The sequence below is a fragment of the Bradyrhizobium sp. Pa8 genome (assembly GCF_052588265.1).
Window position 1 is genome coordinate 5,167,449 of the sequence record NZ_CP176767.1, and the last position, 55,941, is coordinate 5,223,389.

The following is a 55,941-nucleotide window of genomic DNA, read 5'->3' on the forward strand; positions in this document are numbered from 1 at the left end:
GTGGTAGATCTCGGCGGAGCGCAACAGCGCCTTGGTCGGGATGCAGCCCCAGTTCAGGCAGATGCCGCCGAGATAGGACTTCTCTACGATCGCGACCTTGAAGCCGAGCTGCGCGGCGCGGATCGCGGTGACATAGCCGCCGGGACCGGAGCCGATGATGATGACGTCGAAGGATGTATCGGCCATGGCGGCTCCCGTTCAACTCAAGCGGTCGTTGCGCCGCGGGCGCGGCGATTGTGGATGTAGGTTCTGATCAGCCATTCCGAGAGAATGGCGGCCGCCATGACGGCGAAGATGGTGAGCGCGATCGGCGCCCAGATGTTGCGCGACAGCGCCTCGCCGGCGAAGAAGGCGGAGTCAACGATGTCGCGGCCGAGCGGGCTGAGCGTGAGGATCAGCGAGACCAGCATCGAGATCCAGGGCCAGCGCGTCGTCATGCGCCATCTCAGACCATCATCATGACGGGATTTTCGATCAGCTGCTTGAACGCGCCGATCAGCTCGGCGCCAAGCGCGCCGTCGATGGCGCGGTGATCGCAGGACAAGGTCACGCTCATCATGTTCGCGATCTCGATCTTGCCGCCACGCACCACCGGCCGCTCCTCGCTGGTGCCGACCGCGAGGATCGTCGCATGCGGCGGGTTGATCACGGCGGTAAAGTGGCTGATGCCGAACATGCCGAGGTTGGAGACCGCGGTAGTGCCGCCCTGGTACTCCTCGGGCTTCAGCTTGCGCGAGCGCGCGCGCGCGGCAAAATCCTTCATCTCGTTGGAGATGGTGGAGAGCGTCTTGGTCTCTGCCTTGCGGATGATCGGCGTGATCAGGCCACCGGGCATCGCCACGGCGACACCGACGTCGGAATGGTGGTGCTTGACCATGCCGCTTTCGGTCCAGCTGACGTTGCAGTTCGGGATTCTCTGGAGCGCAACGGCCATCGCCTTGATGACGAAGTCGTTGACCGAGATCTTGTAGAGCGGCTTCTTCTCCTTGTCCTTGGGAGCAGCCGCATTGATCTCCTCGCGCGCGGCGAGCAGCTTGCCGATGTCGCAGTCGATGGTGAGGTAGAAGTGCGGAACGTTCTGGATCGACGCGGTCAGGCGCTGCGCGATGGTGCGGCGCATGCCGTCATGCGGGACGATCTCGTAGGAGCCGGGCTCGAACAGCGACAGGATCTGCTTGTCCGACATGGTCGGCGCGATCGAGGGCGCCCCAGACGGCGCAGCGGCAGGTGCCTTCAGGCCCTTGCCGGATTTGGCCTGCTCGACGTCGCGCGCGACCACGCGGCCGTGCGGGCCCGTACCGGTCACCATCGACACGTCGATGCCGGCGTCCTTGGCAAGACGGCGCGCGAGCGGCGACGAGAACACGCGGCCGCCATGGCCGTTGCTCTGCGCGGCCGGAACTGCGGCCTGCGGCGCCGGTGCAGCGGCGGGCGGCGGCGCAGCCTTGGGCGCGGCAGGCGCAGCTGCGGGAGCCGGCGCGGCGGCGGGCGCTTCAGCAGCTTTCGGAGGTGCGGCCGAGGCGCTGGGCTTGGCGGCACCGGCCGCCTTCACGTCCTCGCCCTCGCCGGCCAGCACCGCGATCACGTCGTTGACCGGGACGTCCTGCGTGCCCTCGGGCACGAGGATCTTGGCGATCGTGCCTTCATCGATCGCCTCGACCTCCATGGTCGCCTTGTCGGTCTCGATCTCGGCGATGACGTCGCCGGATTTGACCTTGTCGCCTTCCTTCTTCAGCCATTTGGCGAGGTTGCCCTTCTCCATTGTCGGCGAGAGAGCGGGCATCAGGATGTTGATGGGCATGCTGACCTCAAGAAGAACTTTTCAATACGTCGTCTCCGACAGCGAAGACGACCAGGTTTAGTTGCCGATGTCGCCCTGCCACAGGCGCTCGTTGGCAGGGATGGAACGCCAATTCTTCATCATGGTGATGGAGCGGTCGTCTGCAAGGTCGATCCAGGGGATGCCGAACTTGTCGAGGATGTCCTTGGAGCCCGGGAAGGTGACGGATTCCCCGATCACCACCAGCTTCACCTTGAACAGAGCGAGCGCGCCGGCACACATCGAGCATGGCGACAGCGTGGTGTACATGACGGTGTCATGGAACGAGATCACGCCGGCTTCGCGCAGGCAGCTCATCTCGCCGTGGAGGATGACGTTCTTTTCCTGCACACGGTTGTTGTGGCCGCGGGCGATGATCTCGTTGCCGCGCGTCAGCACGGCGCCGATCGGCAGGCCGCCCTGCGCGATCGAGGCCTCCGCCTCGCGGATCGCCTCCAGCATGAAATCGAAATGACGGGCTTCGATCGCCACGGTCAGTGCCCCTTCCCGCGCGGCGTCGTCGTGCCCGTATCGGTCGGCCGTTCAATCTCCGCCTGGAACATCTCGAGGATCCGGCTCAGCGCGTCCTCCTCGGTGTAATCGCTCTCGCGCGCGTAGGCGCGCGCCGCGTGACGGGCGAGATCGACGAGCAGGAGGCCCCACATGTCGGGCTCCTCGAAGGCGCGCTGGAACGCCATCGACAGCCCGCCGTCCAGCACGAATACGCGCAGGATCTCGACCGCGTCGTCGCGGGCGAGGACGTCGGGTGGCAATGGCTGCTCCTTCGGGCCCGCCATGGTCTACCTGTAGCAGACGGCTTTGGCGGCCTCGACCACTTCGGCTGCCGACGGCAGCGCGAGCTTCTCCAGGTTCGCCGCATAGGGCATCGGCACGTCCTTGCCGGAGACGCGCGCGACCGGCGCATCGAGATAGTCGAAGGCGTTCTCCATGATGCGCGCGGCGATCTCGGCGCCGACGCCGCTCTGCGCCCAGCCCTCTTCCACCGTGACCGCACGACCGGTCTTCTTGACGGAGTTGACGATGGTCTCGGTGTCCATCGGCCGCAGCGTGCGCAGGTCGATCACCTCGGCCTCGATACCGTCCTTGGCGAGTTCGTCGGCGGCTTTCAGCGCATAGGTCATGCCGTTCGACCAGGAGATGATGGTGACGTGGCTGCCCGAACGCACGATGCGCGCCTTGCCGATCGGGATCACGAAGTCATCGAGCTTCGGCACTTCGCCGGTATGGCCGTAGAGCACCTCGTTCTCGAGGAAGATCACCGGATTGGGATCGCGGATCGCGGCCTTGAGCAGGCCCTTGTAGTCCGCTGCGGAGAACGGCGCGACCACCTTGAGACCCGGGACGTTGGAATACCAGGACGAGTAGTCCTGGCTGTGCTGGGCGGCGACGCGCGCGGCGGCGCCGTTGGGCCCGCGGAACACGATCGAGCAGCCCATCTGGCCGCCGGACATGTAGAGCGTCTTGGCCGCTGAGTTGATGATCTGGTCGATCGCCTGCATGGCGAAGTTGAAGGTCATGAACTCGACGATCGGCTTCAGCCCGGTCATGGCGGCGCCGACGCCGATGCCGGCAAAGCCGTGCTCGGTGATCGGCGTGTCTATGACGCGCCTGGCGCCGAATTCCTGCAACAGACCCTGGGTCACTTTGTAGGCGCCCTGATATTCAGCGACCTCTTCGCCCATCACGAAGACGTCGGCGTCGCGGCGCATCTCTTCGGCCATCGCGTCGCGCAGCGCTTCGCGGATGGTCTGCGTTACCATCTCGGTGCCGGCGGGCACTTCGGGATCGGGTTCGGCGACGGCCTGCGGCGCGGGCGCAGCCTTAGGCGCGGGTGCCTCGGCCTTCGCGGCAGCGGGCGGGGCAGCCTCAGCTGCCGGTTTCGCCGGCGCCTTGGCGAGATCGGCGGCGCTCTCGCCATCGGCGAGAATGGTCGCGATCGGCGTGTTCACCGCCACGTCGGCGGTGCCCTCGGGGATCAGGATCTTGCCGAGCGTCCCCTCGTCGGTCGCCTCGACCTCCATGGTCGCCTTGTCGGTCTCGATCTCGGCGATGACGTCGCCGGACTTGATAGTCTCGCCCTCTTTCTTCAGCCACTTGGCAAGGTTGCCCTTCTCCATCGTGGGCGACAACGCGGGCATCAGCACTTGAATTGGCATATCGACTCCAAAAGAAAGCTTGCGCGCGTTCAGCGATAAATGTCGGTCCAGAGCTCGGCGGCATCCGGCTCGGGATCATGCTGGGCGAAGTCGGCGGACGCATTGACGATGTCGCGGACCTCGGCATCGATCGCCTTGAGATCGGCCTCGCTCACCTTGGCCGCGAGCAGGCGGTTGCGCACTTGCTCGATCGGGTCCTGGTCGTGGCGAACTTTTTCGACCTCTTCGCGCGTTCTGTACTTGGCGGGGTCGGACATCGAGTGGCCGCGATAGCGGTAGGTCTGCATCTCCAGGATGAAGGGACCCTTGCCGGCGCGGCACCAGGCCGCCGCCTCCTCGCCCGCGGCCTTCACGGCGCGGACGTCCATGCCGTCGACCTGCATGCCGGGGATATTAAAGGACGCGCCGCGCTTGGAGAAATCCTGCTGCGCCGAAGCGCGCGACACCGAGGTGCCCATGGCGTAGCGGTTGTTCTCGATGACGTAGATCACCGGCAGCTTCCAGAGCTCCGCCATGTTGAAGCTCTCATAGACCTGGCCCTGGTTGGCCGCGCCGTCGCCGAAATAGGTGACGCTGACATTGTCGTTACCACGATAATGGTTGGCGAAGGCCAGACCCGTGCCGAGCGAGACCTGGGCGCCGACGATGCCGTGGCCGCCGTAGAAGTGCTTCTCCTTGCTGAACATGTGCATGGAGCCGCCCTTGCCCTTGGAATAGCCGCCGCGCCGGCCGGTGAGCTCGGCCATGACGCCGTTGGCCTCCATGCCGGTGGCGAGCATATGACCGTGATCGCGATAGCCGGTGATGACCTGATCGCCCTGCTTCAGGGCCATCTGCATGCCGACCACCACGGCCTCCTGGCCGATATAAAGGTGGCAGAAGCCGCCGATCGCGCCCATGCCGTAGAGCTGGCCGGCCTTTTCCTCGAACCGCCGGATCAGGAGCATGTCGCGGAGCGCTTTGAGCTCCTGCTCTCTGGTGAATTCCGGGGGCGAACCGCCGTCGGTCTTGTCCTGTGGAGTGCTTGCGGCGGCTTTCTTGGGTGCGGCCATGGGAATTCCGGGTCAGAGAAAACTTCAGCCCTCTCTAACCCAAGTCAAACGCCCTTGGAAAGGACCGCGGCGGCATGGCACGACTTTCATTATGCCGCACTGCAACGTGGCCGAAACTTTGCAAAACCTTTGGCGCCGATCGGGCAACTTTAGCTCACCGGTCAGCGAAGGGAACGTGAGCAGCCAACGCAGAGAAATCGGACGCGCTGTTTTGTATCCGAAATCCCACGCGCGTCCGATTCGCCGTGCCTGCCTTACCAGCCCAACTCGCGCAAATACGCCGCGCGGGCGGCAACGCCGGTATGCGTGAAGTCGCTGAAGACCCCATCGACGCCGAGCCGGTAGAATTTGAGATATTCAAGGCTCGGGTCGCTGCGATAGTCGGCGGCAAGATATTTCTTCTCGTTCCGAAACGTGAAGACATGCACGAAAAGACCGAGCTTGTGCGCGTCCGCGACAAGGCTGGTCGCGTCCTGCGTCGAAGCCTCCGGCGTCGATCCCTTGTAGGGCGTGCCATCGGCGTTGCTGTCCTTCCACGGCGCGATCTTGAGCGGAATGATATAGGCCTTCCACGGACCGATGCCGTCGGCGTAGGTCTTGATCTCGGCAAGCCCCTCGGGCGTCAGCATCGCATCGTACAGGCGCGCATCGCCCGCAACCGTCCAGTCGAACGGGCGCGAATTCGTGATGTTGTTGAGGAGAACCTTGCCGGTTTTGAAGTCGATTCCGTTGCCGTCGACGAGTTGAACCTGCCGCGTCTGGAGGCCGTGGCCTCGCATATATTTCAGGCTGCCGGGTTCGAAGCTCTGGACCAGGATGGGAGCGTCCTTGGTATTGAGGCCGTTATCGCCAATGATCTTGATCAGGGCATCTTCGAGCGGACGGCTGCCGGCCGCGCCGCAGCCATTGGCGATCGCCTGGGCATTGTTCCAGGTCGGGTTCTTGGTTTCGGGATAGACGAGGATGATCCGCCCGGTCTCCTTGCTCTTGACCTTGGTGATGTCGATGACGTCCTGGAAGCTGATGATCGGGAGCTTGCCATTGAAGACTTTCGGCCGCTCGTTGGCCGCGTCGTAGGTGGTGCCGCCGATCCATTGCTTCAGTTCGGTCATGGTGAAATCGCTGATCGACCAATCGTTGGTATGATCCTCGCCGTCCACGATCAGCGACTTCAGCACCGATTTGGGATCAGCCGGGTCGCTGAGATCCGTCAGGTAGTCGGCAGGGACGCCGGTAGCCGACGGGGCCTTGACGCGCACACCGGGCACGGTCCGCTTGCGGGCAGCGACGGCCGCATTGGTCTTCGCCACCTCGGCAATGTTGGTGTTGTCGCTCAGCCAGGGGTTATGACGCACGACCAGAACGCAATCCTTGGTCAAGTGCAAATCCTCTTCGAGCGCATCGGTCCCGAGCGCCGCGGCGAGGTCGTACGACGCCTCGGTCTCTTCAGGTACCAGGCCCGGCAGGCCGCGATGGCCAAGGACCAGTGGCGCCTTTCCATCGACGGTCAGGAAGGGCTTGGCGCCGGCTGGCGCCGGGCCGGACTGTGCAAAGGCCATCGACAGCGGCAGCACCGCCGCGCCGAACAGCATCGCTGCGACACCTATTGTTTGTCCTGAACGACTGTTCCGCATCACCAAGCCTCCGTCTTTGCCCGGCATCGCTTCGAGTGCCGCGGGCGCCGAACCGAATATGGTCGGCGCTGTCGTCTTGTCTCAAGACTCTGACAGACGGATGACGACGGAGAGGGCAGCGCAAGGTTGCGCCGCCCTCTCCTGCCCGATCAGATCTTGCCCAATCAGATCTTGCCGATCAGAAGAAGCCGAGCTTCTTCGGGCTGTAGCTGACCAGGAGATTTTTGGTCTGCTGGTAGTGGTCGAGCATCATCTTGTGGGTCTCGCGACCGACGCCCGACTGCTTGTAGCCGCCGAACGCGGCATGCGCAGGATACGCATGGTAGCAGTTGGTCCAGACCCGGCCGGCCTGGATGGCCCGGCCGAAGCGGTAGCAGCGGTTGGCATCGCGGCTCCAGACGCCGGCCCCTAAGCCGTAGAGCGTGTCGTTGGCGATCGCGAGCGCTTCGTCATCGGTCTTGAAGGTCGTGACCGAGACGACGGGACCAAAGATCTCCTCCTGGAAGATTCGCATCTTGTTGTGGCCCTCGAACACCGTCGGCTGGACGTAGAAGCCGCCGGAGAGGTCGCCGTCGAGCTCGGCACGACCGCCGCCGGCCAGCACCTTGGCGCCCTCCTGCTTGCCGATGTCGATATAAGAGAGGATCTTGGCGAGCTGCTCGCTGGATGCCTGCGCGCCGATCATGGTGTCGGCCGCGCGCGGGTCGCCCTGCTTGATCGCGGCGACGCGCTTCAGCGCCCGCTCCATGAAGCGGTCATAGATATCGGCGTGGACCAGCGCCCGGCTCGGACAGGTGCAGACCTCGCCCTGGTTCAGCGCGAACATCACAAAACCCTCGATCGCCTTGTCGAAGAAGTCGTCGTCCTCGGCGGTGACATCCTTGAAGAAGATGTTCGGCGACTTGCCGCCGAGCTCGAGCGTGACCGGGATCAGGTTCTGGCTGGCATATTGCATGATCAGCCGGCCCGTCGTGGTCTCGCCGGTGAAGGCGATTTTCGCGATCCGCGGGCTGGACGCGAGCGGCTTGCCGGCTTCGAGGCCAAAGCCATTGACGATGTTGAGGACGCCGGGCGGCAGGAGATCGCCGATGATCTCGGCCCAGACCATGATCGAGGCCGGCGTCTGCTCGGCGGGCTTGAGCACGACGCAATTTCCGGCGGCGAGCGCCGGCGCGAGCTTCCAGCACGCCATCAGCAGCGGGAAGTTCCAGGGGATGATCTGGCCGACCACGCCGAGCGGTTCGTGGAAATGATAGGCGATGGTGTCGTGGTCGATCTCGCCGATCGAGCCTTCCTGCGCGCGCACCACGCCGGCGAAATAGCGGAAATGATCGATCGCGAGTGGCAGGTCGGCGGCGCGGGTCTCGCGGATCGGCTTACCGTTGTCCCAGGTCTCGGCAACCGCAAGGCGCTCCAGATTCTCTTCCATCCGGTCGGCGATCCGGTTCAGGATCGCGGCGCGCTCGGCGACGCTGGTGCGTCCCCAGGCGGCCTTGGCGGCGTGCGCCGCATCGAGGGCGGCCTCGACGTCCTGCGCATCGGAACGCGCGATCTTGCAGACGATCTGGCCGTTCACCGGCGAGGCGTTGTCAAAGTACCTGCCGGAGATTGGCGCGACGAATTTGCCGCCGATGAAATTGTCATAGCGTTCGGCGAAGGGAACCTGGGTGACGCCGAGGAATTCCACCTTGTTCATTGATCACTCCCGATGTTTGCTGTTTGCGCAATTCGTCGCGTGTTCACGACTTGCGCCGACGATGTCGCGGGAGCGTTTTCCTGTCAGCCCGGGCGTGAGCGATGGCCGGCCCGACCTGTCGCAGTTCTGCGACAGTCGTGGGCGAGGCAAGCAGCTGGGTGGAACGCTCGCAGCCTCCACACCGTCATTGCGAGCGAAGCGAAGCAATCCAGACTGTCTCCGCAGAGGCAGTCTGGATTGCTTCGTCGCTTCGCTCCTCGCAATGACGCTGGAGCTCAGTGCTTCAGCTCGAACCGCTTGAGCTTCCTGTGCAGCGTGGCGCGACTGACGCCGAGCGCTTTGGCGGCGGCAGAAACATTGCCGCCTGCGCGTAGCAGCGCTCGCTGCAACACCGCGCGCTGGCCGCCCGCAAGATGGTCATGGGCGGTATCGCCGCCGAGGAGGTCAGCCGCGGGCACCGGCTGCAAGGGACGGCCCGGTGCGATCCCGAGCCGCGCCCGCGCGGAGCGGGTCGCGCCGATCACGAGATCGTCGGCATCGACCGCGACGAGGCCGATGGACTGACCGTCCGCGCCCTGCGTCAGCACGATACGGGCATGGGCGAAGGCGCGGCGAAACAGATCAGCTTCGATGCGCCTCGCCGCCTCACCTGCCGCGAGCGCGATCAGATTCGAAAACGCATCGGTCCGGTCGGCGCGACAGGAGGAGACATCGAGCACGCCCGCAAACGCCGCCTCGTGGTCGTAGATCGGAACGGCGGTGCAACTCAGCAGCGTGTTGCGGGTGAAGAAATGCTGGTCGCGGTCGATCGTCAGCGGGCGCTGCTCGACGACGCAGGTGCCGATGCCGTTGGTGCCTTCATGCTCCTCGCTCCAGAGCGCGCCGGTCCACAGGCCCCAGGATTGGAACGTCGCATCGTCCACCGCCGTGCCGCGGCGGTCGACCGGCACGCCCGCACCGTCGGCGAGCAGCACGCAGCAGCCGCTCGCGCCGACCGCCTGATAGAGCCGGTCCATCGCGCCTTGCGCGGCGGCGAGCAGTGGCGCGACGCGCTCGCGCGCCTGCCGCAACTCGACATCACTCAGCCGCATCGGCGCGCTGCGGCCGGCGGGATCGAGATGATGCAATCGGGACGAACGGCGCCATGAGGCCACCAGCGCGGAGCGCGCGGCCTGGCCTGACGCAATGGCGGCCTCGACGCGGGCCGCGTGATGTCGGGACATTGGCCCATTCATCACTGTTTCCTCCGGGTGGCAGTCTAGGCTGTGCCGGCTCGGCCCGGTTGATCTGCGTCAACTCAGGCCGACGGTGGCAGAAGCCATGGGGCCGTTGCTGCGTTGCCGTCAAGGCGGCAGCCCGGTTCCAAGCCTACGACTTTCGGTAGAATTGCCACACGGTTGTCGGATTTCGGCAGCGGCTTTCGATGCCGGTTTCGAATGCAGCGGAAAGCGCTACTTCGCAGGGATCATCCGAACGAGATCGTGCGGATTAACATAGTCGAGCTGATAGCGCGCCCGCTCGTCCAGCATGTCAGGATCGATCCGCGACGTCCGCAGCAGCGACACGCGCTGCTCGCTCTTCGCGCGCTCGCGCTTGAGCTGGGCCAGTTCGCTCGTCAGCGCGATGATCTCCTGGTCGAGTTCCTGGCGGGCGTTGAGACCGTATTTGCCGGTGTAGGCGTTGACGCCGAAATAGCCGACGATAGCGGCCGCCATCGCATAGAGGGCAAGGCCGGTCAGGATCGATTTCAGGCGCGCGCGGGAGACCATTTTGGGAAGATGCGGCAGGTTGGTTAAGGGAGTGCTAATCGCCTCCCCCTTCGCGTTCCAATCCCTACCGCGAGCCGTCACGCCCGGCCTTGTGCCGGGCAACCACGTTCTTCATCACCACGGGCCAAGGCGTGGATGGCCGGGACAAGCCCGGCCATGACGAAGAAAAACCTCAGCCGTGGTGCTTGGCCACGTGCGCAGCAAACGCGTCGATATAGGCCTGGAGTACGGGCTTCAGAGATTCCTTGGTCAGATTCCCCTCCGCATCGAAGGCATCGCCGACCGCGTTCAGATAGATCTCCGGCTGCTGCAGGATCGGACCGGCAATGCCCGGCAGGATGTTCTGCAGCGTCTTGGCGGCGCTGACGCCGCCGAGCGGGCCCGGCGAGTTCGAGATGATGCCGACCGGCTTGCCGTTGAACGAGCTCTTGCCGTAGGGGCGCGAGGCGACGTCGATGGCGTTCTTGAGCACACCCGGGATGGCGCGGTTGTATTCGGGGGTGACGAAAATGACGCCGTCCGACTTCTGCAGCTTTTCGCGGAAGGCCAGCCAGTCAGCCGGCGGCGCGCCCTCGAGGTCCTGGTTGAAGAACGAGATGCCTGCCAGCGTGACGACCTCGAGCTTGAGCGAGGCCGGCGCGAGCTTTGCGAGCGCATTGGCGATCTTCAGCGAAAAGCTGTCCTTGCGCAGGCTGCCGGCGATCACGACGATGTTGTAGGCCATGGATTGTCCTTGGGGGCTTGAGCGGAAGTTCCGGGGCGGCACTTAAGCGATCCCGGCCGATGGATGCAAGTGCATGAACCGGTCCCATTTGGAAACGCTGAGTTTCTCGAAAGCAGATGGTCGCTACGATCCAAAAACAATCAGGCCGCCCGAAGGCGGCCTGATGTTTCTCGCAAACCCCTGGCCCGGTTCAGATCGTCGGATTCCAGGCCGACGGGATCAGGCGGTATTTCGCGCCGTCCTTCTCGACATGACCCACCGAGGGGAAGGTGAAGTGGAAGCCGATCACGGTCGCCTTCTCGGCCGCCGCCATGTCGTAGAATTTGTGGCGCGTCGCCTGCGCCAGCGCGGCGTCGTTGTCGAACGCCACGTGCCAATCCGGATTGCGCAGGAAGAACTCCGGAATGTTGGTGACGTCAGATTGGATCAGCACCTTCTTGTCGCCAGAGGCCACCGCGAACGAGGTATGACCCGGCGTATGGCCGGGCGTCGCGATCGAGGTGATGCCCGGGGCGACCTCCTTGCCCCACTCGTACTTCGTGACCTTGGATTCGAGGCCGGCAAAGGTCTTCTTCACGTTGGCGAAGTAGTTCTTCGTCATGTCGTTCGGAGCCATGGCCGCGTTCTCGTCGCTCGCCCAGAACTCCCAATCCTTCGCCGGCACCATGATCTCCGCATTCGGGAACGCGAGCGCGCCGTCGGCCAGACGAATGCCGTTGGTGTGATCGGGGTGCAGATGCGACAGCAGCACGACGTCGATGTTCTTCGGGTCGACGCCGGCAGCGGCGAGGTTCTGCAGCGTACGGCCGACCGCGCCCTTGCTCGGCTCGAGATTGGCAACGCCGTTGCCGGTGTCGATCAGGACCAGCTTCGAGCCGGTGTTGATGAGCTGCGGATTGAACGGCACCGTGACCATGCCCTTCGGCATGTACGCCGCCTCGCCCGCGGCCAGCGCTTCCTCCTTCGGCAGGTTGACCACGAACTTGTCCGGCATCGGGAAGGTGCGCGCGCCGTCGTTGATCGAGGTGCACTCGTAGCTGCCGACCTTGTAGCGATAGAAGCCCGGCGCCTGCGCCCCGCTTGGCGGCACCGAAGCACTGGCAGTGGTCGGTCCAAGTCCGGTTGCGGCCGCCGCGCCAATAGCGGCCGCGCCCGCGAGCAGGTCGCGGCGATTCAGATCAGTCATGGAAGTGTCCCCTTCTAAGCTTGCGGTTGCCCCGCTTTCAATTGCGGCGCGAATGTTCCCGCGCTTCGCTCAGAAGGCAAGTCCTTCTTTGGATGGTGTGCCGCGGCACATCACGAAGATTTACTTGGGTTGATGAGGAATTTTTCGCCGGTGGCCCGTTTGGCGTAGACCGCGATGTTGGCGGGATCGAGCGCCTCCTGAAGCGACACCACCTTGGTGTAGTGGCTGGCAAAGGTCGTCTTCAATTCGTCGACGACGCGCTGGCGCAGCCTGGCTCCGTCCGCCTGCCCGATCTTCATCAGGAACGGAAACAGCAGCCAGCCGCCGACGCCCCAGGCCATGCCGAAGCCGCGCGGCAGCTCGATCGGGCGGATGTCGAGTGCGCCGTAGACGTAGACCTGCTTGTGCACGTTGGAGCCGTAGCGGCTGTATTCCTTGGCGGTCTTGTTGATCGCAGCTTCCATGCAGTTGAGGATGTCGCCGGCCAGCTTGCCGCCGCCGATGGCATCGAAGGCGATGGTGGCGCCGGTCTCGACCAGCGCATTGGTGAGATCGCCGAGGAAGCTCGGTGCGGTAGAATCGACGACGTATTTGGCGCCGATCTTGTGCAGGATGTCGGCCTGCTCCTTGCTGCGCACGATGTTGACCAGCGGAATGCCGTCCTTGATGCAGATCTTGTTCAGCATCTGGCCGAGATTGGAGGCGGCCGCGGTGTGCACCAGTGCCTTGTGCCCCTCGCGCCGCATGGTCTCGGTCATGCCGAGCGCCGTGAGCGGATTGACGAAGCAGGAAGCGCCTTCAGCCGGCGTGGTGCCCGCCGGCAGCGGCAGGCACTCGCGCACTTTCAGCGTGCGGTACTGCGCATACATCGCGCCGCCGATCATCGCGACGGTCTTGCCCATCAATGCTTTCGCGGCATCGGACGAGCCGGTCTTGATGACGACGCCCGCGCCTTCGTTACCGACCGGCATGGATTCGTCGAGCCGGCCGGCCATCGCCCGCATCGCACCCTCCGGCACCTTCGCGGTGATGACGGGAGCGTCCTTGGTGCCGGACGCCTTCGCCGTGCTCATGTCGGCCGCGCCGACGAGGAGGCCGAGGTCAGACGGGTTGATCGGCGCCGCCTCGACGCGGACGACGACCTCGTCCGCGGCGGGCTCGGGGGTCGGCACGTCGACGAGCGAGATTTCGAGCTCTCCGCTCGTCTTGATCAGCGAACGCAGTTGCAGTCCGGTCTTGCCGTCGCTCATGTCGATCCTCCCCTGTCCTTGCCAGAACGCTGGCTTATGCCAGCGCCTTCAATGCCGCCTTGCCGCCGTAGAGTGCCTGCTTGCCGAGCTGCTGCTCGATGCGCAGGAGCTGATTGTATTTGGCGGTGCGGTCGGAACGCGCAAGGGAGCCGGTCTTGATCTGCCCGCAATTGGTGGCGACCGCGAGGTCGGCGATGGTGGAATCCTCGGTCTCGCCGGAGCGGTGCGACATCACCGAGGTATAGCCGGCCTTGTGCGCCATCTCGACGGCAGCGAGCGTCTCGGTCAGCGTACCGATCTGGTTGACCTTGATCAGGATCGAATTGGCGCGGCCGGCCGTGATGCCTTCGGCCAGGCGCTTGACGTTGGTGACGAAGAGATCGTCGCCGACCAGCTGGCACTTCTTGCCGATGAGGTCGGTGAGCTCCTTCCAGCCGTCCATGTCGTCTTCCGACATGCCGTCCTCGATGGTCACGATCGGATAGCGCGACACCAGGTCTGCGAGGTACTTGGCCTGCTCGGAGATCGAGCGGGTCTTGCCCTCGCCTTCATAGACGTATTTGCCGTCCTTGAAGAACTCGGTCGAGGCGCAGTCGAGCCCGATCACGATGTCGGTGCCGGCCTTGTAGCCGGCCTTGCCGATCGCGTTCATGACGAACTCGAGCGCGGCGTCCGCCGACGGCAGGTTCGGGGCGAAACCGCCTTCGTCCCCGACATTGGTGTTGTGGCCGGCCTTCTTCAATTCCGACTTCAGGGTATGGAAGACCTCCGCGCCGTAGCGCAGGCCCTCGGCGAAGGACGACGCGCCCACGGGGAGGATCATGAACTCCTGGAAGTCGATCGGATTGTCGGCATGCACGCCGCCATTGATGATGTTCATCATCGGCACCGGCAAGAGACGCGCCGAGGTGCCGCCGACGTAACGATAGAGCGGCATGTCGAGCGAGTTCGCGGCTGCCTTGGCGCAGGCGAGCGAGACGCCGAGGATGGCATTGGCGCCCAGCCGGCTCTTGTTCGGCGTGCCGTCGAGGTCGATCATGATCTGGTCGATCTGGGCCTGCTGCTCGACATCGAGGCCGCTCAGGGCCTCGAAGATCTCGCCGTTGACGGCGCCGACGGCCTTGGTGACACCTTTGCCGAGATAGCGGGCCTTGTCGCCATCGCGCAGTTCCACCGCCTCATGGGCGCCGGTGGAGGCGCCGGACGGCACCGCGGCACGGCCGAGCGCACCATCTTCCAGCACAACGTCGACCTCGACGGTGGGATTGCCACGGCTGTCGAGAATTTCGCGGCCGATGATGTCGATGATGGCGGTCATGATGTGCACTTCCGTTCGTTAGGGCTGATCGGTGCCGGGGGTCTTACACGGGCCGCAAGCAAATGTGAACGCTTGGACGGCGTGCTTCGACTGACGCGTGAGCGGGCTCGGACTATCCTTGAAGTCACCTGCTCTGCGCGTCCAACCTCAATCTGAAACAGTCGGGGTAACGCCATGAACCGCCGCCAGTTTCTTGCCTCGAGCGCCGCCCTCCTCGCCGTCCGCCCAAGTTTTGCGCAGGAAGGCCTGTTCCGGACAAAATATTTCCCGATCAGCGCCGGCATCGGCCTGCACGACCTCGCCCCCACTCGCGACGGCACGGTCTGGTTCACGGCGCAGGGCAAGGGCATGCTGGGAAGGCTCGACCCCCGGGATGGCAGTTTCAAGACAGTCAACCTCGGCCAGGGCGCCGCGCCGCACGGCGTGACGATCGGCCCCGACGGTGCTCCCTGGATCACCGAGGGCGGCCAGAACGCGATCGCCCGGGTCGATCCCGGCGATCTCAAGGTCACGCTGTTCCGCCTGCCCGAAAAATTCGCCTACGCCAATCTCAACACCGGCGTGTTTGACAAGGACGGTACCTACTGGTTCACCGGCCAGTCCGGCTATTACGGCCGGCTCAAGCCGAGATCGGGCGAGATGGACGTGTTCAGGGCGCCCAAGGGCGTGGGCCCCTACGGCATCGCGGTGACGCCCAAAGGCGAGGTCTGGTACGCCTCGCTGGCCGGCAGCTATATCGCGAAGATTGATCTTGCGACCGGCAATGCCGCCATTGTCGAGCCGCCGACGCCGGGCCAGGGGTCGCGGCGGGTCTGGTCAGATTCGCAAAGCCGGATCTGGGTCAGCGAGTGGAACAGCGGTCACGTCTCGGTCCATGATCCGGCCAACGGCTCCTGGAAAACCTGGAAGCTGCCGGGCGATCGCCCCCGCACCTATGCCGTCTATGTCGACGACAAGGACAAGGTCTGGCTGACCGATTTCTCCGCCAATGCCATCGTCCGCTTCGATCCCACGACCGAGCGGTTCAACGTTTTCGCCAGCGACAAGGCCAATGCCAATGTGCGCCAGCTCGACGGCCGCCCGGGCGAACTGTGGGGCTGCGAGTCCGGCAACGACCGGATCGTCATGATCCAGACGATCGCGGCTGGTTGACGACGGCGACATTTGCGTCCATCCCGGCACCCTCTGGAGCGCGATCTCATCGCGCTCCGGTTTTTTAGTTGAGCATGATCTTTCGGAAAACGGTGCCCACTTCGCGCTAACGCGGCCCTCCGGGTCCGGATCATGCTCGAACAGGATGTGACGACGATGGCGAAGAAATCCCTCCAGCTCGGCCGCGCGGTCGAGTGGCCGCACACACCGGAAGAAGCCCAGCTCGACCGCGTGCCCAATCCGCAAAAGGGCACGGACTATCTGGTGCGCTTCACCGTGCCGGAATTCACCTCGCTCTGCCCGGTCACGGGACAACCGGATTTCGCGCATCTGATGATCGACTACGCCCCCGGCCCGTGGCTGCTGGAGTCGAAGTCGCTCAAGCTCTATATCGCGAGCTTCCGCAATCACGGCGCGTTCCACGAGGACTGCACGGTGATGATCGGCAAGCGCATCGCGAGCGAGATCAAGCCGAAGTTCTTGCGCATCGGCGGCTACTGGTATCCGCGCGGCGGCATCCCGATCGACGTGTTCTGGCAGACCGGTCGCGTGCCGAAGGGATTGTGGGTGCCGGAGCAAGGCGTCGCGCCGTATCGCGGACGGGGTTAGTTGGAGACGAATGACGATGACATCGATATCAGCAACATTCCGCAACATTGCCTTCGGCGTTCTAGCCGTCCTGTGGCTGACCGGCGCGGCCGAAGCTGCCGAGGTCCATGTGATGATCTCGGGCGGATTGACGGCTGCCTACAAGGCGCTCGTGCCGGAATTCGAGAAGGCCACCGGCAACAAGGTGCTGACGGAATATGGGCCGTCGATGGGGACGACCACCAATGCGATCCCGGTCCGGCTGGAGCGTGGCGAACCCGCCGATGTCCTGATCATGGTGGGCTATGCCCTCACCGACCTCGCCGGCAAGGGCAAGGTCGTGGCCGGCAGCCAGGTCGACCTCACCAGTTCGCCGATCGGCGTTGCCGTGAAATCGGGGGCGCCGAAGCCGGACATCGGCTCGGTGGAGGCGGTCAAGCGCGCGCTGCTGGCGGCGAAGACGATCGCCTATTCCGACAGCGCCAGCGGCGTCTACGTCTCAACCGAGATGTTCGACAAGCTCGGCATCGCCGAAATCATGAAGGACAAGGCGCGCAAGATTCCGGCCACGCCGGTCGGCGAGATCGTCGCGCACGGCGAGGCCGAGCTCGGCTTCCAGCAGATCAGCGAGCTGAAGCCCGTGAAGGGCATCGATATTGTCGGACCGCTGCCGAACGAATTGCAGAAGATCACGATCTTCTCGGCCGGGATCGCGGCCGGCTCGAAGGAGCCCGAGGCCGGCCGTGCCCTCATAAAATTCCTCGCCTCGCCCGCCGCGCGCGAAGCGATCATCGCAAGCGGGATGGAGCCGATTCCGGCTGGGGGCGCGAATTGAGGCGGGCCTATTCCACGCGCTGCTCCTGATACGCCCTCAACAGATTGGCTTCGCCACTCTTAGTCAATCGGAGGCTGTCGAGGCCTTCTTGACGGGACCGAGATCGCGCGCCGGATAGTTGGCGCCGGATTCGACGATGTGTCGTCGCACTGCTGCAACGAGCGCGGCGAGATCGCGAGACTCGATCGCATCGACGATCTCGACATGGTGTGCAGCACTTCTCTGCAGCTCGGCGTTCGAGGGCCACAAAGCAATCGGCCCTGGTCTGGCGCGATTTCTGATCTCCACGATGAGGTTGGCGAGCGATTGGTTCGCTGCGTGGCGATAGATCTCGTCGTGAAAGGCTGCGTTGGTATTTGCCTGATCCGCCTTGCTGCCGCGCGCCACAGCATCTTCGAAGATTTGCTGAGCCTGCTTGATCTTCTTGAGTTCGTCGGGGCCGATATTCGGTAGCGCCTGCCTTGCCGCTTCAACTTCGAGCAGCGTGCGGATCGCCAATATCTCGCGAACGACGTTCAAGTCGGGTTGCGCGACCCGGTATCCGCGATTTTCGACATGCGTCACCATCCCGCTTGCGGCAAGCTGGGTCAGCGCACTTCGGACGTCAAACCGTTTGGCAGCGAAGGTTTCTTCCAGGTCGATCTGGCGCAACCATTCGCCAGGCCGGTAGTCGCCTTGCAGGATGGCGGCACCGATTTCCGCCGCCAACAGCCTCTTCTGCTCCTTCCGGACTTTCATGGCTGCTTCCCTTTTTGGAGCGCTTGACTTGCCAAAACTATTGCGCACAAATTGGCGCCAATAAATGTGCATAACAAATCGCGGCGGCCGGAGGAACAGTAGATGTCAGGCATCGATCGTAGAAGCTTAATGGTGATGTCGGTCCTCGGCGCCACGATGGGGCTTCGGGGCACGGCCCAGGCGGCGCCGAACGGGTATCCCGAGAATTATCAGAAAGTCATCGACGACGCCCATAACGAGGGCAGCCTCCTCATTTACTCGATCATGTCGCCGGAAAACTGGCGTCCCGTGATCGAGGGCTTCAACAAGCTCTACCCGAAGATCAAGGTCGAGACCCTGGATCTCCCCGCCTCCCGCGAGAGCTTCGAGCGATATCTGGCCGAGCGGAGCACCAACAGCCGCACCTGCGACCTCATCGCGACAGCCGATCCGGGCGGATGGATCGATTTCCAGGAGCGCGGTGAAGTCCTCGACTACGTATCGCCTGAAGCGAAGGCCTGGCCGGATTGGTCAAAGCCGTTTCCCGGCGTCTACACCGTCTCGTCCGACCCAATGGCGCTGATCTGGAACAACACGCTGGTGGCCGACGGCAAGCGTCCAAAGACACTTGCCGAGTTCATCGAGCTTGCGGTCACAAACGAGAAGACCTGGCGCAACCGCATCACCAGCTACGGCGTGCATCAAACGACTTTCGGCTACGGCATCAGCTACGCGTTCGTGAAGAAGCACGGCGAAAAGGCCTGGGACTGGTTCGCCCAACTTGCAAAGCTTTCGCCGCGATTCGAGCGTTCCGGCGGCCCGATGACCGAGAAGGTCACCTCCGGCGAATACGCCATGGGCTTCTTCGTTTCGGCCATCACCTTCTGGCCGCGCCTGAACGATCCGGCGCGGGCAAAGATCCTCGGCTGGAGCTTCATCGGAGACGGTCAGCCGGTCGTGCTGCGTGGCATCGCGATTCCGAAGGGATCGAAGAACGTCAACGCAGCAAAACTGATGCTCGACTACGTCGTCTCGGAGGACGGTCAGCGCGCATTCGGACGGGGCGGCCTGACGCCGGCACGCCCCGGTGTGAAGCCGGGCGACGGAATCCGCCACACCTACTCGTCGATCGTGGAAGCCGTCGGCGAGCAGAACATCTGCTACATCGGCTACGATCGGGACGCGGTGCGGGACTACGACAGCTTCCTCGCGCGCTGGAAAAAGACCTTCAATGTCGCTTGACGCAAGCAGCGCGCTGGGGTCGTCGGCCGCGGACGCTTTGCCGAAGCCGCTGCCCGGCCGCGATACCGTCATCCAGTACGGCATGGCGCTGCTGACAATTGTCCTGATCGCAGCGCCGCTCCTGCCCGTTCTCTATCAATCTTTCCTGGATCGTGCGCTCTACGATTCCGGCCAGCAGCTGACGCTGGGCAATTTCGGCCGCCTGCTTCGCACCGATGGCTTCGCGCTCGTCATCTGGAACACGTTCGTGTTCGCCACCCTCACCACCGTGATTTCGCAGACGCTGGGCACGCTGGCGGCGGTGCTGTTCGGCCGCACCGACATGCCGTTTGCGCGGTTGTTTGGCGAGCTCTTCCTGTGGCCGATCTATCTCTCGGCGCTGGTGCTGTCGTTCGGCTGGTACACGATCTACGGGCCGGCCGGCTACCTCAAGCTTCTGGTTCAGTCGATCTTCGACGGCGCGCCCTGGAATCTCTACTCGTTGCCAGGCATGGCGATGATCGCGGGCGTCTCGCAAGCACCGGTCGCCTACATCTACTGCATGTCATCGGCCTCGATCACCGATCCGACTTTGGAGGAAGCCGCGCGCGTGACCGGCGCCGGCACCTTGAGGACCTTGTGGCGGATCACGCTGCCGCTCCTGATGCCGGCGATCGCCTATAGTGCCGTGCTGAACTTCACTGTGGGGCTGGAGCTCCTCGCGATTCCGCTGGTGTTCGGAGATCCCGCCGGCATCACTGTGCTGACCACATTCCTCTACAACAACGGCGTGGCGTCGGCCCGCCCCGATCACGGGCTGGTGGCAACGGCTGCCGTGCTGATGCTTGCCGTCGTCTGCGTGTTGGTGTGGCTACAAGGACGCCTGCTCGGCAATACAAGGCGCTTCGTCACGCTCGGCGGCAAGGCCACGCGACCGCGCCCTTTCCGCCTGAACAACCTGCGCTGGCCGCTTTGCATCGTTTCGGCGATCTACATCACCGCAACTGTCGTGATGCCGATCGGCGCGCTGCTGCTGCGCGCCTTCACGAGCCTGCTGTCGCCGATGGTGCCGATCAGCGAGGTGCTGACGCTCGGCAACTTCGCCAACATGCTCGAATACCCGGTCTACCCGCGTTCGATCTGGAACTCGCTGATCGTCAGTTCGGTCGGTGGCGTCGTCGCCACTGCGATGGTCGCCCTGATCGCCATCATCGTGCTGCGGTCCGACTTCCGCTGGCGTGGCGCGCTGCACTACGTCGCGCTGTTTCCCCGTGCCGTGCCCGGCGTCGTCGCCGGCATCGGTTTCTTCTACGCGTTTGCGCTCGTGCCTGGCCTGGGCGGCCTCCGAAACACGATCTGGATTCTGGTTGTCGCCTTCACGATGCACTTCATTCCTGTGGGGCTCGGTGCGGTTGCTCCGATGTTGTTGCAGATGAGCCCGGATTTCGATCGCGCCGCCCGTACGCAGGGCGCGGACTGGTGGACGACGAGCCGGCGCATCGTTTTGCCTTTATTGCGGCCGGCACTCGTTGCCTGCTTCATCATCCTCTTCATCACGTTCTTCAAGGAGTACACGACCGCGATCTTCCTGTTCGCACCCGGCAGCGAAGTGATCGGGACCACGCTGCTTCAGGCATGGACGCAGGGCGAGGTCGGTCTGGTGTCCGCGCTGGCGACCATCCAGATCCTGGTGATCGGCGTCTGTGTCACGGCGGCGCGCGCTTTTCTCGGAGTGAAGCTTTATGGCTGAGTTACTGATCGAGAACCTGCATAAGCGGTACGGACCGGTCAAAGCGATCGACGACGTCAACATCCACGTTGCCGATGGCGAGTTCGTCACGCTGCTGGGGCCGTCAGGGTGCGGCAAGTCAACAACGCTCGGCGCGATTGCCGGACTGGATCAACCGACGAGCGGACGCATCCGCGTCGGCAACAAGACCTATTTCGACGGAGAGAAGGGAATCTTCCTGCCGCCGGAAGCGCGCCATTGCGGGCTCGTGTTCCAGAGCTACGCTTTGTGGCCGCACATGACGGTCTATGACAACGTCGTGTTTCCGCTCAAGCTGCGCAAGGTATCGACCGCCGACTGCAAGCGCCGCGTCGAGGAGAGTCTCGCTCTCGTCGAGATGGAGCGCTTTCAGGACCGCTATCCGCATCAGCTCTCGGGCGGCCAGCAGCAGCGTGTCGCGCTCGCGCGAACGTTGGTCTACCAGCCCGAAATCCTCCTGCTCGACGAGCCCCTGTCGAATCTCGACGCAAAGCTGCGCGATCGCGCCCGGACCTGGCTCGCCGAACTGCGCACGCGCCTCGGCCTGACGACGATCTACGTGACGCACGACCAGGTCGAAGCGCTGGCTCTCTCCGACCGCATCGTGGTCATGAATGGCGGCCGCATCAGCCAGATCGGCTCGCCCCAAGAGATCTACACGCGGCCGGCAAACAGTTTCGTCGCCGACTTCATCGGAACCACCAATTTCCTGAACGGCGACGTGGTCGGGGTGCCCGACGGCGATGGACAGACACTGGTCAGTCTCGCCGATGGTCAGCGCGTTCTGATCAAGTCCGACAAACGTCCATCCCTGGGCGACAAGGTCACGTTTGCCTATCGCCCCGAGCAGATGCGCCTGGCGGCGGCCAAAGATCAGGCGATCGGAGGTTCGATCGTTGAAGCCGACGTGGTGAGCCATTCCTATGTTGGCGGCCGATGGCAAATCGGATTGAGCGTCGGCGGAAATCAGATCCGCATCGAAACCCAGGAGGCAACGACTGACCGCCAGTTGCGCCTGTGGCTGCCAGTCACCGGCGGCATCCTGTTTACAGAACGGAACCATGGCAAATCCCACTGACGCCACCTCTCCCGAAAGCGGACTGCATCAGGCCGACTACACCCCCGGTGTCCGCGGCCCGCTGACAGGGCTCCGCGTCATCGACCTCTCGAGGCTGGTCGCAGGCAACCTGCTCACCCAGCATCTCGCCGACTTCGGCGCCGACGTCATCAAGGTCGAGCCGCGCGAAGGCGATACGCTGCGCGGCTGGCGCACCAAGGGTGTCGAGACCAACTGGAAGATCCATTCGCGCAACAAGCGCAGCATCTGCCTGGAATTCCGTCACGACGAAGCGGTGCCGCTGATCCGCAAGATGATTCCCGGCGCCGCGATGCTGGTCGAGAGTTTCCGTCCCGGCACGCTCGAGCAGATGGGGCTCTCGCCGGAGGAACTGCTGCGGCTGGGGCCCAAGCTTGTGATCGTTCGCATCTCGGGATGGGGGCAGACAGGCCCCTATCATCGCCGGCCTGGATTCGGAACGCTGGTGGAAGGCTTCTCCGGCTTTGCCGAGATGAACGGCTTTCCCGATCGCGAGCCGGTGTTGCCCCCGATGTATCTGGCCGACGCCCTCTCCGGTCTCACCGGAGCGTTCGCAGCCATGGCGGCGCTGCGGGAAGTCGAGATCAACGGCGGAAAAGGACAGGTGATTGATCTGCCGCTGCTCGACCCGATCGTGAACTCGCTCGGTCCTCAGGCGGCAAATTACCGTTTGACCGGCGTGGTCAAACCGCGCAGCGGGAGCCGCTCGAGCGGCTCGGTACCGCGCAATGTCTACCGCACGCTCGATGGCGGCTGGGTTTGCCTGTCGGCGTCCACGCAAGGCATGGCAATGCGGGTGCTGCGTTCGATCGGCCGCCCGGAGCTTTGCGAGGATCCAAAGTTCAAGACCAACGAGCAGAGGCTCGTCCATGTCGCCGAACTCGACAAGATCATCGGCGATTTCATCGCGACACGAACGGTCGACGACAACGTCGCCTTCTTCGAGGCGGCCGAGGTCACGATCGGTCCGGTCAACGACACCGTCCGCTTGATGAACGATCGCCACGTGCAGGCCCGCGGACTGCTGGCCGACTATCCCGACGAGGACATGGGAACGTTCCCGATGCACGCTGTCCCGGTACGCCTGTCCGAGACGCCCGGAAGCATCCGGACGCCGGCGCCACGCCTCGGTCAGCACAGCCGCACCATCCTGGCCGAAGTCGGCCTTAGCCCTGACGACATCGATACCGCCCTCGCCTCGGGCGTTGTGAAGGAAACCAGCACATGACAGTTGAACGAAAATTCCCCGTCTGGCGCTCTGCGCTGTTCGTACCCGCGAACGTCGAGCGGTTCGTGGTCAAGGCCGTCGAGCGCGGCGCGGACGCGCTGATCATCGATCTCGAGGACAGCGTGCCGCTGGCTGAAAAGGCCAACGCTCGAAAGCTGATCCCGGGCATCGTGAAGCGCTTTCGCGACACCGGAAGTTCGGATGTCATGGTGCGGATCAACCAGCCGCTCGAACTGGCGGTGCCCGATCTGGAAGCGGCTGTCATCGCCGGCGTGGACGCGATCAAGATCACCAAAGTCGAAGGCGCCGAACACCTGCGCCTGCTCGACGAGATGGTGACCAGACTGGAGATCGATCGCGGATTGCCCGTCGGCAAGATCTGGTTTGTCGGCCTGATCGAGGCGCCCGGTCCTCTCTCCAGGGCTCACGAGATCGCGCGATCGATCCCGCGGCTGGCCGGCATTTCACTGGGAGCTGAAGACTATGCCACCGCCATCGGCGCCAAGCCGACGGAAGAAACCCTGTTGATGCCGAAGCAGCAGGTCGTGCAGGCGGCACGAGCCGCGGGCATCATGCCGCTCGGCACCATCGGCTCGGTCGCTGATTTCTCCGATCTGGAAGGATACACAAGGATCGTCAGGCGCTCGGCGGACTTTGGCTTCGTGGGCTCTGCCTGTATCCACCCATCGCTGGTGCCGATCCTCAACGCGGGGTTCAGCCCCTCAGCCAAGGAGGTGGCGGATGCCGAGCGCGTCGTTGCACTCAACAAGCAGGCGGCTGCCGAGGGCCGCGCCTCCTTCGCCATCGACGGCAAGATGATCGATATCCCGATCGTTCAGCGGGCAGAAGCGCTCCTCGAACGCGCACAAGCGATCGCCGCCCGGGCGCATCGCCCTCGTTGATTGTATTGGCCCCAGCGCGGCGCGCAGCGCTGCGTCTGGGGACCGAGGACTAATCGATAGAGTGCGCGCGGCAGCCATTACGCCACCGCCCTCACCTTGCTGATGAAGCCGTCGACCTCCGACGTCAGCGAGGTCGACTGGCTCGACAGGTTGGCGGCGGCCTTCAACACGCCGGACGCGGCGCGGCCGGTCTCGTTCGCCGCTGACGACACGGTTGCGATATTGCGGGTAACGGTCGATGTCGCTTCCGCCGTGTGCTGCACGGTGTTTGCGATCTCGGCGGTGGCCTTGTTCTGCTCCTCGATGGCGGCGGCGATGACGCGGTTGATGCTCGAGACCTCTTCGATGGTCTTGACGATGCCGTCGATCGCCGAGACCGCCTTTTGCGTCGCCCCCTGGATCTCCGTGATCTGGGCGCTGATCTCTTCGGTCGCCTTCGCCGTCTGGGAGGCCAGGTTCTTCACCTCGCTCGCCACCACCGCAAAACCCCTGCCGGACTCGCCGGCTCGGGCTGCCTCGATCGTCGCGTTCAGCGCCAGCAGGTTGGTCTGGCCGGCGATCGAGGTGATGAGGCCGATGACCTCGCCGATGCGATCCGCGCCGTCGGCAAGCGCGCGCATGGTGCTGTCGGTTTCCTTGACGGTGACGACCGCCTGCTCGGTGGCGCGCGCCGCCTGCTCGACTTGGCGGTTGATCTCGCGGATCGAGGCGTTGAGCTCCTCGGCTGCGGCCGCCACGGTCTGCACGCCGCCGCCGACCTGGTCGGCCAAGGTCGAGGCCGAGCCGGCCTGGGTCTGGGCCTCGGCCGCCGTGCCCGACATCGAGCGTGCGGTCGTCTCCAGCTCGCCCGAGGCGCTCGACAGCGTCTGTACCATCTGGCCGATGCGGCTCTCGAATTGCCGCACGAGGCCGGACAATTCGGATGCACGCTTCTCCTTGTCGGCGCGCTCGGCGGCCTGGTCGCCGGACAGGCGCTCGGCGTTGATCATGGCTTCCTTGAACACCTGGAGCGCCGCGGCCATACGGCCGATCTCGTCATTGCGGTCGAGGCCCGGCACCTCGCCAGCGAAATCATGCGCCGCGAAACGGGTCATGACACCGGTGATCGCGGTCAGCGGCCGGGTGACGCGGTTGCGCATCAGCATCAGCCCGCCGATCGTCAGCGCCAGCGAGGCCGGCACCAGCAGGCCGAACAGGATCAGGCTGAAGCGGGCGCGCGAGGCGCCCTCTTCGGCCCGCGAGATCATGTTGGCGAGCGCAGTTTGCGTGACGATGACGACATTGTTGGCGCCGACAAGCTGACGATCGCGGTAGTCGATGCCTGCGACGCCGGCGGGCTCGCCGGCGAGCAGCTTGGTCGCAATGGCATTGCGCTCGTCGCTGAGCGCGCCGGAGATTTCCGGCTCGGCGTTACGGATCGCCTGCAACAGCTCGGGCGAGGCCACATTCGGGCTGAGATCGCGCACGACCACCCAGGACTGCTGGATGCGGCCGCGCAGATCGGCGAAGGTTACGCCATCGGCGGCGGTCCAGGTCTTGTTGGCGAGTATCGAGGAGAACTGGATCAGAATGGTCTGGCCGGCATTGGCGCGGGCCTGCCAGGAGGCCTGCTTGGCAATCAGGAGGCGATCGACCACGGGATCGATCAGCGTCATCGCGTTGTCGACATGGGCGGTGACGTCGCCGATCGCGTCCATATAGGCGTCGCTGATCTTGGCCCAGCTCGGTTGCAGGTTCGCGTCGCGAGCCGCCTTCTCCTGCTTCAGGGCAGCGACCGCGCGCGGCCGCAACTCCTCGAGCTGAGCCCAGATGCCGCGGAGCTTGTCGAGCCTTTCGGCAAGACCGGGCGCTTCAGCGGAGCCGAGGCTCTGCAAGGCCTGCGCGTAATTCTTCTGCACCGTGGCTCGCTGCTCGGCGAGGCTGTTCATGACGCTGTCGGGCGCGGGGGCAGCCGACGCCAGATAGCTCAGCGTGTCACCGCGCTCCAGGCGGAAAATCACGAGCGTATTGGTCAGGTCGCGGCTGGCCACCGCGAGCGAGACGATGCGGTTGCTGTCCGAGTAGCGGGTGACCGCGAGCTTCAGCGCATAGGCACAGATGACGACGAGAACGAGACCGAGAGACCCAACCACCGCCCCGAGGATGCGGGCGACCGAACGCTGCTTTTGCATCGACTGATCCATATTGCCGCCAAGACGCGGTTCGCGGGCAATCTACGGAGCGAACGATGAGATTTGATTTAAGATTGAACGGCTTTGGCTACCAATCTCTTCCGGGAAAATACGGAAGCCGGTAGTTCGATACTCCCCTCAGACCCGTGCGTCCGAGGGTGCCCGCTGCTTGAGCAGCCGGGCGCAGACGAAACCCAGCACCACCATGATCGCGGCGCTCGCGAGCAGGGTCGGGACCTTGCCACCGTGCTGGAGGCCAAGGCCATAGGCGATCGGGCCAACGGTCTGCCCCATGAAGAAGAAGAACGAATGCAGCGACATCGCCGTTGCCCGCGCCCCGATCGACAGCTCGCTGGCGAACACCTGCAGGCAGCCGTGGATCATGTAGAAGCCCCAGCCCATCGCCAGCATGCTGGCGAATTGCAGCTTCCATCCGGGACCGAAGGCGAGCACGCCGAGCTGCAGTCCGACGAGGCCAGCGCCCGCAATCATCATGCCCCTGACGCCGAGCCACGGCAGGAAGCGTGAGACCGTGAAAGTGTAGAACAGTCCGCCGATCGCAAAGCCCGCGATCACGATGCCCGCGATCGACGGCGACTTCTCGCCGAGATCGAACAGCAGCGCGGCGATGAACGGAAACAGGCCGAATACGCAGCAGCCCTCGACGAAGACCGCCGAGTAGCAGTAGCGCGTGTTGGGGTTGGCGAAGATGGTCCGGTAGCCCTGCCGCAAGGCCTTCAGATCGGTCTTCGGCGGCGCCGTCAGCGCGGCGCTGCGAAAGCCCGCGGCCACCGCAACCGCCGCGATCAGGCCGAGCGCGCCGAGCATCATGAGCACCCCGCGCCAGCCGATGAGTTCACCGATGATGCCGGAGGCGGTCGCGCCGAGCAGATTGCCGGTCATCGAACCCGCAAGCGTGCGGCCGATCGCGACCTGCCGCTTGGCGGGTGCAACGAGGTCGGCGGTCAGGCCGAGAGCGACCGGAAACACGCCACCGGAGGCGATACCGGCGAGGATGCGGCTCGCGAACAGGCCCGAGAAGGTGGTCGCGACCGCGCCAAGAATGCAGGAGACGCCAAGCAGCGCCAGGCACAATGTCATCAACCGCGCCTTGCCGAACAGATCGGCAGCCGCTCCGATCACCGGCTGAACCAGCGCGTAGATCAAGGCGTAGCCGGCCGCGATGCTGGCGGCCGTCGTGATGCTGATCGAAAAATCCTCGGCGACATGCGGCAGGACGGGATCGAGCGCACGCGTGGACAACGCCGCCGAGAAGCTCGCGAGCGCGATGATATTGATCGCCGGCGGAAACTTCTGGTCGGACGACGGCCCGGTCGCAGGCTGGGACATCAGCGCGTTGTGCTTTTCGTCACCGCGTCGAATGCCATCAGCGTGCGGATCAGCCCTTCGAACTCGCGCAGCGGCACCATGTTGGGCCCGTCCGAGGGCGCGCGATCAGGGTCGGGATGGGTCTCGATGAAGACGCCGGCGACGCCGACCGCGACGGCTGCACGGGCCAGCACCGGCACGAACTCACGCTCGCCGCCCGAGGACGTCCCCTTCCCGCCCGGCTGCTGCACTGAATGGGTGGCGTCGAAGATCACGGGCGCGCCGGTGGTGCGCGCCAGGATCGGCAGCGCGCGCATGTCGGAGACCAGCGTGTTGTAGCCGAACGAGGCGCCGCGCTCGGTGACGAGCACATTGGGATTGTTCGCGGTCGTGATCTTGGTCACGACATTCGCCATGTCCCAGGGCGCGAGGAATTGCCCCTTCTTGACGTTGACGACCTTGCCCGTCGCGGCGGCGGCCAGCAGCAGATCGGTCTGCCGGCACAGGAAGGCCGGGATCTGGAGGATGTCCACGGCTTGCGCCACCTCGGCGCACTGCGCAGCGTCATGCACGTCGGTCAGGACCGGCAAGCCGAGGGAGGCGCGGATCTCGGCGAAGATCGGCAGCGACTGTGCGAGCCCGAGACCGCGCGCTGCCGACGCGCTGGTGCGGTTGGCCTTGTCGAACGAGGTCTTGTAGACGAGCCCGACCTTCAGCCGCGCGGCGATCTCCTTCAGCGCGGAGGCCACCTCCAGCGCATGCTGGCGGCTTTCGAGCTGGCACGGCCCGGCAATGATCGAGATCGGCAGATCATTGCCGAACTTGACCGTGCCAATGGTGACGACCGGCGCTGCTGAATTCGAAGAGCTCAAGGCAAATTCCCTCGTTTCGCCGCGACCATAGCGGCGATGAGGGGCGGATCAACCCCATTCGGCCCGGGCTGTCAGAATATCAGGGTTGCGCCGGGGTTTCCGGCGCGCGCCGCGCGGGAGCCGCTACTTGACCGACGAGAAGGCGGTCGGCGTCAGGATCTGGCTGACGATGTTGCCGACGATCTGGCCGTCCGCTTCGCTCTCGGCGCGCGCCTTCATCCAGTCCGGATCGGTCATGAACTTGCCCCACTTCGCCTCGCGGTCAGCAAGCGACTCCCAAGCGAGGAAATAGGTCAGCTCCTGGTTGGATTCACCGATCAGCGTGGTGAAGAAGCCGGCCTGCTTGATGCCGTGCTTCTCCCAGAGCTTCAGCGTGACCGTCTCGAACCGCTTCAAGAGCGCCGGCAGGCGGCCGGGCACGCAACGGTAGATGCGCATTTCATAGATCATTCTTGTTCCTCCCTGATGACGTCGGGGGTTATAACGGCTGACCGTAACGATGTCTTCGGCCCTGCCCGATACCGCCCGCGGCGTCTGGCGCATGGCTTGCCGGCCCCGATCGCACCCGGTTCCCGTAATGCTGCCGCAATGATACTGCCGCTACAACGCCTCGGTTGAGGCTCAGGTGCGGATCATGCGGATTTTGCTCGTCGAGGATGAAGCGGAGATGGCCGGAGCGCTGGCCTCGGCGCTCAAGCGGTACGACATGATCGTCGATCACGTGCCAACGCTTGCCGAAGCCGAAGAGGCCATTTCCGCCGACGTGCACGCCGCCGTGCTGCTCGATCGCCAGCTGCCCGACGGCGACGGTCTTGCCCTGATTCCGAAACTGAGAGCGCGCGCCGACGGTGTGCCGATCATCGTGTTGACGGCGCGCGGCGAGCTCGCCGATCGCGTCGCCGGGCTCGACAGCGGGGCGGATGACTATCTGGCAAAACCATTCGCGGTGGAGGAATTGCTGGCACGCCTGCGCGCGGTGTTGCGCCGGCCCGCCGGGCTTCAGCCCGACATCATCCGCGCCGGCCGCCTCGCCTTCGACTTCGGCCATCGCGAGGCGACCGTCGACGGGGCTCCGCTCGAACTACCGCGGCGGGAGCTCCTTGTGCTCGAAGCCCTGGTCCGCCGTATGGGCCGGACCGTGCTGCGATCGGCGCTGGAGGAAGCGGTCTACAGTTTCGACGACGAGATCCAGTCCAACGCACTCGATACGCATGTCTCGCGGCTGCGCCGCAAGCTTGCCGAAGCCGACGCGCGCGTGGAGATCCACGGCATCCGCGGCGTCGGCTATCTCCTGAAGAAACTGCCGTGAGCAGGCACGCCGACCCGTATTGCCTGCGCTCTCGGCTGAGCTGGCGCCTGCTTTTGCTCCAGGCCGCGCTGTTGGTCGCTTTGGTCGTCGTCATCCTCGGCGCGCTGTGCGCTACGGGCTTCGTGCTGGTCCAACGGGACGAAGATCGCGTGATCGACGTCGTGCAGAGCGCGCTCGCGCGCGACGCGGCGGGCGGCCTGACGCTGCGGCCGACGGCTGAGCTGAAAGCGTTGCGCGAGGAGACCCCCGACCTCTGGTTGCTGGTTCGCGACAGGCAGGGCCATTCGCTCAGTGAAGGCTCCGTGCCGGTTGAATTCGCCGGGATCGGCGGCGCCCTCGACCAGATCAGCCAGGCACGGCTCGGCTGGCAGCTGTTCGAGGACGATCCACGCAAGCCGGCGGCGCGGTTGAAACGCATCGACACGGCCGCTGGCAACGTGCAGGTCATCACGGCGACGCAGGGGAAGCTCAGCGGCGCCAAGGCGGTGTTCACGACGTCGCTCGTGTTGCTGGGCATTGCGCTCCCCGGCCTGCTGTTGATGGGGACCGCGACGTTCATCGCGACGCCGATGGTCGTGCAGCGTGCTTTAAGAGGATTGGACGCGACGGCAGACCAGGCCCGGCGGATCGATATCCATCAGCGCGGCGCGCGGCTGTCGGTGGAGCAAATTCCGCTTGAGGTCGTGCCGCTCGTGGCCGCGGTCAATGACGCTCTCGCGCGGCTTGATCAGGGTTACGCCCGCCACAAGCGCTTCGTTGCCGATGCCGCGCACGAGCTGCGTACGCCGATCGCGATCCTGAACACGCGGCTGGAGTCATTGCCGTCGGGACCGGACAAGACCCGCCTGATCGAGGATGCGGCGCGGCTCGCGACGCTTGCCGAGCAATTGCTGGATATCCAGCGGCTCGACCGTTGCGGGCATCCATTCGTGCCGGTCGACCTGGTCTCCGTCGCGCAAGGCGTTGCCGCCGACCTCGCACCGCTGGCGATTGCGGCGGGCTATGAGCTGTCCTTCGACGCACCGGAGGCGCGGATCGAGGTACTCGGCGACGCGGCCGCGCTCGAACGCGCGCTGACCAACCTCGTGCAGAATGCCATCCAGCACGGCCCACGCCGCGGCACGATCGTCATTCGCGTCAGCCGCCCCGCCAGCATCGAAGTCACCGACGAGGGCGCGGGCATTCCGGCCGATCAGCGCGAGCTGATCTTCGAGCCGTTCTACCGGCTTACGCCGCTCGATCGCGGCGCGGGCCTCGGCCTCAACATGGTGCACGAGATCATGCTCCTGCATGGCGGTCACGTTTCGGTCCTGGACGGACCGAACGGCGGTGCGTGCTTCAGGATGACGCTGCCACCCCTGCAACAGGGCTGATTCAATTCGTCTCCGCGTCTCAAGCGCAATGCTGTCGCAATGCGCTCAGGCGACTCTTCGACCGCCTCACCCCTGATTTGCGAGGCGCAATCGAAATGCCGGAGTGCACATGCCCAACGATTTCCTCTCGTTCTTCCTGTCCTGGATGTCGGCCCCGCGGCGGGTCGGCGCGATCGCGCCATCGGGAGCGGCGCTCGCCGATCTCATCACGCGCGAGATCACCGCGTCGACCGGCCCGATCCTCGAGCTCGGCCCCGGCACCGGCGCGTTCACTTACAAGCTGCTCAAGCGCGGCGTGCGCCAGGAAGACCTCACGCTCATCGAATACGGCTCCGACTTCATGAAGCTGCTTCAAATTCGCTTTCCCGGAGCGCGGGTCTTATGGATGGATGCGGGGCGGCTGACGACGGAGCACCTCTATGACGGGGCACCTGTTGGTGCGGTCGTGAGCGGCCTGCCACTGCTGAACATGTCGACGCGCAAGGTCGTCTCGATCGTCGGCGGCGCATTCAGCTATGTCCGCCCCGGCGGCGCCTTCTACCAGTTCACCTACGGCATGAGCTGTCCGATCCCGCGATCCGTGCTCGACCGGCTGGGGCTGCGCGCAACGCTGATGGATCGCGCCATCCTCAACGTGCCGCCCGCAGCAGTCTACAGGCTGACGCGACGCCCGCAGTATCGGCTGATCACGCGCAGCGCCCAGCTGGCAGCCGCTTCAAGCGTGTTACCCATCATGAAAGAGCGTCGGGCGAGCGAGGACAGCACCGCACCTGCATGATCTGACGGAAAGCCGCGCGCTTACGAAAACCTTTGCCAAGCGGCCTGCCGCGAGACGCCGAGCCTTTGCCCGATCGCTTCCCAGGTCACACTGCGCGCGCGCAACGCGTCAACATGGCCGTTGAGGAAGTTACCCGCGGTCTCGGCAACCGCCGCGGAGCGCGGCAGCAGCTTGAGCAAGTCCTCGTCAGAGTATGTGCTCCAGTCAGGGCTCAACACGGGGACCGGTTCACCACCGAGGTGCTTGTTACAAAGTCCGACGCATTCATCACAGATGAAAACCGAGGGCCCGGCAATCAACGCTTTGACGCTGTCGGAATCCTTGCCGCAGAAGGAGCAGAACAGCGACGGTGTCGGCTTGATGGTCGCGACTCCAGGTTCGATCGACACGCCAGCCTCCTCGTCAAGGAAGGCTTGACACTAGCCGAGCAACCAATCCTGTCAAGCCAAGCTTGACAGAGGGCTCACACCAACCGGCTCTGCACCATCGCCGCCTGAATGAATGAGGCGAACAGCGGATGCGGCTCGAAGGGGCGCGACTTCAGCTCGGGATGGAACTGGACGCCGATGAACCAAGGATGATCCTCGTACTCGACGATCTCCGGCAGCACGCCATCGGGTGAGAGGCCGGAGAATTTCAGCCCGTGCTGCTCGAGGCGGTCCTTGTAGGCGGTGTTGACCTCGTAGCGGTGACGATGGCGCTCGGAAATCTCGGTCGCGCCGCCATAGACCTGCGAGACGCGGCTGCCGCGGTTGAGCGCCGCGGGATAGGCGCCCAGACGCATCGTGCCGCCGAGATCGCCCGCCTTGGAGCGCTTCTCGAGCTCGTTGCCGCGCAGCCATTCGGTCATCAGGCCGACCAGCGGCTCCTTGGTCGGGCCGAACTCGGTGGAGTTGGCGTCCTCGATGCCGACGAGGTTTCGCGCGGCCTCGATCACCGCCATCTGCATGCCGAAGCAGATGCCGAAATACGGCACGTCGCGCTCACGCGCGAACTGCGCCGCGCGGATCTTGCCTTCGGCGCCGCGCTGGCCGAAGCCGCCCGGCACCAGAATGCCGTTGACGTGTTCGAGGAACGGCGCGGGATCTTCCTTCTCGAAGATCTCGCTCTCGATCCAGTCGAGATTGACCTTCACCTTGTTGGCGATGCCGCCATGCGAGAGCGCCTCGATCAGCGACTTATACGCATCCTTCATGCCGGTATATTTGCCGACGATGGCGATGGTGACGTTGCCTTCGGGATTGCGGACGCGCTCGTTGATCTGCTGCCAGCTACGCAGCTCCGGCGGAATCCGCGAGCCGATGCCGAAGGCGGCGAGCACTTCGTCGTCCAGACCCGCGTTATGATAGGCCTCGGGCACGGCGTAGATGTTGTCGACGTCGCGCGCCTCGATCACGGCGCTTTCGCGCACGTTGCAGAACAGCCCCAGCTTGCGCCGCTCTTCCTTCGGGATCTCGCGGTCGGTGCGGCAGAGCAGGATGTCCGGCTGGATGCCGATCGAGCGCAGCTCCTTCACCGAGTGCTGCGTCGGCTTGGTCTTCAGCTCGCCCGCGCTCGGGATGTAAGGCAGCAGCGTCAGATGGATGTAGACGGCATGATCGCGCGGCAGCTCGTTCTTGAGCTGACGGATCGCCTCGAAGAAAGGCAGGCCCTCGATGTCGCCGACGGTGCCGCCGATCTCGACCAGCACGAAGTCGTAATCGTCATTGCCGGAGAGGACGAATTCCTTGATGGCATTGGTGACGTGCGGAACCACCTGGATGGTCGCGCCGAGATAATCGCCGCGACGCTCCTTGGAGATGATGTCCTGGTAGATGCGCCCGGTGGTGATGTTGTCCTGCTTGGTCGCAGGCCGGCCGGTGAAGCGCTCGTAGTGACCGAGATCGAGATCGGTCTCCGCGCCGTCATCGGTCACGAACACTTCGCCGTGCTGATACGGCGACATCGTTCCGGGATCGAGGTTGAGATAGGGGTCGAGCTTGCGGAGGCGGACCTTGTAGCCCCGGGCTTGCAACAGGGCACCCAGTGCCGCTGAAGCCAGACCCTTGCCGAGCGAAGAGACCACGCCGCCGGTGATGAATATGAACCGCGCCATGGGACTTAACCTCTAATCCCTCGAATACGATTCGCCAAAGCGATTCGTATTCCGCCCCAAATATTTTGCGGGCCTGTGGGTGAGCCAAAACTAAGAGTGGTGACAGAGCCTTGATGGGGATTTTTGATGCAGGACGGTAGAAGCCGCCCTGCATGGCCCCCCTGCTTTATTGCGAGCGCGGCACCTGCGGGCCGGCTGGCGCCTGGTTCTGCTGCTGTTCGTCGGCCTTCTTCAGCGAATCCAGGATGCCACCCGAGGTCGGCGGCGCGATCGGAGCGCCTCCGGCCGGCTGGGTCTGGGACGCCGGCGCGCCGATGATCGACGTAGGCGCACGGCTGTAGCCGGCATGCCACGACAGGAACAGGCTGGTGAGGAAGAAGCCCGCAGCCAGAATCGCGGTGGTCCGCGTCAAAAGGTTCGCGGTGCCGCGACTCGACATGAAGCCCGCGCCTCCGCCCATGCCGAGGCCGCCGCCTTCCGACTTCTGGAGCAGGACGGCGCCGATCATGACGGCGACGATCATGAGGTGAATGACGATGACAACGGTCTGCATAGTGTCCTTCCGTCACAAGCCGACAGCGCCGAGACGGCGGCCGATCGCGCTTCGCGGGTTTTCCTGAAGTTGCGCGGTGTTACACGATCGGAAGGGGCATTGCCACCCCCCGATCGGCCACGGCCGCGCTTTGAGATTAGCTAGGGGCAGCCCTTCGCAATCGCAAGGAAATCGGCCGCCTTCAGGCTGGCGCCGCCGACCAGCGCGCCGTTGACGTTTTTCACGGACATCAGCTCGGCCGCGTTCGACGGCTTGACCGAGCCGCCATAGAGGATGCGCATCCTGGCCCCGTCCGCGCTGAACCGGGAGGTCAGGAGTTCCCGGATAAAGCCATGAATCTGCTCGACATCCTGGGCCGTCGGGGTCAGGCCGGTGCCGATCGCCCAGACCGGTTCATAGGCCACGACCAGGTTGGCGGCGGTCGAGCCGTCCGGCAGCGAGCCGTCGAGCTGGCCGCGCAGGATGTCCAGGGTCTGGCCGGCATCGCGCTGCCCTTGCGTCTCACCGATGCAGACGATCGCGGTGATGCCGGCGCGCCAGGCGGCCTCGGCCTTCTGTCGGATCAGGGCATCGCCCTCGCCGTGGTCGGCGCGGCGCTCGGAATGGCCGACGATGATGGCGGTCGCACCGGCATCGGCCAGCATTTCGGCCGCGATATCGCCAGTATGGGCGCCGGAGGCCTTGGGGTGGCAATCCTGCGCCCCCACCGCGACCTTGTTGCCGCCCGCCTTGTCGGCGAAGGCCGCGATCAGGGTCGCCGGCGGGCAGACCAGCAAGTCGGCCTTGACGGCCACCTCTGCCGCCCCCTTGAGCATGGCGTCGAATTCGGCAGCCGAGCCCATGAGGCCGTTCATTTTCCAGTTGCCGGCGATCAGCGGTCGGATGGCGTCGGTCATGTCAATTTCCAGCAAAATGAGGTTTGTGCATGCGCTAGCAGAGCTATCGCGGCAGTTCCAGAGAGCTGAGGGCTTTAACCGCAACGTCGAGGGACCGCGCCGCCCGAGGTTGCGGGGGGAAAGCCGCCACTTTATGATGATTGATCAATTTGGTGACGCGCTTTTGCGGAATCTGCATTAAGACGCGCTCCCGTTCCCCTCCTGCCAAACAAGTTGGACCAAATGCTTCGAGGAATGCGCAAGGCCTCATCAAACTGGCTCGGCAAGACCATTATGGCCGTGGTGATGGGCGTGTTGATCATCAGTTTCGGCGTTTGGGGCATCGCCGACATCTTCAAAGGCTTCGGGCAGTCCACGGTGGCCAAGGTCGGCAGCACCGAGATTTCGTTGAACGAGTTCCGGCAGACCTATACCGACCGGCTGCAACAGATCAGCCGCCAGTTCGGCCGGCCGCTGACGCCTGACCAGGCGCGTGCCTTCGGCCTCGACCGCCAGGTGCTCCAGCAGACGATCGCGGAAGCGGCCCTCGACGAAGAAGCTCGCCGGCTCGGGCTCGGCCAGTCCGACGAGCAGATCCGCCAGGTCATCATGAACGACCCCAACTTCAAGGGCGTTGGCGGCAGCTTCGATCCGAACCGCTTCCAGGCCGTGATCCGCAATTTCGGCTATACCGAGCAGCGCTACGTCTCCGAGCAGCGCAAGGTGTCGCTGCGCCGGCAGATCACCGGCACGATCGGCGCCGGCCTCGAACCCCCGAAGGCCATGATCGACGTGCTGACGCGCTTCCAGAACGAGCAGCGCGCGATCGAATTCGTCAGGCTCGACGCCGCGCAGGCCGGCACCATCGACGCTCCCTCGCCCGAAGCCCTCGCCGCCTATTTCGAGGATCACAAGGTCCAGTTCCGCGCGCCCGAATATCGCAAGATTTCCTTCGTCGTGGTCTCGCCGGAAGAGATCGGCAAATGGAGCGAGGTCTCCGACGAGGACGCGAAGAAGGTGTTCGACCAGCGCAAGGACCGGCTCGGCACGCCGGAGAAGCGCCAGATCCATCAGATCGTATTCCCCAACGTCGCCGATGCGCAGGCCGCACGCGAGCGCCTCGCCGGCGGAATGTCGTTCGAGGACCTCGGCAAGGAGCGCGGGCTGAGCACCTCCGATGTCGACCTCGGGCTCGTGACCAAATCGTCACTCGACCCCGCGGTCGGCGATGTCGCCTTCGCGCTTCCCGCAGGCGAGATCAGCCAGCCGATCCAGGGCCGTCTCGGCACGTCCATCGTCAAGGTCGACAAGATCGAGCCGGGCAGTGAAGCGAACTACGCCAGCCTCGTCGGCGACATCAAGCGCGAGATTGCCACCGAGCGCGCTCGCGTCAAGGTCAACGATCTCCGCGACAAGATGGAAGACGAGCGCGGCGGCGGCGCCAGCGTGATCGATGCGGCGCAGAAGCTCGGCCTCACTGCCGTGACCATCGACGCCGTGGACCGCTCCGGCCGTGCCCCGAACGGCCAGCCCGTCACCAGCATCCCGCAGGGCCTCGACGTGGTGTCGCAGGCCTTCAACACCGATGTCGGCGTCGATAACGACGCGATCTCCTTCAAGGGCGGCTATGTCTGGTACGACGTGCTCGCCATCACGCCCTCGCGCGACCGCAATCTCGACGAGGTGCGCGACCAGGTCGAGGCGCGCTGGCGCCAGGACCAGATCGCCGCCAAGTTGAAGACCAAGGCGACCGAGATGGTGCAGAAGCTCGAACAGGGCGGCAAGCTCGCCGACGAGGCCGCCGCGATCAACGCCAAGGTCGAGACCGCCTCCGGCTTCAAGCGCGACGACTCGCCCGCCGGCGTGCCCGCCAACGTCGTTGCGGCCGCCTTCCGCACCGCCAAGGACGGGGTCGGCCAGACCGCCGTGAACGGCGGCAGCGAGGTGATCGTCTTCCGCGTCACCGACATCGTCGAACCCGCGGTCGACGCCGCATCCGACGCGGTGAAGAAGCTGAAGGACAGCCTCGACCGCGCGCTGACCGACGAGCAGGTCGCCTCCTACGTCAACAAGCTTGAAACCGACATCGGGACCACCATTAATCAGGCCGCCTTCGCGCAGGTGACCGGCGCGAACCAGTGAGTTGAAAGCACGCGATGGACGACCTGAAATCGATTATTGGAAAAGTGGCGACCGGCGCCAGCCTGTCGCGTGACGAAGCCGCTTCCGCTTTCGACGCCATGATGTCCGGCGAGGCCACGCCCTCGCAGATGGGTGGCCTCCTGATGGCGCTGCGGGTGCGCGGCGAGACCGTGGACGAAATCACCGGCGCGGTCTCGGCGATGCGCTCCAAGATGCTCACAGTCGACGCGCCCGCGGACGCCGTCGACATCGTCGGCACCGGTGGTGACGGCTCCGGCTCGGTCAACGTCTCGACCTGCGCGTCCTTCATCGTCTCGGGCACCGGCCTGCCGGTGGCCAAGCACGGCAACCGTGCGCTGTCGTCGCGCTCGGGCGCCGCCGACGTGCTGGCGTCGCTCGGCGTCAAGATCGACCTCAGGCCCGAGCAGGTCGGCCGCTGTGTGCGCGAATGCGGCATCGGCTTCATGTTCGCCCCTGCCCACCATCCGGCGATGAAGAACGTCGGCCCGACCCGGGTCGAGCTCGCGACACGCACGATCTTCAATCTGCTCGGCCCCTTGTCGAACCCGGCCGGCGTCAAGCGCCAGATGGTCGGCGTGTTCTCGCGGCAATGGGTGCAGCCGCTGGCGCAGGTGCTGAAAAACCTCGGCTCGGAATCCGCCTGGGTGGTGCATGGCTCCGACGGCCTCGACGAGATCACCCTCACCGGCCCGACCTTCGTCTCCGCGCTCCAGAATGGCGAGATCCGGAATTTCGAGGTGACGCCGGAGGACGCCGGCCTGCCGCGCTGCGATCCCGGTGCGCTCAGGGGCGGCGACGCCGACGCCAATGCGATCGCCTTGCAGAGCGTGCTCGACGGCAAGCCGAGTCCCTATCGTGACGTCGCCCTGATCAACGCCGCCGCCGCGCTGGTCGTGGCCGGCCGCGCCAAGGACCTCAAGGAGGGCGTTGCGATCGGTGCGAAGTCGCTCGACAGCGGCGCGGCGAGCGCGCGGCTGAAGCATCTGATCGCGGTCTCGAACGGCTGAGCCTGACATGTCGGACATCCTGACCAAGATCGAAGCTTACAAGCGCGAAGAGATCGCGGCCGCCAAGCGCGCGCTGCCGCTCTCGGAAGTCGAGGCCAAGGCCAAGGCGCAAGGAGCCCCACGCGGCTTCGTGCGCGCGATCAAGGCCAAGCACACCAGCGGCGACTACGCGCTGATTGCCGAGGTCAAGAAAGCCTCGCCATCGAAGGGGCTGATCCGCGCCGATTTCGATCCGCCGCTGCTCGCCAAGGCCTATGAGGCCGGCGGTGCGGCCTGCCTGTCGGTGCTGACCGACACGCCCTCGTTCCAGGGCCATCTCGACTTCATGGTGGCGGCGCGCGCGGCGACGTCGCTCCCGGTGCTGCGCAAGGATTTCATGTTCGACACCTATCAGGTGATTGAGGCGCGCGCGCATGGCGCCGACTGCATCCTGATCATCATGGCCGCGCTCGACGATGCCACCGCCAAGGATCTCGAGGACGCCGCCCTCGCCTACGGCATGGACGTGCTGATCGAAATCCACGACCGCGCCGAGCTCGACCGTGCGCTGAAGCTGCGTTCGCCGATGATCGGCGTCAACAACCGCAATTTGCGCACCTTCGAGACCACGCTCGCGACCAGCGAGACGCTGGCGCCGCTGATCCCAGCGGAACGGCTGATGGTCGGCGAGAGCGGCATCTTCACGCCCGCCGATCTCGCCCGGCTCGAACGCGTCGGCATGTCGACCTTCCTGGTCGGCGAGAGCCTGATGCGCCAGGCCGACGTGACCGCGGCCACCCGCACGCTGCTCGCGCGCGACAACGCGCCGCGCGCGACGGGTACGCGCTGACATGGCGCGCAAGCCCGCCAAGGCCAGGCAATCCAAAGCGAAGGCCGGCCCTGCCCTCACCCATATCGGCGCCTCCGGCGAGGCGCGGATGGTGGACGTGTCGGACAAGCCCGCGACCGAACGGCTCGCCGTCGCCGAAGGCCACGTCATCATGACCAAGGCGACGCTTGATCTCATCGTCTCGGGCAACGCCAAGAAAGGCGACGTGCTCGGCACCGCGCGCATCGCCGGCATCATGGCGGCCAAGCGCACCTCGGAGCTGATCCCGCTCTGTCATCCCCTCGCGCTGTCGAAGGTCACGGTCGACATCGAGCCCGACCCGAAACTGCCAGGCTGCCTTGTCCGCGCCAGCGTGAAGGTGACGGGCCCGACCGGCGTCGAGATGGAGGCACTCACGGCGGTGTCGGTCGCCTGCCTCACCATCTACGACATGATCAAGGCAGTCGAACGCGGCGTGCGCATCGAGGGCATCCACCTGGTCGAGAAGCTCGGCGGCAAGTCGGGCCACTACCGCGCCTGAGCGCCGCGTGATCTATTTCGCCTCGCGCTGCCGCTCGCGATAGGCGCGCGTCTTCATCCGGTTGCCGCACAGCGTCGACATGCACCACCGCCGTGTCGATGGTTTCGAGCGGTCGAAGAACACCCGGCGGCACTCCTCCGACGCGCACATCTTCAGCCGGTCCAGCGTTCCCACAAGCGTTGCGTCATGAAGCTCGATCGCGATGGCCGAGAGGCCTGCGAGCGCATCCTCTCGCGCTGCGGACAGCATCGCGCCGCGGCCTGCGCGCGCCGCCACCCGCAACGGAAACGGCGCGAGCGCCTCGTTGAGCGTGCCGAGAACGCTCTTGTTCCGGGGCCGCTCGGCGGGCTCGCATTGCAGATAGGCGCGCAAGGCGCCGCGCAGTCTTAGCGCGGTTTCAAACATCGCGGGCGTGACACGCCCGCCCTCGGCGCCAAGACCGCGTTCCCGCATCCAGTCCGCAAGTTCCTTCGGCCCGCCAAGCTCATCGCTCTCCGGATGCTCCACGCCGAAATGCGTGAAGTGGCGAACATCGAGCGTGTTGGCGAAATCGTAGACGTTCGCCAACGTGTCGGGAACCTGGAATTTGCGCGACTCTTTCGACATCGGAACACCAAAGATTTGAACACCAGTAAAACAGATTTACTGGTTGACAGCAAGCGACACCTGTATCCTAATTATACCGGTGTCGAATCCTTCGGGATCGAGCCACCCATTGCGATCACCAGAACGGAGAACCCGCGCCGATGGCTGATGCCTTGCACTATCTCGAACTCACCGCGCTCGCAGCACGCCTCAAGGCGCGCGACATCTCCGCGCTGGACGTGACGCGCGCGCAACTCGACCGTATCGACGCCATGGACCGGGATCTCGGCAGCTACGTTTACGTGATGGCGGAAACGGCAATCGCCGAGGCAAAGGCCGCGGACGCCGAAATCGCACAGGGCCGGTATCGGGGCGCGCTGCATGGCGTGCCGATTGCGCTCAAGGACCTGTTCTGGACCGAGGGCATTCCGACGGCGGCCGGCACCACGCTTCATCGCGACTTTCGTCCCCGCGAAGACGCAACCGTCGTTCGCCGGCTCAAGGACGCAGGCGCCGTGATACTCGGCAAGCTGCAACTCACCGAGGGCGCCTATTCCGATCACCATCCGTTGGTGACGCCGCCGAAGAATCCGTGGAATGCGAGTTACTGGCCGGGCATTTCGTCCAGTGGCTCGGCGGTCGCAACCGCTGCCGGGCTTTGCTTCGGCTCGCTCGGCTCCGACACCGGCGGCTCGGTCCGCTGGCCCTCTGCCGCCAACGGGCTGACCGGATTGAAGCCGAGCTGGGGTCGCGTCAGCCGCCACGGCGCGTTCGAGCTGGCCGCGACGCTCGACCATGTCGGACCGATCGGCCGCAGCGCGGCCGATGCGGGCGCGCTGCTCGGCGTCATTGCCGGGCATGACCCCAACGACCCGACCTCGGCGTTCAATCCGGTGCCCGACTATCTGGCCGCGGCCGCGGCCGCACAGGACGTGCGGGGCTTGCGGATCGGCGTCGACGCCGCCTGGAACAGCGACGACGTGGACGTCACGACACAGCACGTGCTGGCAGACGCCATCGATGCGTTCCGCGCGCTCGGCGCCGGCATTGTCAATGTCGGATTTCCCGATGTAACGCAGGCGATTGCCGACTGGACACCGAATTGTGCGGTGGAAGCTGCGGTCGCGCACGAGGCGACGTATCCTGCCCGCAAGAACGAGTATGGTCCGATGCTCGCCTCGCTGATCGAGGCCGGTCGCGCGCTCTCCGCTCTCGATTATCAGAAGATCCTGTTGCGGCGGCTGGCGCTACGCGGTCGCGTCACCGCGCTGTTCGAGACCATTGACCTGCTGCTGATCCCGGTACACCCGTTCCCGCCGGTGACGCTCGCCATGATCCAGACGCTCGGCGAGCAGCCGGATCTGATCGCGAAGCTGCAGCGCTACACCTGCCCGTTCGACATAACCGGTCATCCCACGATCACGCTACCAGGTGGTGCATCGGCAGACGGACTGCCGATCGCGTTCCAGCTCGTCGCCGCTCATCTCGACGAGGCCATGCTCGTGCGCGCCGGCGCGGCGTTCCAGCGGGCCACGTCCTGGCATCGTCGCCATCCTTCCCTCAGCACGCGGAGGCAGCATTGACCGTTCAATCCACGCTCGCTCAGCGCAGCATTTTCCATGGCTGGTTCGTCGTCGCGGCGGCGTTTGCCGTCATGTTCGTCGGCTTCGGCTCCGCCTACACGTTCAGCGCGTTTCTGGAGCCGCTCCAGCGCGATTTCGGCGCCTCGCGCGGTTCGATCTCGCTCGTGTTTTCGATTGCGGGCTTTCTGTACTTTGCGCTCGGGCTCGTCAGCGGTCCCCTCGCCGACCGGCTCGGCTCGCGTCCGCTGGCCGTCGCCGGCATGATCCTGATCGCGGTCGGACTTGCGGCCGCGAGCGCGGCACGTTCCCTTGTCGAGGTCTATCTCGCCTACGGGCTGGGCGTCGGCCTCGGCCTCGGCTGCGCCTATGTTCCCGCGATCGGCGCGGTGCAACGCTGGTTCGTCAAGCGCCGCGGCTTTGCCTCCGGGCTCGCGGTGAGCGGCATCGGGCTCGGTACGCTGGCGATGCCGCCGCTCGCCTCATTGTTGATCGCATCGGTGGGCTGGCGCGGCGCCTATCTGGTGCTGGGTGCGATCGCGCTGGTGCTGGGCGGCGGAGCGTCGCTGCTGATCGAGAACGATCCGAAGCACCGCGGCCTCGGACCCGACGGCGATCCGCCTCGCGAGGCCACGGGCGCAAGCAATGCCGGCGGCGCCTCGGTGCGCGAGGCCGTCCGGTCGACGCGGTTTGTCGCCCTCTACGTATCGTGTCTGGTCTGCTCGTTCGGCGCCTTCGTCCCGTTCGTCCATCTCGTGCCGTACGCGCGCGACCACGGGGTCGCGGCGTCCTCTGCGGTGCTCCTGCTTGGCGTGATCGGGGCCGGCAGCACCGCAGGCCGCTTCTTTCTCGGCGCGCTCGCCGACCGGATGGGCCGCGACCGCTCGCTCATCATGGTCCTGGTCGGAATGGCGTTCGCGATGGCGATCTGGGCCGTCGCCGCCGATGTCTGGACCCTCGCCGCTTTCGCCTTCGTCTACGGCGTGTTCTACGGCGGCTGGGTCGCGGTGCTGCCCGCTGTGGTCATGGACTATTTTGGCGGACGCAACGTCAGCGGAATCATCGGTATTCTCTACACCAGCGTAGCGTTCGGCACGCTGGTTGGCCCGAGTGCGGCCGGCTTCGCCTATGACGTCAACCACAGCTATACGTTGCCGATCCTGATCAGCGCCGCCGCGAACGTCGTCGCGGCGCTGATCGTGGCGGTGATATTGGCGCGCAGCGGAGCCCACGCGATCACCGCAGCGAAGAGCTGATCGACCCGAATTTGGCGTTGAGCTTGGAGCCCATGCCGTTCACGACGGAAATGATGGCCAGCGCGATGCCGGCGGCAATCAGGCCGTATTCGATCGCGGTCGCACCACGCTCGTCGGCGAGGAAGTTCTTCAAGGTGTTTGTCATCGTCGTGTCCTCTCTGTGTCGCTGGCAGGCATGTTCGCAAATCACGTGCCAATGCCGACTTGTGGATCGCCAACATCTTAGATGGTTAAGCCTTGGTTGACCGTGGCACGACCGGCAGGAATTGACCGGCATCGCGAGAGCTTCCGGCAATTCCTGCACGTCCTGCGTCGCGCGCATCGATTGCTTTTGTACGCGGCCGTTCATGTCGCATTAACCGCGCTTCCTAACTTCGCCTCCACATCGTTTCCGTAAACCAACGGATGTTCTCGGGATCAAGAAGCGATCCTGACGTGTGCACGGCAACGATCGACATGATGACGAAATACGGCAGTCGCCTCTTTGACCAGGTCTTCGTGCGCAGCGGACCGATCCGCTGGCTGGTGGTGGGCGGCACGCTGCTGATCGCGGCCATCGCCATTGGCTCGGTCCTGATGGCGCAGAATTTCCGAGAGCGCGCGCTGCGCAACAGCGGGCGCGAGCTGGAAAACACCGTCCTTCTGCTCGCTCATCATTTCGATCAGCAGTTGCAGGATTTCGCGGTCATCCAGAAGGATTTCGTCGACCACGTCCGCGCAACCGGCATCGCAAGCGCCGAGGACTATCGCAAACGCCTCTCCGGTCAGGACGTCCATCGGATGCTTCGCTCGAAGATCGAGGCGCTGCCCTACATGGGCGGCGTCAACATCATCGATGCCGAAGGCAATCTCATCAACTCGTCGACGGCGTGGCCGGCCCCCAAAGTGAACGTCGCCGATCGCGCCTATTTTCGCACTTTCAAATACGATCCTTACTCGCCGAACGTGCTGATCGAGCCGGTGCACAGCCGCGTCTCCGGCGCCTGGACCATCCTGATCGTGCGCAAGATCGTGGGACCGAACGGCGAGTTCATGGGCGCGGTCGGACGCGGCATCGAACCGGCCAATTTCGAGAAGTTCTTCGCCTCCGTCGTGCTCGGCGAAGGCGCCTCGATCTCGATGCTGCATCGCGACGGCACGCTGCTCGCTCGCTATCCCCATTCCAGCGAGCAGATGGGAAGGAATTTCAAGACCGGCCCGTTCGAGCAGCAGAGGATCTTCGGGCTCGATCACTTCGCCGGCCGCATCATGAGCCCCGTCGACGGAGAAGACCGGCTGATCTCCTCGCGTGCCCTGCCCCACTTCCCGATCCTGATGATGGCCACCACGACGCGCGCGGCGGCGCTGACGGACTGGCGCGAGCAGATCGGCATCCTGATCTCGGTTGCGGGCGCCTCCGCGCTCGCCATCGCGGGCGTGCTGATCGCGATCGTGCGCAAGTTGCTGGAGCAGCACCGCGCCTCCCGCGAGCGGCTGACGCTGGAGAAGCAGCGCCTCGACCGCGCCGTCAACAACATGACGCAGGGCCTGCTGCTGTTCGACGCCGAGCGGCGGCTGGTGATCTGCAACCAGCGCTACATCGAGATGTACGGCTTGTCAGCCGAGGTGGTGAAGCCCGGCTCCAGCTTCCATGACATCATCGCCCACCGCAAGGCGACCGGCTCGTTCAGTGGCGACATCGGCGACTATGTCTTCCGCGTGCTGCGCGACATCCATGTGCGCAACTCCATGGTGATCGACACCTCCGACGGGCGCTCGATCCACATCCTCAACGAGCCGCTCGCGGACGGCGGCTGGGTGGCGACCCACGAAGACGTCACCGAGCGCCGGCGCATCGAGGAGCGCATCACCCACCTCGCCCATTACGACGCGCTGACCGACCTGCCCAACCGCACCATGTTCCACGAGCACCTGCGCGCGGAGCTCGCCGCCATCGCCGGCGGCGAAGAGATCGCGGTGCATTACATCGACATCGACGAGTTCAAGGGGGTCAACGACGCGCTCGGCCATCTCGTCGGCGACGAGCTGTTGAAATCGATCGCGACGAGCCTCAGCCAATGCGCAGGTCCGGCGAACTTCGTGGCGCGGCTCGGCGGCGACGAATTCGCCATCGTACAGAGCGCAGTGACGGCGCCGGAGCAGGTCAACGAGCTCGTCGCGCGGGTCTTCCAGGCCATCCGCGCGCCGTTCGACTGCATGGGCCATCATCTCACCACGGACGCCAGTATCGGCATCGCGCTGGCGCCACGACACGGCACCGCGCTGGACCAGATCCTGAAGAACGCGGACATGGCGATGTATGCCGCCAAGGCCGCCGGACGCCGCACCTATCGCTTCTTCGAGCCGGAGATGGACGCCAAGGTCCGCGAGCGGCGGCAGCTCGAGATCGATCTGCGCCACGCCATCGCCCAAGGCGGGCTCGAAGGCGGGCTCGAGGTCTACTACCAGCCCTGTCTCGCCCTGAAGGACGACCGCATCACCGGCTGCGAAGCGCTGGTCCGCTGGCGCCATCCCGAACGCGGCATGGTCTCGCCCGCCGAGTTCATCCCGATCGCCGAAGACACCGGCCTGATCAACGAGATCGGCGAATGGGTGCTGGCCACGGCCTGCCGCGATGCCGCCAACTGGCCCGACGACATCCGCCTCGCCGTCAACGTCTCGCCGGTGCAGTTCAAGAGCGGCACGCTGGCGCTGAAGATCATGGCGGCCCTTGCCGCCTCCAATTTGCCGGCGAGCCGGCTCGAGCTCGAGATCACCGAGGCCGTGCTGATCCGCGACGACGACGCCGCGCTTGCGATCCTGCATCAGCTCCGCGCCATCGGCGTGCGGATCGCGCTCGACGATTTCGGTACCGGCTACTCCTCGCTGAGCTATCTGCACCGCTTCCCGTTCGACAAGATCAAGATCGACCGCTGCTTCGTCAGCGACATCGCCGGTCCCGACGGCTCCGCCAGCATCGTGCAGGCCGTCGTCAACCTGGCTGCCGCCCGCCGCATGACCACCACGGCCGAGGGCGTCGAGACCGAGGAGCAGCAGCGCCTGCTCCGTGCGCTCGGCTGCTCAGAGATGCAGGGCTACCTGTTCAGCGCCGCAAAACCGGCCGACAAGGTGCTGGAGCTGTTCGCGCTGCATCGCAGCCGCCTCGCCCAGCGCGGCGGCGAGGAAAGCCGACGCCGCGAAGCAAGCTAGGGCGGTCTTCGCAACAATTGGAAGCGTCACCGCACGAATTCGCCCGGGAGCGGTCATCCGCTCCCGGGCGATATCTGGACGTCGGAAGGCTTTAGTTCGGTACCGCCGCCTTCGGCGCAGGCTTGGCGGCGACCGCATTCGCGGTCACGCCGTGCAGGAAGTCGTAGGCCGCATGCAGGGCCTTGTCGTCCTTCTCTTCCGGCGGGACGTAGGACTGCGATCCGGTTTGCTCGGTACCGTCGGCGGCCTGCAGATGGCCGCGCATCTGGGACTCCGCCATGGTGTCCATCCGGCCCTTCAGCTCGGGCGGCACGTCCTGGAGGATCTCGATGTCGGGCGCGATGCCTTGGGCCTGGATCGAGCGGCCCGACGGCGTGTAGTAGCGCGCCGTGGTCAGCGCCAGCGCGCCATTGCCGGCGCCGAGCGGAATGATGGTCTGCACCGAGCCTTTGCCGAACGAGCGCGTGCCGATGATCGTGGCACGCTTGTGGTCATGCAGCGCGCCAGCGACGATCTCCGAGGCCGAAGCCGAGCCGCCGTTGACCAGAATCACTAGCGGCTTGCCCTTGGTGAGGTCGCCGCCATGCGCGGTGAAGCGTTGGGTTTCCTCCGGATTGCGGCCGCGGGTCGAGACGACCTCACCGCGCTGAAGGAAGGCGCTCGACACCGAGACGGCCTGATCGAGCAAGCCGCCCGGATTGTTGCGCAGGTCCATCACGTAGCCGACCAGCTTCTCCGGCGGGACCTCCTTGGAGATCGACGCGATCGCCTTCTTCAGGCCGTCGGTGGTCTGCTCGTTGAACGAGGTGACGCGGATATAGCCGATGTCGCCGTTCTCGACGTGGAAGCGCACCGGACGCACATGGATGATCTCGCGCTTGATCGCGACGTCGAGCGGGGCGTCGGCGCCCTTGCGCACGATGGTGAGCTTGGTCTGGGTATCGACCGGCCCCTTCATCTTGTTGACGGCCTGCTCGAGCGTCATGCCCTGCACGGCATCGCCGTCGATCTTGCTGATGAGGTCGCCGGACATGATCCCGGCCTTGGAAGCCGGCGTGTCGTCGATCGGCGAGACGACCTTGACCAGGCCGTCCTCCATCGTGACCTCGATGCCGAGCCCGCCGAACTCGCCGGAGGTGGTCTCCTGCATCTCGGTCCAGGCCTTGTCGTTCATGTAGCGTGAATGCGGATCGAGCGAGGTCACCATGCCGGTGATCGCGCCTTCGATCAGCTTGGAATTGTCGGGCTTCTCGACATAGCTCGCCTTCACCCGCTCGAACACTTCGCCGAACAGATTGAGCCGGGAATAGGCATCATCCGCGCTCGCTGCCGCCCGTGCCGCCCATACTCCACCGTGCGGGCTGGCGACCAGAAGGGTTAGACACGCTCCCGTGAGTGCGCCCAGGGGGAACAGCAGGTTTTTCCGCATGGATAGGCTGGCCTTCTTGCTTGGAGCTTTGCTTTGGGCTTGGCAGGCGCCATGCAAATGGCGATCCAGCCCGCTGTTCACAATACCATTCTGGTTTCTTCAAGGCCGGGACGCCGCGCCGGCGGGTACATCGTAAAAATCCCTTCGCCCGGGCCTAAACTTTTGGCAACGTTCCGAGACCGTTTCGCGCAAGGCGGGAATCGGCCGGCCGGCCCACGCCTCGCAGCTATGCGATTTTAGGATGGTTTTGGAGGGCCGGACACGATACGCGATGACAATAACGCTTCAAATTCTCGGGAGGACAACAATGAACGACGCGCCCCGCATCCGGCCGGAAAGGAACGTCGAACTCGGCGCCAGCGCCGAGCCATTCCAGAACCTGCACGAATTCATCCGCAAGGCGCGCGCCAACCTCAACCAGAACGCCTGGGACTATATCGTCGGCGCCGCCGAGACCGAGACCACGATGCGCCGCAACCGCATGGCGCTCGATGAGATCGCCTTCCGGCCGCGCGTGCTGCGCGACGTCCGCGAGGTCGACGGCTCGGTCGAACTGTTCGGGCGCAGGATGCGGCTGCCGGTGCTGCTGGCCCCTGTCGGCGCACTGGAGATCTTCGATCCGGATGGCGCGGCGAGCGTCGCCCGCGCCTGCGGCACCTTCGGCGCGGCGCACATGCTGAGCTCGGTGTCCGAGCCCGGCCTGGAGAAGACCGCCGAGGCCGCCCCTGATGCGCTGCGGCTCTATCAACTCTATGTGCGCGGCGACGACGACTTCGTCGCCGATGTCGTCAGCCGGAGCGAGAAGAACGCCTACGCTGCGTTCTGCCTGACCGTTGACACCGCCCATTACAGCCGTCGCGAACGTGACATTGCCAAGCGCTATGTTCGCGAGAGCCGCCTGCGCGCCACCGGCGGCGACTACCAGAAGGGCCTGGAGTGGCGGACCGTGAAGATGATCAAGGACAAGTTCAAGATCCCGCTCATCCTGAAGGGCATCGCCACCGCCGAGGACGCCCAGATCGCGGTAGATCACGGCGTCGAGTGGATCTACGTCTCCAACCATGGCGGCCGCCAGCTCGATCACGGCCGCGGCGCCATGCATGTGCTGCCCGAGATCGTCGAGGCCGTGAAGGGACGCGCCAAGATCATGGTCGACGGCGGCTTCTGCCGCGGCACCGACATCGTCAAGGCGATCGCGGCGGGCGCGGACATGGTCGGCATCGGCCGGCTGCAATGCTGGGCATTGGCGGCGGCCGGCGAAGCCGGCGTGAGGCGAATGCTGGAGCTGCTCGAGGACGAGGTGCTGCGCTGCCTCGGCCTCTTGGGCGCCACCTCGTTCGCCGAGGTCAACAAGTCCTGCCTGCACCAGGCGACCGCAACGAATGCGCCTAGCGTGTTCAGCGCGTTCCCGCTGTTCGACCACGACCCCTATCGATATTGAGTGAAAGGATGCAATGAGCTCGCTCTCTCCCGGCAGCGCGGACGCGCTCCTCTTCGATCTCGGGCGCGTCGTGCTCGACATCGATTTCTCCAAGGCGATCGCCTGCTGGGCGGGACATGCCGGCTGCAAGCCGGAAGCCATCGTCGCGCGCTATGTGCGGGACAGCGAAGCCTACCGGCTGCACGAGGTCGGCAAGATCAGCGACGAGGCCTATTTTGACTCGCTGCGCGTCTCGCTCGGGATCGGCATTTCGGACGCGCAGTTCCTGGAGGGCTGGAACGCGATCTTCGCCGGCGAGATGCCCGACATCGCCGAGCTGCTGCCGCGCGCGGCAAAGCAGATGCCGCTCTACGCCTTCTCCAACACCAACCGGCCGCATGTCGACCACTTCTCGAAGGAATATGCCGGCCTGCTCGGCCATTTCCGCGAGCTGTATCTGTCGTCCAGCATCGGCCTGCGCAAACCGGATGTGGAGGCCTTCGACCATGTCGTGGCCGCGATCGGCGTGCCGGCGAACCGTATCGTGTTCTTCGACGATCTTGCCGAGAACATCGAAGGAGCGCGGTCGCGCGGCCTGACCACGGTCCACGTGACGTCGCCCCGCGACGTCGGGAACGCCCTCAGGGCGCTTGGAATCTGATCTCTGGCCGGCAAACCGACGGCCGACGGGCCGACGAGCCGCGAATGGAACTATTTTGCCCCGGGGGCGAGGAACCAAGTCCCTTTGTGCATTTTTATACAGAGTTCCCGGAACGATTGCTCCTCTCAGGACTCATGAGTCCGTTGGGAATTCTACATCGGATCAATCGTCGTGTTGGGCAAAACCTACCTCACCAAGCAGGCCTCTCTGCTGATGAAATTCGCCAGAACCACCTCGGATTCTGACCTTTCCGCAAAACTGATCAGCAAGGCCGCCGACCTGAAATCCCAGGCGGACCCGCTGCCTGACAAGGATCAAGGCCCCGCAGCGCCGGACGTCAGTCCGTACAAGCAGCCGGGGGGCTGACCGATGCTGGCCGTGGCTCTCGTCTTTCTCGTCCTCGCCATGGCCATCCTCGTACCGGTCTGTCTCGCCTTCTGGATCATGCCGCGGCGGACTTGATGCTCACCCTTCATCGTAGAGCGGATGACGCAGGACAAATCATCCTGCGCGGCCACTGTTTTGCCTCTGCGCCTGCACTCGGCTAGAACTCTCGCCGCCGATTTGCCCGAACGGGCCCAGCAGGAGTTTTCACCCGTGGCCCTGATGCCGGTATCCGATGCGCTCGCCGCGGTGCTGGCGGGCGCAGAGCCGCTGCCTGAAGAGATGATCGCGCTCGACGCAGCCTTCCACCGCGTGCTGGCGCGCGATGTCGCGGCGCGGCGCACGCAGCCGCCGCAGGCGATGTCGGCAATGGACGGCTATGCGGTGCGCGCGGTCGATGCGGCGAAGATCGACTCCCAGCTCACCCTGATCGGCGAGGTCGCGGCGGGCCGCCCGTTTGCGGGATCGGTCGGCGCCGGCGAGGCCGTGCGTATCTTCACCGGCGGTGTCGTTCCCGATGGCGCTGATTCGGTCGTGATCCAGGAGGATACGGTCGCGGACGGCAAGTGCATCACCATCAAGGAAGCCGCCGTAACGGGGCGGCACATCCGCCCCGCCGGCGTCGACTTCTCGGAAGGCGACGTGCTGCTGTGCAAGGGAGCCCGGCTCACCGAGCGCGACCTCGCGCTCGCCGCCGGCATGAATTACCCGCAACTGCCTGTCCGACGACGCCCGAAGGTCGCGATTCTCGCGACCGGCGACGAGTTGGTGATGCCGGGCACCACGCCCGGTCCCGGCCAGATCGTTTATTCGAACGGCTACGCCCTGCACGCGCTCGCCCGCAGCGAGGGCGCCGATACCATCGACCTCGGCGTTGCCGCCGACACGCTGGAGGCCACCACGGCCGGCATCGGCCGCGCGCGGGAGAGCGGCGCGGACATCCTGATCACGACCGGCGGCGCGTCGGTCGGGGACCACGATCTGGTCCAACAGGCGCTGAGGGACGAAGGTATCTCGATGGCGTTCTGGAAGATCGCGATGCGGCCGGGCAAGCCGATGATGAACGGGCGGCTCGGCGCGATGCGCGTGATCGGCCTGCCCGGCAATCCCGTGTCATCCTATGTTTGCGGCTTCCTGTTCATGGTGCCGTTGATTCGCGCGCTTTCGGGCCGTTCGATGATTCATCACCGCCGCGAACGCGCAGTGCTCGGCCGCGATGTCGGCGCCAACGACCAGCGCGAGGATTATCTGCGCGCACGCCTCGAGCTGCGCGACGACGGCACGCTCCTCGCCCTTCCGGTCAATCACCAGGATTCCTCGCTTCTTGCGAATCTCGCTGCGGCACAGGCACTTCTCGTGCGCGCGCCATTCGCGCCGAAGGCCGAAGCCGGCACGCCTTGCGAGGTCTTGCGGCTGCCCGTCTGATCGCTTCGTTCGCGTGCGTTCCGCGAACTTTGTCGCGTTCACGGTAAATTAAGCAGTTGCGGAACATGTATCGAACATATAGTGTCCGTTCATGATTTGTTTCGAGCATGTAGCGGCTTACTGCTGAATTCAGCGTCTCGGAATCGAACGACATCAACCGGGGGATTTTGGTCGAGATGTTAACGCGCAAACAATACGAGCTCCTGCGGTTCATCAGCGAACGGCTGAAGGAAAGCGGCGTGCCGCCCTCCTTCGACGAGATGAAGGACGCGCTCGACCTGCGCTCGAAATCGGGCATCCATCGCCTGATCACCGCGCTTGAGGAGCGTGGCTTCATCCGGCGCCTGCCCAACCGCGCCCGCGCCATCGAGGTGATCAAGCTGCCCGAGCTTCAGGCCGCCGCCGGTAGCCGCCGCGGCTTCACGCCGAGCGTCATCGAAGGCAATCTCGGCAAGGTCCGCACGACCTCCAGCCCGTCCGCGGACGAGGGCGAGCGCCCCGTCGCGGTGCCCGTGATGGGTCGTATCGCGGCCGGTACGCCGATCGAGGCCTTGCAGACCCGCAGCCACACCATCAGCGTACCGCCTGACATGCTCGGCTCGGGCGAACATTACGCGCTCGAAGTGCGCGGCGATTCCATGGTCGAGGCCGGCATTCTCGACGGCGACATGGCGCTGATCCAGCGCAACGAGAGCGCCGACACCGGCGATATCGTGGTGGCGCTGATCGACGACGAGGAAGCAACCCTGAAGCGCTTCCGCCGCCGCGGCGCCTCGATCGCGCTCGAGCCCGCCAATGCAGCCTATGAGGTCCGCATCCTCCCGCCCAACCGGGTGAAGATCCAGGGCAAGCTGATCGGGCTGTACCGGAAGTACTGATACCGGACGCGCCGGTACCGGTTACTTGGCGCCCCGCGCGCTTTCGATCGGCATCGCCGATCCGAGATTGGAGCGGACGATTGTCCGCTTCCGCTGGATAGTCTTTCTGGTTTCGCGCAGATTATCCGGCCCCTCCTCCAGCGGTACATCCTCGGCACGCCGCACGAAGCAGCCCTGCTTCGCGGCCTTCAGGTTCGAGGGGCAGTCATGCGCCGGATCGTTCAGATCACAGTTGCCGTGGCGCTGATCGCAGCATCAGCGTCGCAAGCCTTGGCCGCACAAGCCCTGGCCGCGCAATCGCGACCCCATGTCCGCAAGGATACCGCCGTGAGCGAGGAAGCCCGCAAGGCCCGCGACGCCGTCGACAAACCGTCGCGGCCGGGCTGGCAATATTCCGGCTGGTCGGCGCCTGCGGGGCGCTGACACGCGCCTCCGGAATGCACAGGGGCGGGCTTTGTTCCTGGTGGATTCGGGAAAGATAATGTGATTGCGGTCTGCGGCGGCGAGCCGTAGATTTGCCTACAACCGGGCAGAACCTTTCACATTTCCACTCTGATAGAGGCCTGCGCCTCGATTGAGAGACGTGGGTCGCTATCCCTGCATGAGGAGCACCCGATGTGTGACTACAGCCTGCATGCCGTCGCGTCGCGCCCCGCCGAAGTCGGCGAGACGATCGTCACGACAACCTTCCGCGGCACCTCGACGCGCGGCTTTGCCTCCGCAGCCGATCCGACCGTCGCGGTCTGCCTGCTCCCGGGAACGGAGCTCGCCTTCGCCGACAACGTCCGCTACGACAATCGCTGGATCTGGACGCGCACCGTCAATTCGCGCGTCGGCAAGTTCGGCAAGATCGATCCGCACATTCCCGATCGCCATCATGATGCGATCGAATTCCCCGACGGCAAATCCGTGCTGGTGACGCAGCTGGTCGAAGGCCAGCGCGCGACCGTGCTGCAACTACCGGTGACCCAGCCGGTCGGCGAGCGCGAGCACAAGCCGCAGATCATCACCGACAGCCGGCCGACCATCACCCGCCTGCCGATCGGCTGACATAGCCATTCCCCGCCGGCAGGTCGGGCCGGGATTGAAAATCGCCATCGCCGGCCGAGGCCGGCGAGATGTTGTCGTTCGTGTCCCGCGAAACTCCATCGGGCGGACCGAGCCGTTGCGCCTCCCACCGCACGAAGTTTGCGCTGTCCTGCCTGAATTTTGAACGTCCGTTCCGCAGCCAAATGGCCGATGCTTGGTGCGGCTGAGACGGCGGACACGTTCGATGAAGACCTTCATTCGCGTCGTTGAACTCTGGGTGCCTGACCGCACGCGCATGCGGCTTGAATTCGGCGGCGGCCTCTACGGCGAAGGGTTGTCCGCGTTTAGGGACGTGAGCGAGGATCTGCAGTTCGGATATGACGAGGGGCTTCCCGGCAAGGCCTGGGCCAGCGGCCACCCCGTGATCCTCACCAGATTCACCGATTCCTATTTCAAGCGGACCGATCAGGCCATCGCCGCCGGGCTGACCTGCGGCGTGGCGGTGCCGGTGTTTTCAGGCGAATTCCTGCAAGCCGTCATGGTGCTGTTCTGCGGCGACGACGAGGCCCATGTCGGCGCGATCGAGCTCTGGCACAACGATGCCGAAACCTCCCACGAGATGGCGCTCGTCGACGGCTATTACGGCACCGCCGACATGTTCGAATTCAACTCCCGCCACACCAGATTTCCGCGTGGCTTCGGCCTGCCCGGTCGCATCTGGAAAGCCGGCCTGCCGCTGATCATCAAGGACCTGCACGATGCCAGGAGTTTTCTGCGCTGGGAGGACGCCGCCAAGGTCGGAATCAATCTCGGCGTCGGCGTTCCCTACCGGACCGGCACCGATCAGACCTGGGTGCTGACATTCCTCTCGGCGCAGGCGACCCCGATTGCGCGACGCTTCGAGATCTGGGTCCCGGACGAGGCCCGTTCGGCGTTGGTCTTCCGCGCCGGCGATTGCAGCGCGCAGACCGACCTCGCCGCGCTCTATGCGACGAAATCCATCGCCAAAGGCGAAGGCAGCATCGGCGGGGCCTGGGCCACCGGCATGCCCGCGCTCAACGACGATCTCGCGTGTGACGGCTCGATCGCGGCCTTGCATGCCAGCGCCTCTGGACTGAGCCAGATGGTGGTCCTGCCGGTAATCGGCAACGCCAGGCTCGACGCCGTGCTGGCCTGGTATCTGTAACCCGTCCGCTCAATCCTCGGCCTGCAAGTCGGCCTCCGCTGGCGTCGCGTCGCGATTGCGGGGCGCGGCCGTCTTCGGCGCAAGGCTCCCGTCGAAATCGCCCTCGCCGGCGGCTGCCGGCGACCACGGGCGGTCTGCCCCCCTCGCCTTCGCCGCCTGAACCGCAAAGCCATCGCCGCTTCGCGTCAGCGCCAGCGCGCCTTGCCGTGCGAGACGCTGACGGTCGACAACCATCGCCGCGCAATCCGGCGGCGCCGGCCGCGCCGTCACCACCAGCGCGGCACGGCTGCAATCGTCAACCAATGAATCGATGCGCAAGGCCAGCGCGACCAGGCGCCCGTCGGCGAGCGGCGTCACGCAGCCGGCCTCGTCGCACGACACGCCGGCGGCCAGTGAGGCACTGCCGGCGTCGCGCGGATCGGCGTCGGCGGCGAGCCATTCCTTCAGAAGAAAACCGTCCTTGCTCGACCTGATCAGATGCATGTGCCCATCCCTGCCCCGCACCGCGACGCTCTGGCCGTCACCGGCGATCAGGATATCGGGCTGCCGCGCGCACAGTCCCCAGAGGATCGCGGCGAACAGCACCACCGCACCGGCCCAGCGCAACGGCGTGCGCAACAAGCCCATCACGATAATTCCCAGGCTTGCGGCGATCAGCGGTGCGATGCCGAACGCCGAGATGCGGCCGACCGCGCCCGGCAGCGCGGCCACCCAGCGCGACACCGCAACCATCCAGTCGATGCCGATCCCCATCAGCCACCAGAACGGACCATCAAGTCCGAACGGCGCTGCAATCAAGCCCAACAGGCCCGCGGGCATCACCAGGGCCGAAACCACCGGCATCGCCCCGAGGTTGGCGAGCACGCCGAACGGGGTGACGCGGTGAAAATGGAAGGCGGCATAGGGCGTGGTC

Annotated in this window: 53 protein-coding genes and 1 pseudogene (2 of these 54 running past the window's edge); 26 read left to right on the forward strand and 28 right to left on the reverse strand. The window is 65.1% G+C overall.

Annotated features, from left to right (window positions below):
- The 15 genes from lpdA to eno all read right to left on the reverse strand — a co-directional run.
- Positions 1-186 carry the beginning of a dihydrolipoyl dehydrogenase gene (gene lpdA, locus ACKWRH_RS23980; RefSeq protein ID WP_445215530.1) on the reverse strand. Its footprint begins 1,236 nt before the window's first position, so 186 of the gene's 1,422 nt are visible here — the first part of the coding sequence; its start codon is at positions 184-186; its stop codon lies off the left edge, out of view.
- Positions 187-203: 17 nt separating this feature from the next.
- Positions 204-437 carry a hypothetical protein gene (locus tag ACKWRH_RS23985; protein ID WP_445215531.1) on the reverse strand — a complete coding sequence of 78 codons (234 nt, stop codon included), beginning with the start codon at positions 435-437 and terminating at the stop codon, positions 204-206.
- A gap of 8 nt (positions 438-445) precedes the next feature.
- The gene (locus tag ACKWRH_RS23990) at positions 446-1,801 is read right to left on the reverse strand and encodes a pyruvate dehydrogenase complex dihydrolipoamide acetyltransferase (RefSeq protein ID WP_445215532.1); all 1,356 of its coding nucleotides are present in this window, start codon (positions 1,799-1,801) and stop codon (positions 446-448) included.
- A 57-nt stretch (positions 1,802-1,858) separates the two neighbouring features.
- Complete coding sequence (locus tag ACKWRH_RS23995) at positions 1,859-2,311, reverse strand: nucleoside deaminase (RefSeq protein ID WP_028156081.1); 453 nt, start codon at positions 2,309-2,311, stop codon at positions 1,859-1,861.
- 2 nt (positions 2,312-2,313) lie between these two features.
- Positions 2,314-2,616, reverse strand: coding sequence for a DUF5076 domain-containing protein (locus ACKWRH_RS24000; protein ID WP_445215533.1), 303 nt, complete (start codon positions 2,614-2,616; stop codon positions 2,314-2,316).
- Between the two features lie 3 nt (positions 2,617-2,619).
- Positions 2,620-3,996 (reverse strand): pyruvate dehydrogenase complex E1 component subunit beta, encoded by a 1,377-nt coding sequence (locus ACKWRH_RS24005; protein ID WP_445215534.1) that lies wholly within the window; start codon positions 3,994-3,996, stop codon positions 2,620-2,622.
- Between the two features lie 29 nt (positions 3,997-4,025).
- The gene (pdhA, locus tag ACKWRH_RS24010) at positions 4,026-5,048 is read right to left on the reverse strand and encodes a pyruvate dehydrogenase (acetyl-transferring) E1 component subunit alpha (RefSeq protein ID WP_063983080.1); all 1,023 of its coding nucleotides are present in this window, start codon (positions 5,046-5,048) and stop codon (positions 4,026-4,028) included.
- Between the two features lie 254 nt (positions 5,049-5,302).
- Positions 5,303-6,682 (reverse strand): glycerophosphodiester phosphodiesterase family protein, encoded by a 1,380-nt coding sequence (locus ACKWRH_RS24015; protein WP_445215535.1) that lies wholly within the window; start codon positions 6,680-6,682, stop codon positions 5,303-5,305.
- Positions 6,683-6,860: 178 nt separating this feature from the next.
- On the reverse strand, positions 6,861-8,378 hold the full coding sequence (gene adh, locus ACKWRH_RS24020) for an aldehyde dehydrogenase (RefSeq protein ID WP_445215536.1): 1,518 nt from the start codon (positions 8,376-8,378) through the stop codon (positions 6,861-6,863).
- A gap of 275 nt (positions 8,379-8,653) precedes the next feature.
- Positions 8,654-9,613: a GAF domain-containing protein gene (locus ACKWRH_RS24025; protein WP_445215537.1), complete on the reverse strand. Its 960-nt coding sequence runs from the start codon at positions 9,611-9,613 to the stop codon at positions 8,654-8,656.
- A 216-nt stretch (positions 9,614-9,829) separates the two neighbouring features.
- On the reverse strand, positions 9,830-10,147 hold the full coding sequence (locus ACKWRH_RS24030) for an FtsB family cell division protein (RefSeq protein ID WP_028149600.1): 318 nt from the start codon (positions 10,145-10,147) through the stop codon (positions 9,830-9,832).
- Between the two features lie 172 nt (positions 10,148-10,319).
- Complete coding sequence (locus ACKWRH_RS24035) at positions 10,320-10,871, reverse strand: NADPH-dependent FMN reductase (protein WP_282524897.1); 552 nt, start codon at positions 10,869-10,871, stop codon at positions 10,320-10,322.
- A 190-nt stretch (positions 10,872-11,061) separates the two neighbouring features.
- Positions 11,062-12,057: an MBL fold metallo-hydrolase gene (locus ACKWRH_RS24040; RefSeq protein WP_445215538.1), complete on the reverse strand. Its 996-nt coding sequence runs from the start codon at positions 12,055-12,057 to the stop codon at positions 11,062-11,064.
- Positions 12,058-12,167: 110 nt separating this feature from the next.
- Positions 12,168-13,307, reverse strand: a complete 1,140-nt coding sequence (locus ACKWRH_RS24045) for a zinc-binding dehydrogenase (RefSeq protein ID WP_445215539.1) — start codon at positions 13,305-13,307, stop codon at positions 12,168-12,170.
- A gap of 34 nt (positions 13,308-13,341) precedes the next feature.
- On the reverse strand, positions 13,342-14,625 hold the full coding sequence (gene eno / locus ACKWRH_RS24050; protein ID WP_259257368.1) for a phosphopyruvate hydratase: 1,284 nt from the start codon (positions 14,623-14,625) through the stop codon (positions 13,342-13,344).
- A 174-nt stretch (positions 14,626-14,799) separates the two neighbouring features.
- Between eno and ACKWRH_RS24055 the strand changes: the two genes are divergently transcribed.
- The 3 genes from ACKWRH_RS24055 (at position 14,800) to ACKWRH_RS24065 (ending at position 17,200) form a co-directional block, all read left to right on the forward strand.
- Positions 14,800-15,777, forward strand: a complete 978-nt coding sequence (locus ACKWRH_RS24055; RefSeq protein ID WP_445215540.1) for a Vgb family protein — start codon at positions 14,800-14,802, stop codon at positions 15,775-15,777.
- A 132-nt stretch (positions 15,778-15,909) separates the two neighbouring features.
- Entirely contained in the window at positions 15,910-16,386 is a 477-nt protein-coding gene (queF, locus tag ACKWRH_RS24060) for a preQ(1) synthase (protein ID WP_041960296.1), read from the forward strand.
- A gap of 16 nt (positions 16,387-16,402) precedes the next feature.
- Positions 16,403-17,200, forward strand: a complete 798-nt coding sequence (locus ACKWRH_RS24065) for a substrate-binding domain-containing protein (RefSeq protein ID WP_445215541.1) — start codon at positions 16,403-16,405, stop codon at positions 17,198-17,200.
- Positions 17,201-17,263: 63 nt separating this feature from the next.
- On the opposite strand, the gene ACKWRH_RS24070 is transcribed toward ACKWRH_RS24065, so the two are convergent.
- A complete protein-coding gene (locus ACKWRH_RS24070) occupies positions 17,264-17,938 on the reverse strand; it encodes a GntR family transcriptional regulator (protein ID WP_445215542.1) in 675 nt (224 codons plus the stop codon).
- Between the two features lie 102 nt (positions 17,939-18,040).
- Between ACKWRH_RS24070 and ACKWRH_RS24075 the strand changes: the two genes are divergently transcribed.
- The 5 genes from ACKWRH_RS24075 to ACKWRH_RS24095 are packed head-to-tail and all read left to right on the forward strand — an operon-like array spanning position 18,041 to position 24,132.
- Positions 18,041-19,159 carry an ABC transporter substrate-binding protein gene (locus ACKWRH_RS24075; protein ID WP_445215543.1) on the forward strand — a complete coding sequence of 373 codons (1,119 nt, stop codon included), beginning with the start codon at positions 18,041-18,043 and terminating at the stop codon, positions 19,157-19,159.
- On the forward strand, positions 19,149-20,888 hold the full coding sequence (locus ACKWRH_RS24080; protein ID WP_445215544.1) for an ABC transporter permease: 1,740 nt from the start codon (positions 19,149-19,151) through the stop codon (positions 20,886-20,888). Before ACKWRH_RS24075 ends, ACKWRH_RS24080 begins: the two co-directional genes overlap by 11 nt.
- Positions 20,881-21,984 carry an ABC transporter ATP-binding protein gene (locus ACKWRH_RS24085; protein ID WP_445215545.1) on the forward strand — a complete coding sequence of 368 codons (1,104 nt, stop codon included), beginning with the start codon at positions 20,881-20,883 and terminating at the stop codon, positions 21,982-21,984. Before ACKWRH_RS24080 ends, ACKWRH_RS24085 begins: the two co-directional genes overlap by 8 nt.
- On the forward strand, positions 21,968-23,230 hold the full coding sequence (locus ACKWRH_RS24090; protein WP_445215546.1) for a CaiB/BaiF CoA transferase family protein: 1,263 nt from the start codon (positions 21,968-21,970) through the stop codon (positions 23,228-23,230). Before ACKWRH_RS24085 ends, ACKWRH_RS24090 begins: the two co-directional genes overlap by 17 nt.
- Entirely contained in the window at positions 23,227-24,132 is a 906-nt protein-coding gene (locus ACKWRH_RS24095; RefSeq protein WP_445215547.1) for an HpcH/HpaI aldolase/citrate lyase family protein, read from the forward strand. The genes ACKWRH_RS24090 and ACKWRH_RS24095 overlap by 4 nt, the downstream gene beginning before the upstream one ends.
- A gap of 77 nt (positions 24,133-24,209) precedes the next feature.
- On the opposite strand, the gene ACKWRH_RS24100 is transcribed toward ACKWRH_RS24095, so the two are convergent.
- The 4 genes from ACKWRH_RS24100 to ACKWRH_RS24115 all read right to left on the reverse strand — a co-directional run bounded on the left by ACKWRH_RS24100 (position 24,210) and on the right by ACKWRH_RS24115 (position 28,954).
- A complete protein-coding gene (locus tag ACKWRH_RS24100) occupies positions 24,210-26,303 on the reverse strand; it encodes a methyl-accepting chemotaxis protein (RefSeq protein WP_445215548.1) in 2,094 nt (697 codons plus the stop codon).
- Positions 26,304-26,441: 138 nt separating this feature from the next.
- Complete coding sequence (locus ACKWRH_RS24105) at positions 26,442-27,653, reverse strand: MFS transporter (protein ID WP_445215549.1); 1,212 nt, start codon at positions 27,651-27,653, stop codon at positions 26,442-26,444.
- A complete protein-coding gene (kdsA, locus tag ACKWRH_RS24110; RefSeq protein ID WP_445215550.1) occupies positions 27,653-28,504 on the reverse strand; it encodes a 3-deoxy-8-phosphooctulonate synthase in 852 nt (283 codons plus the stop codon). The genes ACKWRH_RS24105 and kdsA overlap by 1 nt, the downstream gene beginning before the upstream one ends.
- A gap of 123 nt (positions 28,505-28,627) precedes the next feature.
- A complete protein-coding gene (locus tag ACKWRH_RS24115) occupies positions 28,628-28,954 on the reverse strand; it encodes an NIPSNAP family protein (RefSeq protein ID WP_445215551.1) in 327 nt (108 codons plus the stop codon).
- 184 nt (positions 28,955-29,138) lie between these two features.
- On the opposite strand from ACKWRH_RS24115, the gene ACKWRH_RS24120 reads away from it, so the two are divergent.
- The 3 genes from ACKWRH_RS24120 (at position 29,139) to ACKWRH_RS24130 (ending at position 31,964) form a co-directional block, all read left to right on the forward strand.
- Positions 29,139-29,813 (forward strand): response regulator transcription factor, encoded by a 675-nt coding sequence (locus ACKWRH_RS24120; protein ID WP_445215552.1) that lies wholly within the window; start codon positions 29,139-29,141, stop codon positions 29,811-29,813.
- On the forward strand, positions 29,810-31,186 hold the full coding sequence (locus tag ACKWRH_RS24125) for a sensor histidine kinase (protein WP_445215553.1): 1,377 nt from the start codon (positions 29,810-29,812) through the stop codon (positions 31,184-31,186). The genes ACKWRH_RS24120 and ACKWRH_RS24125 overlap by 4 nt, the downstream gene beginning before the upstream one ends.
- Positions 31,187-31,295: 109 nt before the next feature.
- Complete coding sequence (locus ACKWRH_RS24130; protein ID WP_445215554.1) at positions 31,296-31,964, forward strand: class I SAM-dependent methyltransferase; 669 nt, start codon at positions 31,296-31,298, stop codon at positions 31,962-31,964.
- A gap of 248 nt (positions 31,965-32,212) precedes the next feature.
- On the opposite strand, the pseudogene ACKWRH_RS24135 reads toward ACKWRH_RS24130, so the two are convergent.
- From ACKWRH_RS24135 to tpiA, 4 genes and pseudogenes are all read right to left on the reverse strand, one after another.
- A pseudogene (locus tag ACKWRH_RS24135) lies at positions 32,213-32,347 on the reverse strand (ClpX C4-type zinc finger protein); the annotation flags it as partial.
- Between the two features lie 80 nt (positions 32,348-32,427).
- Complete coding sequence (locus ACKWRH_RS24140; RefSeq protein ID WP_445215555.1) at positions 32,428-34,059, reverse strand: CTP synthase; 1,632 nt, start codon at positions 34,057-34,059, stop codon at positions 32,428-32,430.
- Positions 34,060-34,225: 166 nt separating this feature from the next.
- Positions 34,226-34,612, reverse strand: coding sequence for a preprotein translocase subunit SecG (secG, locus tag ACKWRH_RS24145; RefSeq protein ID WP_014494986.1), 387 nt, complete (start codon positions 34,610-34,612; stop codon positions 34,226-34,228).
- A 140-nt stretch (positions 34,613-34,752) separates the two neighbouring features.
- Complete coding sequence (gene tpiA / locus ACKWRH_RS24150; protein ID WP_445215556.1) at positions 34,753-35,508, reverse strand: triose-phosphate isomerase; 756 nt, start codon at positions 35,506-35,508, stop codon at positions 34,753-34,755.
- A gap of 222 nt (positions 35,509-35,730) precedes the next feature.
- Here tpiA and ACKWRH_RS24155 point away from each other — a divergent pair, with 222 nt between their 5' ends.
- From ACKWRH_RS24155 to moaC, 4 genes are read left to right on the forward strand one after another with little or no spacing between them, the layout of a single operon-like run.
- Positions 35,731-37,629: a SurA N-terminal domain-containing protein gene (locus ACKWRH_RS24155; RefSeq protein WP_445215557.1), complete on the forward strand. Its 1,899-nt coding sequence runs from the start codon at positions 35,731-35,733 to the stop codon at positions 37,627-37,629.
- 14 nt (positions 37,630-37,643) lie between these two features.
- Positions 37,644-38,657: an anthranilate phosphoribosyltransferase gene (trpD, locus tag ACKWRH_RS24160; RefSeq protein ID WP_445215558.1), complete on the forward strand. Its 1,014-nt coding sequence runs from the start codon at positions 37,644-37,646 to the stop codon at positions 38,655-38,657.
- A gap of 7 nt (positions 38,658-38,664) precedes the next feature.
- Positions 38,665-39,486: an indole-3-glycerol phosphate synthase TrpC gene (gene trpC, locus ACKWRH_RS24165; RefSeq protein WP_445215559.1), complete on the forward strand. Its 822-nt coding sequence runs from the start codon at positions 38,665-38,667 to the stop codon at positions 39,484-39,486.
- Between the two features lies 1 nt (position 39,487).
- Positions 39,488-40,006 carry a cyclic pyranopterin monophosphate synthase MoaC gene (gene moaC / locus ACKWRH_RS24170; RefSeq protein ID WP_135213790.1) on the forward strand — a complete coding sequence of 173 codons (519 nt, stop codon included), beginning with the start codon at positions 39,488-39,490 and terminating at the stop codon, positions 40,004-40,006.
- Positions 40,007-40,018: 12 nt separating this feature from the next.
- On the opposite strand, the gene ACKWRH_RS24175 is transcribed toward moaC, so the two are convergent.
- The gene (locus ACKWRH_RS24175; RefSeq protein ID WP_445215560.1) at positions 40,019-40,612 is read right to left on the reverse strand and encodes a CGNR zinc finger domain-containing protein; all 594 of its coding nucleotides are present in this window, start codon (positions 40,610-40,612) and stop codon (positions 40,019-40,021) included.
- Between the two features lie 140 nt (positions 40,613-40,752).
- On the opposite strand from ACKWRH_RS24175, the gene ACKWRH_RS24180 reads away from it, so the two are divergent.
- Both ACKWRH_RS24180 and ACKWRH_RS24185 read left to right on the forward strand, forming a co-directional pair.
- The gene (locus tag ACKWRH_RS24180) at positions 40,753-42,174 is read left to right on the forward strand and encodes an amidase (protein ID WP_445215561.1); all 1,422 of its coding nucleotides are present in this window, start codon (positions 40,753-40,755) and stop codon (positions 42,172-42,174) included.
- A complete protein-coding gene (locus ACKWRH_RS24185) occupies positions 42,171-43,427 on the forward strand; it encodes an MFS transporter (protein WP_445215562.1) in 1,257 nt (418 codons plus the stop codon). The genes ACKWRH_RS24180 and ACKWRH_RS24185 overlap by 4 nt, the downstream gene beginning before the upstream one ends.
- Here the strand turns inward: ACKWRH_RS24185 and ACKWRH_RS24190 are convergent.
- Positions 43,408-43,572 carry a Flp family type IVb pilin gene (locus ACKWRH_RS24190; protein WP_028149628.1) on the reverse strand — a complete coding sequence of 55 codons (165 nt, stop codon included), beginning with the start codon at positions 43,570-43,572 and terminating at the stop codon, positions 43,408-43,410. The genes ACKWRH_RS24185 and ACKWRH_RS24190 overlap by 20 nt on opposite strands.
- Positions 43,573-43,883: 311 nt before the next feature.
- Here ACKWRH_RS24190 and ACKWRH_RS24195 point away from each other — a divergent pair, with 311 nt between their 5' ends.
- Positions 43,884-46,616, forward strand: a complete 2,733-nt coding sequence (locus ACKWRH_RS24195; RefSeq protein WP_445222471.1) for a bifunctional diguanylate cyclase/phosphodiesterase — start codon at positions 43,884-43,886, stop codon at positions 46,614-46,616.
- A gap of 91 nt (positions 46,617-46,707) precedes the next feature.
- Here ACKWRH_RS24195 and ACKWRH_RS24200 read toward each other — a convergent pair whose 3' ends face one another.
- Positions 46,708-48,045, reverse strand: a complete 1,338-nt coding sequence (locus ACKWRH_RS24200) for a S41 family peptidase (protein ID WP_028149630.1) — start codon at positions 48,043-48,045, stop codon at positions 46,708-46,710.
- Positions 48,046-48,352: 307 nt separating this feature from the next.
- Between ACKWRH_RS24200 and ACKWRH_RS24205 the strand changes: the two genes are divergently transcribed.
- From ACKWRH_RS24205 to ACKWRH_RS24240, 8 genes are all read left to right on the forward strand, one after another.
- A complete protein-coding gene (locus tag ACKWRH_RS24205) occupies positions 48,353-49,486 on the forward strand; it encodes an alpha-hydroxy acid oxidase (protein WP_445215563.1) in 1,134 nt (377 codons plus the stop codon).
- Between the two features lie 13 nt (positions 49,487-49,499).
- On the forward strand, positions 49,500-50,126 hold the full coding sequence (locus ACKWRH_RS24210) for an HAD family hydrolase (protein ID WP_445215564.1): 627 nt from the start codon (positions 49,500-49,502) through the stop codon (positions 50,124-50,126).
- A 171-nt stretch (positions 50,127-50,297) separates the two neighbouring features.
- The gene (locus ACKWRH_RS24215) at positions 50,298-50,492 is read left to right on the forward strand and encodes a hypothetical protein (RefSeq protein WP_063983049.1); all 195 of its coding nucleotides are present in this window, start codon (positions 50,298-50,300) and stop codon (positions 50,490-50,492) included.
- 231 nt (positions 50,493-50,723) lie between these two features.
- Positions 50,724-51,935, forward strand: a complete 1,212-nt coding sequence (locus ACKWRH_RS24220; protein WP_445215565.1) for a molybdopterin molybdotransferase MoeA — start codon at positions 50,724-50,726, stop codon at positions 51,933-51,935.
- A gap of 176 nt (positions 51,936-52,111) precedes the next feature.
- Entirely contained in the window at positions 52,112-52,813 is a 702-nt protein-coding gene (gene lexA, locus ACKWRH_RS24225; protein ID WP_129271649.1) for a transcriptional repressor LexA, read from the forward strand.
- A gap of 207 nt (positions 52,814-53,020) precedes the next feature.
- The gene (locus ACKWRH_RS24230) at positions 53,021-53,236 is read left to right on the forward strand and encodes a hypothetical protein (RefSeq protein ID WP_445215566.1); all 216 of its coding nucleotides are present in this window, start codon (positions 53,021-53,023) and stop codon (positions 53,234-53,236) included.
- 192 nt (positions 53,237-53,428) lie between these two features.
- Positions 53,429-53,863, forward strand: a complete 435-nt coding sequence (locus ACKWRH_RS24235) for a hypothetical protein (RefSeq protein WP_445215567.1) — start codon at positions 53,429-53,431, stop codon at positions 53,861-53,863.
- Positions 53,864-54,086: 223 nt separating this feature from the next.
- The gene (locus tag ACKWRH_RS24240; protein ID WP_445215568.1) at positions 54,087-55,028 is read left to right on the forward strand and encodes a GAF domain-containing protein; all 942 of its coding nucleotides are present in this window, start codon (positions 54,087-54,089) and stop codon (positions 55,026-55,028) included.
- Positions 55,029-55,037: 9 nt separating this feature from the next.
- Here the strand turns inward: ACKWRH_RS24240 and ACKWRH_RS24245 are convergent, their stop codons facing one another.
- On the reverse strand, positions 55,038-55,941 hold the end of the coding sequence (locus tag ACKWRH_RS24245) for a ComEC/Rec2 family competence protein (protein ID WP_445215569.1). Its footprint extends 1,391 nt past the window's final position; only the last 904 of its 2,295 coding nucleotides appear in the window; its start codon lies beyond the right edge, outside the window — the gene reads right to left on this strand; its stop codon occupies positions 55,038-55,040.

Excerpts from the sequence above, each read along its gene's own strand:
- ACKWRH_RS23985 (WP_445215531.1), bottom strand. The coding sequence starts at position 437 with ATGACGACGCGCTGGCCCTGGATCTCGATGCTGGTCTCGCTGATCCTC.
- ACKWRH_RS23990 (WP_445215532.1), bottom strand. The coding sequence starts at position 1,801 with ATGCCCATCAACATCCTGATGCCCGCTCTCTCGCCGACAATGGAGAAG.
- ACKWRH_RS24000 (WP_445215533.1), bottom strand. The coding sequence starts at position 2,616 with ATGGCGGGCCCGAAGGAGCAGCCATTGCCACCCGACGTCCTCGCCCGC.
- ACKWRH_RS24005 (WP_445215534.1), bottom strand. The coding sequence starts at position 3,996 with ATGCCAATTCAAGTGCTGATGCCCGCGTTGTCGCCCACGATGGAGAAG.
- pdhA (WP_063983080.1), bottom strand. The coding sequence starts at position 5,048 with ATGGCCGCACCCAAGAAAGCCGCCGCAAGCACTCCACAGGACAAGACC.
- ACKWRH_RS24015 (WP_445215535.1), bottom strand. The coding sequence starts at position 6,682 with ATGCGGAACAGTCGTTCAGGACAAACAATAGGTGTCGCAGCGATGCTG.
- adh (WP_445215536.1), bottom strand. The coding sequence starts at position 8,378 with ATGAACAAGGTGGAATTCCTCGGCGTCACCCAGGTTCCCTTCGCCGAA.
- ACKWRH_RS24025 (WP_445215537.1), bottom strand. The coding sequence starts at position 9,613 with ATGAATGGGCCAATGTCCCGACATCACGCGGCCCGCGTCGAGGCCGCC.
- ACKWRH_RS24030 (WP_028149600.1), bottom strand. The coding sequence starts at position 10,147 with ATGGTCTCCCGCGCGCGCCTGAAATCGATCCTGACCGGCCTTGCCCTC.
- ACKWRH_RS24035 (WP_282524897.1), bottom strand. The coding sequence starts at position 10,871 with ATGGCCTACAACATCGTCGTGATCGCCGGCAGCCTGCGCAAGGACAGC.
- ACKWRH_RS24040 (WP_445215538.1), bottom strand. The coding sequence starts at position 12,057 with ATGACTGATCTGAATCGCCGCGACCTGCTCGCGGGCGCGGCCGCTATT.
- ACKWRH_RS24045 (WP_445215539.1), bottom strand. The coding sequence starts at position 13,307 with ATGAGCGACGGCAAGACCGGACTGCAACTGCGTTCGCTGATCAAGACG.
- eno (WP_259257368.1), bottom strand. The coding sequence starts at position 14,625 with ATGACCGCCATCATCGACATCATCGGCCGCGAAATTCTCGACAGCCGT.
- ACKWRH_RS24055 (WP_445215540.1), top strand. The coding sequence starts at position 14,800 with ATGAACCGCCGCCAGTTTCTTGCCTCGAGCGCCGCCCTCCTCGCCGTC.
- queF (WP_041960296.1), top strand. The coding sequence starts at position 15,910 with ATGCTCGAACAGGATGTGACGACGATGGCGAAGAAATCCCTCCAGCTC.
- ACKWRH_RS24065 (WP_445215541.1), top strand. The coding sequence starts at position 16,403 with ATGACATCGATATCAGCAACATTCCGCAACATTGCCTTCGGCGTTCTA.
- ACKWRH_RS24070 (WP_445215542.1), bottom strand. The coding sequence starts at position 17,938 with ATGAAAGTCCGGAAGGAGCAGAAGAGGCTGTTGGCGGCGGAAATCGGT.
- ACKWRH_RS24075 (WP_445215543.1), top strand. The coding sequence starts at position 18,041 with ATGTCAGGCATCGATCGTAGAAGCTTAATGGTGATGTCGGTCCTCGGC.
- ACKWRH_RS24080 (WP_445215544.1), top strand. The coding sequence starts at position 19,149 with ATGTCGCTTGACGCAAGCAGCGCGCTGGGGTCGTCGGCCGCGGACGCT.
- ACKWRH_RS24085 (WP_445215545.1), top strand. The coding sequence starts at position 20,881 with ATGGCTGAGTTACTGATCGAGAACCTGCATAAGCGGTACGGACCGGTC.
- ACKWRH_RS24090 (WP_445215546.1), top strand. The coding sequence starts at position 21,968 with ATGGCAAATCCCACTGACGCCACCTCTCCCGAAAGCGGACTGCATCAG.
- ACKWRH_RS24095 (WP_445215547.1), top strand. The coding sequence starts at position 23,227 with ATGACAGTTGAACGAAAATTCCCCGTCTGGCGCTCTGCGCTGTTCGTA.
- ACKWRH_RS24100 (WP_445215548.1), bottom strand. The coding sequence starts at position 26,303 with ATGCAAAAGCAGCGTTCGGTCGCCCGCATCCTCGGGGCGGTGGTTGGG.
- ACKWRH_RS24105 (WP_445215549.1), bottom strand. The coding sequence starts at position 27,653 with ATGTCCCAGCCTGCGACCGGGCCGTCGTCCGACCAGAAGTTTCCGCCG.
- ACKWRH_RS24115 (WP_445215551.1), bottom strand. The coding sequence starts at position 28,954 with ATGATCTATGAAATGCGCATCTACCGTTGCGTGCCCGGCCGCCTGCCG.
- ACKWRH_RS24120 (WP_445215552.1), top strand. The coding sequence starts at position 29,139 with ATGCGGATTTTGCTCGTCGAGGATGAAGCGGAGATGGCCGGAGCGCTG.
- ACKWRH_RS24130 (WP_445215554.1), top strand. The coding sequence starts at position 31,296 with ATGCCCAACGATTTCCTCTCGTTCTTCCTGTCCTGGATGTCGGCCCCG.
- ACKWRH_RS24140 (WP_445215555.1), bottom strand. The coding sequence starts at position 34,059 with ATGGCGCGGTTCATATTCATCACCGGCGGCGTGGTCTCTTCGCTCGGC.
- secG (WP_014494986.1), bottom strand. The coding sequence starts at position 34,612 with ATGCAGACCGTTGTCATCGTCATTCACCTCATGATCGTCGCCGTCATG.
- tpiA (WP_445215556.1), bottom strand. The coding sequence starts at position 35,508 with ATGACCGACGCCATCCGACCGCTGATCGCCGGCAACTGGAAAATGAAC.
- ACKWRH_RS24155 (WP_445215557.1), top strand. The coding sequence starts at position 35,731 with ATGCTTCGAGGAATGCGCAAGGCCTCATCAAACTGGCTCGGCAAGACC.
- trpD (WP_445215558.1), top strand. The coding sequence starts at position 37,644 with ATGGACGACCTGAAATCGATTATTGGAAAAGTGGCGACCGGCGCCAGC.
- trpC (WP_445215559.1), top strand. The coding sequence starts at position 38,665 with ATGTCGGACATCCTGACCAAGATCGAAGCTTACAAGCGCGAAGAGATC.
- moaC (WP_135213790.1), top strand. The coding sequence starts at position 39,488 with ATGGCGCGCAAGCCCGCCAAGGCCAGGCAATCCAAAGCGAAGGCCGGC.
- ACKWRH_RS24175 (WP_445215560.1), bottom strand. The coding sequence starts at position 40,612 with ATGTCGAAAGAGTCGCGCAAATTCCAGGTTCCCGACACGTTGGCGAAC.
- ACKWRH_RS24180 (WP_445215561.1), top strand. The coding sequence starts at position 40,753 with ATGGCTGATGCCTTGCACTATCTCGAACTCACCGCGCTCGCAGCACGC.
- ACKWRH_RS24190 (WP_028149628.1), bottom strand. The coding sequence starts at position 43,572 with ATGACAAACACCTTGAAGAACTTCCTCGCCGACGAGCGTGGTGCGACC.
- ACKWRH_RS24195 (WP_445222471.1), top strand. The coding sequence starts at position 43,884 with ATGATGACGAAATACGGCAGTCGCCTCTTTGACCAGGTCTTCGTGCGC.
- ACKWRH_RS24200 (WP_028149630.1), bottom strand. The coding sequence starts at position 48,045 with ATGCGGAAAAACCTGCTGTTCCCCCTGGGCGCACTCACGGGAGCGTGT.
- ACKWRH_RS24205 (WP_445215563.1), top strand. The coding sequence starts at position 48,353 with ATGAACGACGCGCCCCGCATCCGGCCGGAAAGGAACGTCGAACTCGGC.
- ACKWRH_RS24210 (WP_445215564.1), top strand. The coding sequence starts at position 49,500 with ATGAGCTCGCTCTCTCCCGGCAGCGCGGACGCGCTCCTCTTCGATCTC.
- lexA (WP_129271649.1), top strand. The coding sequence starts at position 52,112 with ATGTTAACGCGCAAACAATACGAGCTCCTGCGGTTCATCAGCGAACGG.
- ACKWRH_RS24230 (WP_445215566.1), top strand. The coding sequence starts at position 53,021 with ATGCGCCGGATCGTTCAGATCACAGTTGCCGTGGCGCTGATCGCAGCA.
- ACKWRH_RS24235 (WP_445215567.1), top strand. The coding sequence starts at position 53,429 with ATGTGTGACTACAGCCTGCATGCCGTCGCGTCGCGCCCCGCCGAAGTC.
- ACKWRH_RS24240 (WP_445215568.1), top strand. The coding sequence starts at position 54,087 with ATGAAGACCTTCATTCGCGTCGTTGAACTCTGGGTGCCTGACCGCACG.